At 56.3% G+C, this 57671-nt stretch carries 43 protein-coding genes (2 of these 43 only partly in view); 17 read left to right on the top strand and 26 right to left on the bottom strand.

Going from position 1 to position 57671, the window contains the following annotated elements; translation table 11 throughout:
• Positions 1–1057 carry the 5' portion of an ornithine--oxo-acid transaminase gene (locus CIC07_RS04875; RefSeq protein ID WP_076358794.1) on the bottom strand. It extends 155 nt beyond the left edge of the window, so the window shows 1057 of its 1212 coding nt (coding positions 1–1057); its start codon is at positions 1055–1057; its stop codon lies off the left edge, out of view.
• A 134-nt stretch (positions 1058–1191) separates the two neighbouring features.
• Here CIC07_RS04875 and aspA point away from each other — a divergent pair, with 134 nt between their 5' ends.
• The 3 genes from aspA to CIC07_RS04860 all read left to right on the top strand — a co-directional run bounded on the left by aspA (position 1192) and on the right by CIC07_RS04860 (position 3957).
• Positions 1192–2619, top strand: a complete 1428-nt coding sequence (gene aspA, locus CIC07_RS04870) for an aspartate ammonia-lyase (protein WP_076358793.1) — start codon at positions 1192–1194, stop codon at positions 2617–2619.
• Between the two features lie 268 nt (positions 2620–2887).
• The gene (locus tag CIC07_RS04865) at positions 2888–3571 is read left to right on the top strand and encodes a general stress protein (RefSeq protein ID WP_076358792.1); all 684 of its coding nucleotides are present in this window, start codon (positions 2888–2890) and stop codon (positions 3569–3571) included.
• 2 nt (positions 3572–3573) lie between these two features.
• Positions 3574–3957 (top strand): DUF948 domain-containing protein, encoded by a 384-nt coding sequence (locus CIC07_RS04860; protein ID WP_076358791.1) that lies wholly within the window; start codon positions 3574–3576, stop codon positions 3955–3957.
• A 302-nt stretch (positions 3958–4259) separates the two neighbouring features.
• Here CIC07_RS04860 and ald read toward each other — a convergent pair whose 3' ends face one another.
• On the bottom strand, positions 4260–5372 hold the full coding sequence (gene ald / locus CIC07_RS04855; RefSeq protein WP_076358790.1) for an alanine dehydrogenase: 1113 nt from the start codon (positions 5370–5372) through the stop codon (positions 4260–4262).
• A gap of 190 nt (positions 5373–5562) precedes the next feature.
• Between ald and CIC07_RS04850 the strand changes: the two genes are divergently transcribed.
• Both CIC07_RS04850 and CIC07_RS04845 read left to right on the top strand, forming a co-directional pair.
• Positions 5563–7272, top strand: coding sequence for a PucR family transcriptional regulator (locus CIC07_RS04850; protein WP_083688550.1), 1710 nt, complete (start codon positions 5563–5565; stop codon positions 7270–7272).
• Positions 7273–7567: 295 nt separating this feature from the next.
• Positions 7568–8332, top strand: coding sequence for an SDR family NAD(P)-dependent oxidoreductase (locus CIC07_RS04845; protein WP_076358789.1), 765 nt, complete (start codon positions 7568–7570; stop codon positions 8330–8332).
• Positions 8333–8479: 147 nt separating this feature from the next.
• On the opposite strand, the gene CIC07_RS04840 is transcribed toward CIC07_RS04845, so the two are convergent.
• The 7 genes from CIC07_RS04840 to CIC07_RS04810 all read right to left on the bottom strand — a co-directional run bounded on the left by CIC07_RS04840 (position 8480) and on the right by CIC07_RS04810 (position 15454).
• Positions 8480–8854, bottom strand: coding sequence for a MerR family transcriptional regulator (locus CIC07_RS04840; protein WP_076358788.1), 375 nt, complete (start codon positions 8852–8854; stop codon positions 8480–8482).
• 160 nt (positions 8855–9014) lie between these two features.
• Entirely contained in the window at positions 9015–10472 is a 1458-nt protein-coding gene (gene wsfD, locus CIC07_RS04835; protein ID WP_076358787.1) for a glycan biosynthesis hexose transferase WsfD, read from the bottom strand.
• Positions 10469–11509, bottom strand: coding sequence for a glycosyltransferase family 2 protein (locus CIC07_RS04830; protein ID WP_076358786.1), 1041 nt, complete (start codon positions 11507–11509; stop codon positions 10469–10471). The genes wsfD and CIC07_RS04830 overlap by 4 nt, the downstream gene beginning before the upstream one ends.
• 220 nt (positions 11510–11729) lie before the next feature.
• Positions 11730–12362, bottom strand: coding sequence for an HAD family hydrolase (locus tag CIC07_RS04825; protein WP_076358785.1), 633 nt, complete (start codon positions 12360–12362; stop codon positions 11730–11732).
• A gap of 281 nt (positions 12363–12643) precedes the next feature.
• Positions 12644–13438, bottom strand: a complete 795-nt coding sequence (locus CIC07_RS04820; RefSeq protein ID WP_076358784.1) for an ABC transporter ATP-binding protein — start codon at positions 13436–13438, stop codon at positions 12644–12646.
• Complete coding sequence (locus tag CIC07_RS04815) at positions 13438–14349, bottom strand: ABC transporter permease (protein ID WP_076358873.1); 912 nt, start codon at positions 14347–14349, stop codon at positions 13438–13440. The genes CIC07_RS04820 and CIC07_RS04815 overlap by 1 nt, the downstream gene beginning before the upstream one ends.
• Positions 14350–14404: 55 nt before the next feature.
• The gene (locus CIC07_RS04810) at positions 14405–15454 is read right to left on the bottom strand and encodes an ABC transporter substrate-binding protein (RefSeq protein WP_076358783.1); all 1050 of its coding nucleotides are present in this window, start codon (positions 15452–15454) and stop codon (positions 14405–14407) included.
• 784 nt (positions 15455–16238) lie between these two features.
• Here CIC07_RS04810 and CIC07_RS04805 point away from each other — a divergent pair.
• Positions 16239–16688: a GNAT family N-acetyltransferase gene (locus CIC07_RS04805; protein WP_076358781.1), complete on the top strand. Its 450-nt coding sequence runs from the start codon at positions 16239–16241 to the stop codon at positions 16686–16688.
• Positions 16689–16738: 50 nt separating this feature from the next.
• On the opposite strand, the gene CIC07_RS04800 is transcribed toward CIC07_RS04805, so the two are convergent.
• Together CIC07_RS04800 and CIC07_RS04795 are read right to left on the bottom strand one after the other, a co-directional pair.
• The gene (locus CIC07_RS04800) at positions 16739–17749 is read right to left on the bottom strand and encodes an NADP-dependent oxidoreductase (protein ID WP_076358780.1); all 1011 of its coding nucleotides are present in this window, start codon (positions 17747–17749) and stop codon (positions 16739–16741) included.
• Positions 17750–17855: 106 nt separating this feature from the next.
• Positions 17856–18179 (bottom strand): ArsR/SmtB family transcription factor, encoded by a 324-nt coding sequence (locus CIC07_RS04795; protein WP_076358779.1) that lies wholly within the window; start codon positions 18177–18179, stop codon positions 17856–17858.
• Positions 18180–18430: 251 nt separating this feature from the next.
• On the opposite strand from CIC07_RS04795, the gene CIC07_RS04790 reads away from it, so the two are divergent.
• Positions 18431–19357, top strand: a complete 927-nt coding sequence (locus CIC07_RS04790) for a phosphotransferase family protein (protein ID WP_076358778.1) — start codon at positions 18431–18433, stop codon at positions 19355–19357.
• A gap of 136 nt (positions 19358–19493) precedes the next feature.
• On the opposite strand, the gene gpmA is transcribed toward CIC07_RS04790, so the two are convergent.
• Positions 19494–20243, bottom strand: coding sequence for a 2,3-diphosphoglycerate-dependent phosphoglycerate mutase (gene gpmA / locus CIC07_RS04785; protein WP_048745032.1), 750 nt, complete (start codon positions 20241–20243; stop codon positions 19494–19496).
• Between the two features lie 184 nt (positions 20244–20427).
• On the opposite strand from gpmA, the gene CIC07_RS04780 reads away from it, so the two are divergent.
• From CIC07_RS04780 to CIC07_RS04760, 5 genes are all read left to right on the top strand, one after another.
• Positions 20428–21123, top strand: coding sequence for a response regulator transcription factor (locus CIC07_RS04780; RefSeq protein ID WP_076358777.1), 696 nt, complete (start codon positions 20428–20430; stop codon positions 21121–21123).
• The gene (locus tag CIC07_RS04775; protein WP_076358776.1) at positions 21120–22550 is read left to right on the top strand and encodes a HAMP domain-containing histidine kinase; all 1431 of its coding nucleotides are present in this window, start codon (positions 21120–21122) and stop codon (positions 22548–22550) included. The genes CIC07_RS04780 and CIC07_RS04775 overlap by 4 nt, the downstream gene beginning before the upstream one ends.
• A gap of 78 nt (positions 22551–22628) precedes the next feature.
• Positions 22629–23234: a hypothetical protein gene (locus CIC07_RS04770; RefSeq protein WP_094248339.1), complete on the top strand. Its 606-nt coding sequence runs from the start codon at positions 22629–22631 to the stop codon at positions 23232–23234.
• Between the two features lie 188 nt (positions 23235–23422).
• Entirely contained in the window at positions 23423–24157 is a 735-nt protein-coding gene (locus CIC07_RS04765) for a class I SAM-dependent methyltransferase (RefSeq protein ID WP_076358774.1), read from the top strand.
• Between the two features lie 151 nt (positions 24158–24308).
• Positions 24309–24977 (top strand): class I SAM-dependent methyltransferase, encoded by a 669-nt coding sequence (locus CIC07_RS04760; RefSeq protein ID WP_076358773.1) that lies wholly within the window; start codon positions 24309–24311, stop codon positions 24975–24977.
• Positions 24978–25164: 187 nt separating this feature from the next.
• Here CIC07_RS04760 and CIC07_RS25310 read toward each other — a convergent pair whose 3' ends face one another.
• From CIC07_RS25310 to CIC07_RS04720, 8 genes are all read right to left on the bottom strand, one after another.
• The gene (locus CIC07_RS25310; RefSeq protein ID WP_234993039.1) at positions 25165–26865 is read right to left on the bottom strand and encodes a glycosyltransferase family 2 protein; all 1701 of its coding nucleotides are present in this window, start codon (positions 26863–26865) and stop codon (positions 25165–25167) included.
• Positions 26865–28115, bottom strand: coding sequence for a glycosyltransferase family 2 protein (locus CIC07_RS04750; protein ID WP_157742018.1), 1251 nt, complete (start codon positions 28113–28115; stop codon positions 26865–26867). Before CIC07_RS04750 ends, CIC07_RS25310 begins: the two co-directional genes overlap by 1 nt.
• A 923-nt stretch (positions 28116–29038) precedes the next feature.
• A complete protein-coding gene (locus CIC07_RS04745; protein ID WP_076358771.1) occupies positions 29039–29365 on the bottom strand; it encodes a hypothetical protein in 327 nt (108 codons plus the stop codon).
• 13 nt (positions 29366–29378) lie between these two features.
• Positions 29379–34826, bottom strand: a complete 5448-nt coding sequence (locus CIC07_RS04740; RefSeq protein ID WP_083688546.1) for an RHS repeat-associated core domain-containing protein — start codon at positions 34824–34826, stop codon at positions 29379–29381.
• Between the two features lie 27 nt (positions 34827–34853).
• Positions 34854–37229: a S8 family serine peptidase gene (locus CIC07_RS04735; protein WP_076358768.1), complete on the bottom strand. Its 2376-nt coding sequence runs from the start codon at positions 37227–37229 to the stop codon at positions 34854–34856.
• Between the two features lie 29 nt (positions 37230–37258).
• A complete protein-coding gene (locus CIC07_RS04730; protein WP_121235027.1) occupies positions 37259–39676 on the bottom strand; it encodes a fibronectin type III domain-containing protein in 2418 nt (805 codons plus the stop codon).
• Positions 39677–39996: 320 nt separating this feature from the next.
• A complete protein-coding gene (locus CIC07_RS04725; protein ID WP_076358766.1) occupies positions 39997–42636 on the bottom strand; it encodes a glycoside hydrolase family 2 protein in 2640 nt (879 codons plus the stop codon).
• A gap of 277 nt (positions 42637–42913) precedes the next feature.
• Complete coding sequence (locus CIC07_RS04720; protein WP_076358765.1) at positions 42914–43381, bottom strand: RidA family protein; 468 nt, start codon at positions 43379–43381, stop codon at positions 42914–42916.
• Between the two features lie 192 nt (positions 43382–43573).
• Between CIC07_RS04720 and CIC07_RS04715 the strand changes: the two genes are divergently transcribed.
• On the top strand, positions 43574–44059 hold the full coding sequence (locus tag CIC07_RS04715; protein ID WP_076358764.1) for a DinB family protein: 486 nt from the start codon (positions 43574–43576) through the stop codon (positions 44057–44059).
• Positions 44060–44188: 129 nt separating this feature from the next.
• On the opposite strand, the gene CIC07_RS04710 is transcribed toward CIC07_RS04715, so the two are convergent.
• Entirely contained in the window at positions 44189–45436 is a 1248-nt protein-coding gene (locus tag CIC07_RS04710; protein ID WP_234993038.1) for a sialidase family protein, read from the bottom strand.
• A gap of 208 nt (positions 45437–45644) precedes the next feature.
• Here CIC07_RS04710 and CIC07_RS04705 point away from each other — a divergent pair, with 208 nt between their 5' ends.
• Both CIC07_RS04705 and CIC07_RS04700 read left to right on the top strand, forming a co-directional pair.
• Positions 45645–46022: a hypothetical protein gene (locus CIC07_RS04705; RefSeq protein WP_076358763.1), complete on the top strand. Its 378-nt coding sequence runs from the start codon at positions 45645–45647 to the stop codon at positions 46020–46022.
• A 289-nt stretch (positions 46023–46311) separates the two neighbouring features.
• Positions 46312–50097: a DUF11 domain-containing protein gene (locus CIC07_RS04700; RefSeq protein ID WP_076358762.1), complete on the top strand. Its 3786-nt coding sequence runs from the start codon at positions 46312–46314 to the stop codon at positions 50095–50097.
• 214 nt (positions 50098–50311) lie between these two features.
• Here CIC07_RS04700 and CIC07_RS04695 read toward each other — a convergent pair whose 3' ends face one another.
• The 5 genes from CIC07_RS04695 to CIC07_RS04675 form a co-directional block, all read right to left on the bottom strand.
• Complete coding sequence (locus tag CIC07_RS04695) at positions 50312–51592, bottom strand: Gfo/Idh/MocA family protein (RefSeq protein ID WP_076358761.1); 1281 nt, start codon at positions 51590–51592, stop codon at positions 50312–50314.
• A gap of 16 nt (positions 51593–51608) precedes the next feature.
• On the bottom strand, positions 51609–53183 hold the full coding sequence (locus CIC07_RS04690; protein ID WP_076358870.1) for an extracellular solute-binding protein: 1575 nt from the start codon (positions 53181–53183) through the stop codon (positions 51609–51611).
• A gap of 119 nt (positions 53184–53302) precedes the next feature.
• Positions 53303–54184: a carbohydrate ABC transporter permease gene (locus tag CIC07_RS04685; RefSeq protein WP_076358760.1), complete on the bottom strand. Its 882-nt coding sequence runs from the start codon at positions 54182–54184 to the stop codon at positions 53303–53305.
• A 13-nt stretch (positions 54185–54197) separates the two neighbouring features.
• Complete coding sequence (locus CIC07_RS04680) at positions 54198–55151, bottom strand: ABC transporter permease (RefSeq protein ID WP_442953360.1); 954 nt, start codon at positions 55149–55151, stop codon at positions 54198–54200.
• 318 nt (positions 55152–55469) lie between these two features.
• Positions 55470–56510, bottom strand: coding sequence for a LacI family DNA-binding transcriptional regulator (locus CIC07_RS04675; RefSeq protein WP_076358758.1), 1041 nt, complete (start codon positions 56508–56510; stop codon positions 55470–55472).
• Positions 56511–56759: 249 nt separating this feature from the next.
• Between CIC07_RS04675 and CIC07_RS04670 the strand changes: the two genes are divergently transcribed.
• Positions 56760–57308, top strand: a complete 549-nt coding sequence (locus tag CIC07_RS04670; protein WP_175619213.1) for a helix-turn-helix domain-containing protein — start codon at positions 56760–56762, stop codon at positions 57306–57308.
• 210 nt (positions 57309–57518) lie between these two features.
• Positions 57519–57671: the 5' end (the start) of an L-threonine 3-dehydrogenase gene (gene tdh, locus CIC07_RS04665; protein WP_076358756.1), read on the top strand. 894 nt of this gene lie beyond the right edge of the window; the window shows 153 of its 1047 coding nt (coding positions 1–153); its start codon is at positions 57519–57521; the stop codon falls past the right edge of the window.

The following is a 57671-nucleotide window of genomic DNA, read 5'->3' as shown; positions in this document are numbered from 1 at the left end:
TGACCAGCTCGATGCCGATGAACAGGCCCCTGCCCCTCACTTCCCGCACCAGCGGACTGCCCTTTCCGCGCAGCCGGCCGGCAGCGTAGGCTCCCAGCTCGTCGGAGCGCTCCGCCAGCCGCTCCCCTTGGGTCACCTCAAGCGCTGCGATTCCGACCGCGGCCGCCAGCGGGTTGCCGCCGAAGGTCGAGCCATGCGAGCCCGGCTCGAACACGCCGAGCAGGGCGGGCTCCGCCGCGACAGCCGAGACGGGGAAGACGCCTCCTCCGAGGGCTTTGCCGAGCAGATAGGCATCCGGCTCCACGCCTTCCCAATCGCAGGCGAAGCGCCGGCCCGTGCGCCCGAAGCCGGTCTGGATCTCATCGGCGATGAAGAGGACGCTGCTGGAGCGGCAGAGCTCGGCGGCGTCCCGGAGATAGCCGTCCGGCGGGATGACGATGCCCGCTTCTCCCTGGATCGGCTCCACGAGGAATGCGGCCGTATGGTCCGTTAGAGCGGCTTCGAGAGCGGGAAGGTCGCCGTAAGGGATGATCCGGAAGCCCGGCGTGAACGGCCCGAAGCCGCGCCTGTATTCCTCGCTGGAGGAGAAGGAGGTGGCCGTGACCGTGCGCCCGTGGAAATTGCCCTCGCAGACGATGATTTCCGCAAGCCCGTCAGGCACGCCCTTGACGTCGCAGGCCCAGCGCCTAGCAGCCTTGACAGCGGTCTCCACAGCCTCTGCTCCCGTATTCATAGGCAGAATCATGCCTTTGCCGGTATAAGAAGCCAGCCTCTCATAGAACTCTCCGAGCTTGTCGTGATGGAATGCCCTCGAAGTCAGCGTCACCCGGTCGGCCTGATCCTTGAGCGCCTGGACGATGGCGGGATGCCGATGCCCCTGGTTGAGAGCCGAATAGGCGCTCAGCATATCCATATATCTGCCGCCCTCCGGATCCTCGACCCAGACGCCTTCCGCCCGGCTGATGACGATGGGCAGAGGATGGTAGTTGCGCGCCCCGTAGGCTTCCGTCCGGCGGATGACCGAATCGGTGACGGAATGGTTGCCGGCTTGGCTCATGATGTGCCGTCGCCTCCTTTCCATCCATTCTATGCTTCGTCCGCGAAGAGGCATACCCGAACCATGTAGAATGCGGTATGATAGGAGCGTGCCAGGAAACACTACAATTGATTGGGACAGGGATCCAAGAAGGGATGAGAACAATGGCATTCAGGCTCGAGCATGATTTTCTAGGGGAGAAACAGGTTCCCGAAAGCGCTTACTACGGAATCCAGACCTTACGGGCGGTCGAGAATTTCCCGATCACCGGCGTGCCGATCCATCATGAGCTGCTGACGGCTCTTGCCCACGTGAAGAAAGCGGCGGCCAGGGCCAATATGGACGTGCACCTGCTGCAGCCTGCCGTAGGCCAAGCTATCGTCAAGGCATCGGAAGATATCATCGACGGCAAATACGCGGACCAGTTCCTCGTCGACTCCATCCAGGGCGGCGCAGGCACTTCGATCAATATGAACATGAACGAGGTTCTCGCCAACCGGGCGCTGGAAATTCTCGGCCATCCGAAGGGCGATTACTTCCACTGCAATCCGAACAATCACGTCAATATGTCGCAATCGACCAACGACGCCATTCCGACCGCGCTCAAGATCGCGGCGTTCGGACTCACCAAGAGCCTGCTGACCGCTTTGAACGCGCTCCATGCGGGCTTCATGGACAAGAAGGTGCAGTTCGACGACGTCATCAAAATGGGCCGGACCCATCTGCAGGACGCGGTTCCGATCCGGATGGGGCAGGAATTCGGCGCGTACGCGGCCGTGCTGGCGCGCGACATCGCCCGCATCAAGCGGTCGGCCGACAATATCCTCACCGTCAACATGGGAGCGACCGCCGTCGGGACCGGCCTCAACGCGAAGCCGGAATACATCGAGTCGGTCATCCGCCATCTGCAGGAGCAGCTCGGCTTGCCGATCCAGGCGGCGGAGGATCTCGTGGACGCGACCCAGAACAGCGACGGCTATACGGAGCTGTCGGCCGCGCTGAAGGTATGCTCGGTCAATCTGTCCAAGATCTGCAACGACATCCGCCTGATGGCATCCGGTCCCCGCGTCGGCCTCGCCGAGCTCATGCTTCCGCCTCGCCAGCCGGGCTCGTCCATCATGCCGGGCAAGGTGAACCCGGTCATGGCCGAGGTCGTGAACCAGGTCGCCTTCCAGGTGATGGGCAACGACCATACGATCTGCATGGCATGCGAAGCCGGACAGTTCGAGCTGAACGTGATGGGTCCGGTCATCGCCTTCAACCTGCTGCAATCGCTCAAAATATTGCGCAACGGCGTCGACGTCTTCCTCAAGTACGCCGTCGAGGGCATGGAAGCGAACCGCGAGCGCTGCGAGACGTACGTCAACAATTCCTTCGGCATCGTGACCGCCCTCAACCCGCATCTGGGCTATGAGGTCGCTGCGCAGCTCGTCAAGGAGGCGCTCCGCACCGGCTTGTCCATCCGCGATCTGATTCTGGAGCGCGGACTGCTGACCCCGGAGGAGATCACCGAGATTCTGAATCCGTACCAGATGACCTCTCCCGGCATTTCCGGCGAGCGGCTGCTGGACGACGCCAGATAGAGCGCACCTATCGAGCGATCGGAAGAATGATTTCCGTCTGCTGCGACAACTTTTCCGCGGCCCCCGTTTTTACGGGGGCTTCCTGACAGAAATCCACGCCAGCCTGCATTTCGGGCTGGCCTATTTTTATTTCGCCGGACCGTTCTAAAAATAAATTCCGGAGCCTGCTTGTCCCCCCTGTTTGCCCTCCCGCCGAAGCCGTGTATCTACGAGTATTCAGCTGAAGCGCCTTAAGCCGATTCCAAAAACGATGAGGAGGAGAACCACCATGACAACGCCAATCGTAGGGATTTTCAACTCCGAGAAGGACACGATCGCCGTGATGGAAGAGCTCAAAGCATCGGGGTACCGCAACGAGGAGATCTCGGTGCTGCGGCGGGGCAAAGAGCAGGTGCAGGCGGCGACAGCGGTCGAAACGGGTACGAACGGTCCGGAAGGAGCGGCCGCAGGCGCGGCTGCCGGCATCGTTCTGGGAGGCACGGCCGGCATCCTCGCTACGGTCGGACTGCTCTTCATCCCCGGAATAGGCCCGCTGCTGGCGGCCGGCCCGATCGCCACCGTGCTGGCGGGAGCGGCTGTAGGCGGAGGAGCCGGCTCGCTCGTGGGCGGACTCGTCGGACTCGGCATTCCGGAGCTCGAAGCGCAGAGCTACAGCACATTCATTGAAAATGACCGCCTGCTCGTCATTGTCGCCGCTCCCGCAGCCGGCCGCTCGCGGGTGGAAAGCATCTTCCAGGTGTACGGCTCGCTCGCTCCGTCCTCCGCCGTCTCCGGCACGGCTGCGGCCGCCTCTACGGCCGGCTTCCGCTCCATTCCGATGCGCGACGAGGCGCTGCAAGGAACGGCCGACGACCTGAGGGTGTACATCAGTTCCAAGTCCTCCGACTCCACGCTGGACGGTCCGGTCCCTGTCCAGGAAGTCATCCTGCCTCCCCTTCCATCGGGAGAATAACGATGCGCGGCAAAAGCGCGGCCCTGGCCTCGATTTCCTTCTCCTGTCTGGTGTTCTACGCCGTGAGGACGATGAAAAAGCTCATGGTCTCCTTGGACGAGACGACCGTCACGCTGGCCGAAGTCCGGGAATCCGCCCTCGGCGTCACGCAGGAAGCCACCTCGCTGATCCATACGCTGAACCGGACCGTCAAGGACGTCAATGGCCGGATTACGACTGTCGATCCGCTGCTGGAGAGCGCCCACGACGCAGGAGAAGTTCTGCACCAGATCTCGAATTCTGTAAAGGAGGCTTTCAGTAGCGTCAAGCATGCCGCCAGCCGCAGCAGACCGCTCTCCACCGACCGGGTAAGGATCAAGGTCGGCGCGCAGGAAGGGGAGTTCTGACGGCCGGACGGCCAGGCAGAATGAGCCCGCTGCGACCGCCAACCGGTTAAAGAAGGAAAGGCGCTGTCCAGCCGACGATGCAGCGGTCGGAGGACAGCGCCTTTTTGGGAATTGCCGCCTCTGTGGAAGCGGCCGTCGATGGCAGCGGTGCTGCTCAGCAGACTTCCTTCTCTGCTCAAAAAAGATGACTCCTGCTGCGCAGGAGTCATCGGCGGGCTGAAAGATGCGGAAGGATCATGATGGGGTCGAAGCTGCGCTGCAGAGCCGCCTGCAGCCCGTCCGCCCGGATCGCCGGTTGCGGGTCAGATCAGCTCTTCGGGCGCTTGGTACGCATAGCCGAGATCGCGGGCGACCGCCTCATAGGTGACATGGCCGCCCATCGTGTTGACGCCTTCGCGGATCGGCTGGGACGCGCGGATGGCGTCCTGAGCTCCGGACCGGGCGATCTGGAGCGCGAACGGCAGCGTCGCGTTCGTCAGCGCGAGCGTCGACGTGTACGGCACCGCACCCGGAATGTTGGCGACCGCATAATGCAGGACGCCGTGCTTTTCGAACACCGGATCGTCATGCGTCGTGATTCGGTCGATCGTCTCCACGCTGCCGCCTTGATCGATGGCCACGTCGACGATGACGGAGCCCTTCTGCATCGAGCGGACCATTTCCTCGGTGACGAGCTTCGGCGCCTTGCCTCCGGGAATCAGCACCGTCGAAATGACGAGATCCGCTTCGCGGACCGCTTCGGCGATGTTATGCGAGGTGGACTGCAGCGTCTGCAGCTGGTTGCCGAAGATGAGCGCGAGCTCGCGCAGGCGGTTCGTATTGGTGTCGAGCACGGTCACGTCCGCGCCGAGGCCGACGGCGATCTGCGCCGCATTCGTGCCTGCGATGCCGCCGCCGATGACGGCGACCTTGCCGCGCTTGACGCCGGTTACGCCGGCGAGCAGGATTCCTTTGCCGCCGCGTGCGCGCTCCAGCATCTGCGCGCCGACCTGCACCGACATGCGTCCGGCCACTTCGCTCATCGGAGCGAGCAGCGGCAGCGCGCCGTTCACGCGGATCGTCTCGTAGGCGATGGCGGTGACGCCGGACTTGCGGAGCGCTTCGGCAAGAAGCGGCTCGGCTGCGAGGTGGAGGTAGGCGAACAGGACGAGGCCTTCCCGGAAGTAGCCGTATTCGGAGGATAGAGGCTCCTTGACCTTCATGACCATGTCGCTTTTGCCCCATACATCGGCCGCTTCCGCCACGATGACCGCGCCTGCGGCTTCGTATTGGAAGTCTTCGAATCCGCTCTCGGCTCCGGCGGAGCGCTCGACCAGCACCGTATGGCCTGCGCGCACGAATTCGGCCGCTCCCATCGGCGTCAGCGCGACGCGGTTCTCGTTGTTTTTGATTTCCTTTGGAATTCCGATTTTCATGGGACAGCCACCTCGTCTATAATGGATATTGCCTTCTACCGTCATGATACGGGAAGGGGCCAAGTCTGGCATCTTACACGTTGTCGATATTTTCTCTCCTTGGGCTCGACTTCTTGCCGATTGCTCACACGGCTCTGGCAGCTCTGCCGCCGTCGGCATGTCGCGATTGCCCGGAAAGGTGTCTTAGCGAGTGAAAACAACCGATCTGCATGTCCGGGACGTGCTCCAGCGTCCCATGTTCGCCCATGCCCGGCTCGCCGCCGGCCAGGTAGGCCTCGGCAAGCGCGTCGGCTGGGTGCATGTCATCGAAATCGTGCAGGTAGCCCCGTTCATCAGCCGGGACGACCTCATCCTGACGACCGGCCTATGGCTGAAGCAAGCCCAGCAGGACCGTCTCGACTATTTGCGGCAGCTGATCCGTCAGGAGGCCGCCGGGCTTATTCTCGAGCTCGGGACGAGCATCGAGGAGGTTCCCGCGGAGGTGCTCGAGCTGGCGGAGCAGCATGACTTTCCCGTCATCGTTTTCGACCATCCGGTGCGTTTCTCGGAGATTACCCAAGACATCCACTCTCTCATCATCAACCGTCAGCGCTCCCATCGGGACCTTGCGGAGGGCTTCTCCCGCCGCCTGCAGCAGCTGACGCTCCAGCACAGCGATATTATGCCCGTCCTTCGCCTGCTTCATGGGGATACGGGACGGCAAATCGTCTTTTATTCCCTTATTGAAGCGGACCGTCATTACCCGCAGCTGCCTCCTGTCTCCGGCGGAGCTTCCGGCCTTGCCGATTTCCCGTTCCGCCGGCTCGAACGCGAAGGCGTTCTCGGCGACGGCAAAAGCGAGCTCCTGCTGCCGCTGGACAGCGGAGGCAGCCTGCTGCTGCGGCCGGTGTCCTGTTACGGCCAGCTGCTCGCGGCGGTCGGAACGCCTCTGCCGGACAATGAGCCGGACGGGGAGGCTGCCGCGCAGCTCTCTCCCTACCTCGATGCGGCCGCCTCCGCTATCGCCGCCCTCATGCTCCGCACCCAATTCCGGAGGGAGCATGACAACCGGCTGCAGGACCAGCTGATCCCGGAGCTGCAGGAAGGGCGGATCGCAAGCGAGGATCAGGCCCGCACCATGATCGGGCTGGCCGGGCGCATTCCGCAGGACCGCATCTGCCTCAGCATGCCGGGGCAGCTGGAGCTTGAGGAAAGGTCCCCTGAGGATGGCGGAGACCGCCTCGAAGCCGCGCTGAGGGATTTGGCCGTGCTGCTGCGTACGCTGATCCGAAAGTACAGCCTCAAGGGAAGCGTGCAGGCGCGCAGCGGCGGCCTGCAGTTCCTGCTGGCGCTTGAGGCTTCGCCCGCCGCGGCCTCCGACCGGCTGCTGTCTTCCTCGCAGTCGCTGCTGGAGGACATCCGCCGCTTCGGCGAAGAGCAGCTCGACGGCCTTGCGCTGCGAGCCGCCGCCGGCAAGCCGCGGACCCGGCTGCTGGATGCGCCGCTAGGCTTTCGCGAAGCAGCCCAGGCGCTCGAGGTGGCGCGGAGCGTCACCGAGCTCGGACCGGTCGTCTTCTATTCCAGCCTGGGCGCTTACCAGCTGCTCAAAGCCATTCCCGATCCGCAGCTGCTGGAGCGGTTCGTCCAGGACCATCTCGGCGCGATCCTGCGCCTGGAGAAGGAGAGCCGCCTGCAGCTGCTGGAAACGCTCGACATGTATCTCAAATGCTTCGGCTCGAAGCATGAAACCGCCAAACGGCTGTACATCCACCGGCAGACGCTGTACAACCGGATGGATAAGCTGACCGAGCTGATCGGCGAGCCGTTCCTGGAGCCGCATAAGCGCGTCGGTCTGGAAATCGCGCTGATGGCCTACAAGCTTCAGACCGGCACCGCGCTCGGCAGGCGGCTGGGGCCGTAAGGCTGGAAGCTTCCGAGCGGAATAAGCCGGCTTTTCCGGCTTATTTACGCCTTCGGGCCGTTCGCTCGCAGAACCGAATTTTCTCCCTATCATTCCTATTCCTGCCTCTGGCAGCGCCTGGCCGCAAGCGCGGCATGCGCTGTTTTTTTGCATTCAACGAAGCCGGATGCATGTCCGAGATTTTTGTGTTCCGATTGTTATCATACGGAGGGTTGACTTCGATACAACTCGAAGGACTAGGATGAAGGCAAGCCGGATGAGCAAGACCGGCAACTTGATGTGAGGAGAGATGGATATGACGGAAACAGCGAAGATCGCCCTCATCACGGGAGGCAGCCGGGGACTCGGCAGGAACGCGGCCGAAGCGCTCGCCCGGGCCGGAGTGGACGTCATCCTGACGTATAACAGCCGGGAAGAGCTTGCGGTGCAGGCTGCCGCCGGACTGGAGAGTTTGGGACGCAAAGCGGCCGCGCTGAGGCTCGATGCCGGCGACGTGTCCTCGTTCCCGGCTTTCGCGGAGCAGCTGAAGGACATTCTCGCTTCCAAGTGGGGGCGGACGCACATCGACTTCCTGGTCAACAACGCCGGCTTCGGCTTGAAGGCATCCATTGCCGACACGACGGAGGAACAGTTCGACAGCCTCGTCAACGTCCACTTCAAGGGAGTCTTCTTCCTGACCCAGGCGCTGCTCCCCCTTCTCGCGGACAACGGGGGCATCATCAACGTCTCCTCGGGACTGGCCCGCTTCACCTTCGAAGGCAGCGCCGCCTATGCGGCGATGAAAGGCGCCGTCGAAGTGCTGACCCGCTACATGGCCAAGGAATTCGGCAAAAGGGGCATCCGGGTCAACACGCTCGCTCCCGGCGCGATCATGACGGACTTCGGAGGCGGCTCCCTGCGGGAGGACAAGGCGGCGCAGAGCCTCATCGGCTCCGTGACAGCGCTAGGCCGCCCGGGCGAAGCCGACGATATCGGCGGAGTCGTCGCGGCACTATGCTCCCCGGCGTTGGGCTGGGTGAACGGGCAGCGGATTGAAGCCTCCGGCGGCATGATGCTCTGATCCGTTTTTGCAGCCATATCGCCTTCAAACCAAAAAAACCGCGACGGCGGTTTTTTGGTTTTCTTTGCCTTTCCCTTTCCTTTTCCTTTCCCTTTCCTTTTCCTATCCCCACACCCGCTGCATGGACGCGGCAGCTCTATTAGCTTCTCAATGGCCGGCCGGAGACCCGCCCTTGTTGGAATCGTAGAAGGCGATTTTGAGCTTGATGATGTTCAGGTTCTTTTTCAGCTCCGCGATCTGCCTCTGCACTTCCTTGCCGTGGGCGATCATCATTTCTTTTCTCGGCTCCATCGTACCCGGGCCTTCCATGAACATGTCCATGTACGATTTGATCGCCTTGATCGGCATGCCGGTGTTCTTCAAGCAGCAGATCAGCTTCACCATTTCGAGATTCTGTTCCGTGAATATCCGGTTCCCGGACTTGTTCCGTGCCACGAACGGGAGCAGCCCCTCTTTGTCGTAGAAACGGAGCGTGTGCGCGGACAGGTCGCAGATTTCGGCCACTTCATGGATCGTATACATGGTTTCCCTCCCGATCATCCAAGCATTCGACTTCGACAGCACTCTAACCAATGCCACTTCACTATAACGCCCGCCGCCCTTTTCGGCAACGCCGCCCCGCACCTCTATCCCCCAAAGCAAAAAAAGCCTTCCGCCAGATCGTCTCTGCGGAAGGCTTGCGTTACGGTTGCCGGTACGAGCTGTAGCTGATTCTCCTGCCGTCTCTTCCGAACCCGAGCAGCACCGCGATGCGGTACGCCAGCCAGGTCACGGAAGCCAGCAGCATGATGTCGTAGGCGGCATTGAACAGGAACAGATGCTTCTCGATGTCGGCCAGGCCGTCGCCCATGATCGGAATCAGGAAAGCGAAGAAGCCGACGAAGCCGACGAGCATGAGCAGCTCGGAGGTCATTTTGGCCGATCCCTCTCTCGCGCGCAGCCATTCGATCACGCATACGCCGTAATACACGATGTAGAACAGGACGATGAACAGCAGCGAATTCGGCATATGCGCGGCCTTGAACCGGCTCCAGCCGCTGTACGTATCGTTGAACGCGCCCGGCGGCTTGCCTTCGGCCTTCTCGTAGTTGCCGAGGTAGCCCGGCTTCAAGTAGACGCTCTGGCGGGCGGCGCGCTCCATGAGGCCGATCAGCCGCTGCGGATGGGCCGCGTAATAGAGCATGACCTTGCCGTGGGACATCCGGTCGTAGAAGTCGGCCTTCATTTCCGGCGCGTCCTGCTTGATCGGAACATCGCTCTGGAAATAGTTCGAGCCGGCGTTGCCCGCCAGCTTCTGCGGCAAGCCGAGAGCGTCGAGATCTCCTTTCACATCGGGAGAGCCGTTCAGAATGCCGTAGAAGACGGTCTGGTACAGGTTGATATGCTTCAGCCCGTCCGGGGCGAACGCGTACAGCAGCGCCGACAGCAGGAACAGCGCGGAGCAGCAGATCAGCACGAGCTTGCGCCAGGCCCGGTCCCAGCGGAGCGGCAGGAAGCGGAGCCCGTAGAGGGCGAATACGACGCCCAGCGGGGTATTCTGCAGCTTGCCGCAGACGAGCATGAACACGCAGAAGAAAAAGAAGATCAGCGTCCAGCGGCCCGGCTGCTCCTGATGGGCGAGCCGGAGGCCCGTTCCGAGCGTGAGCAGAAGGAAGATCAGCGACACCGGCTCGGCGAAGAAGGAATTGAAGTAGGCCAAGTAGCGGACATCCAGGAAGATGAACAGCAGCCCGGCCGTCAGAACGACGCCTGCCGCCATGGAATATTTCCTGCCCGTGCGGACCAGCAGGTAGACCGCTGCGATCAGCAGCGCTCCGTACACCGCCGCCAGAATGCGGACGTTGAACAGGGACGAATCATAGATCCATCCCAGCCCCCGCGCGATGAAGACCGGAATCAGCTGCGAGGTGATGTACGCCCCTCTCAGGCTCCCATAAGCGAAATGCTGGTTGGCGTAGCTGAAGAAACGGTCCTCGTATGTAGTGGCGGCAGGATTGTAGTCCAGTCCCGCCGTCATAAGCACGCGCAAAAAGTCCCCCGAATCGGCCATGCCGATGAAGGGACGGGTGAACAGCAGCCAGATGATGATCCCGGCCGCGCCGGCGGCGGCCAAATATTCGATTCGGAAGCGTGCTCTCACGGCTGCACCCCCAGATAGCTCAGCGCGTCGGGACCGCTCGGAGACTTTGCCGCTGGGATCCCAGCGGACGCGGGACGGACCGCAGGCTCCACTTCGCGCTCCACGATATAGAGCGGACGCCTTTTGACTTCGCGATAGATTTTGCCGATGTACTCGCCGATCAAGCCGACCGACAGCAGCTGCACGCCGCCGATGAACCAGAGCGAGACGATCAGCGACGCCCAGCCGGAGACGGTGTTGCCGAACATCTTGGAGATCAGCGCGTACAGACCCATCACGATGCTGACGCCGAACACGATGAAGCCGGCGGCCGTCACCATGCGGATCGGCTTGACGGACAAGGAGGTGATCCCCTCCAGAGCGAAGCTGATCATTTTCTTGAGCGGGTACTTGGACTCGCCGGCTGCGCGCTCCAGCCGCTCGTAATACACGACGCCGGTCTGGAAGCCGAGCATCGGCACGATGCCGCGCAGGAACAGGTTCACCTCCGTGAACTTCTCCAGCTCGTCCAGCGCCCGGCGGCTCATCAACCGGTAATCGGCGTGGTTGTTCACGATGCGCAGGCCCAGCCCTTCCATGACCTTGTAGAAGCCCTCGGCTGTCGTGCGCTTGAACCAGGTGTCGCGCTGCCGGCTGCTGCGCACGCCGTAGACGATCTCGCAGCCTTCCAGATAGCGGAGCACCATGTCGCGGATCGCCCGGACGTCATCCTGCAGGTCGGCGTCGATCGAGACGAGGCAGTCCGCATGGCGCTTCGCTGTCATCAGCCCCCCGAGCAGGGCGTTCTGATGGCCGACGTTGGCCGCCAGATTGAGCCCCGATACTCTCCGATAGCGCGAAGCCAGATCCGCGATCAGCGGCCACGTGCCGTCCTTGCTGCCGTCGTTGACGAACATGATGAAGCTCCCCGGCGCGATGATGCCTTCCTTCTCCATGCTCTCCAGCATGCCGTCCAGCTCGGGCGCGGTCAGCTCCAGCACTTCCTCTTCGTTATAACAGGGCACGACGACGCCCAGTACAGGCTTATGTTCTCTCATGGCAAAACTCACTCCTAAGCTTCCGGCTGCCGCCCGGGCTGCCGCGAAAATTAGCCCTATTATACCGCATGTCCGGGGAAAAGTCCCTGCCGGAGGGAATAACAGGCAAACAGGAGGCTGCGCCAGCCGCCTTGGAAGATGGCGGAGTGCAGCCTCCTTTCTTTCCATTTAAACCCATCCTGCAGAAATCTAAACGATAGGCGGAACGCATGGCGCCGGCTCAAAGCTTCATGGCGCGCAGCCGCTCAGACGCCGCATCCACCCACAGACCGTCATCGTCCGCAAGCAGCGCATGCCAGCCGAACGCCTCGGCGGCCGCGACATTGCGGGGCGAGTCATCCACGAACAGGACCGGAGCGCCCGGCTCCAGCTTGCCCGCGCACCGCTCCAGCAGCGCCGGATCCGGCTTGCTCAGACCTTCCTCGCTGGAGATCGTCAAGCTCGCAAGCCATTCCGCTGCCGGCTCCAGCACCGGCCGAAGCCATTCCGAGACATGGTTGCTGAGCAGATGCACGTCGGCCGACCGTGCCAGCTCCGGCAGCCTGTCCATGGCGGGCAGCGGCAGAAGATGGGATCTCAGCAGCTTCTCTGCGTCCCCTTCCGTCCAATCGGGATGGAAGCCGGCGATCCAGCGGTAAAATTCCGGCGCAGCCTGCTCTCCCGTCCACAGCCTTCCCGCTATATCGCGCTTGTAACTGTCCCTCAGCTCGCCGTAGCCATGGCCGCTTATATCCGCCAGCTCCCGCCACATGGAAGGCGTCAGATTGGTGACGAGCACGCCTCCCGCATCAAGCACGAGCTGCGGCCGCGGAGAGGACTGGGGCTCGCGGTCAGGGATGGAATCCATCTTCATGCTTTACCTTTCCTTTCGCTGTCGTTGCTGTCGTTCCTTCGTGGAACCGGGAGTCCACCCGGCAGCGTCCCCCGATCATGCCGAAAGCCTGCCCTATGCAGGGCAGGCTTTCATCGGCTGTCTTAAAAGGCCGCCTTGCGCTTGGATCTCCTTGCCGCCTCCCGCTTGGTTCTCCTTGCAGCCTTGCGGCTTGGTTCTCCTTGCAGCCGTGCGCTTGGATCTCCGCGCAGCTTGCGCGGACTCTCTCGCTGCGGCCGATCGGCCCCTGGAGGAAGGCCTGTCTAGCCCAGGATGAGCCGGTCGTCCGACAGCTTCTGGCCGCTGATGCCCTCGAACTCCCTCAGCAGCTCCTGGACCGTGAGTCCCTGCTTGCGGCTCTCGGGAATATCGAGGATGATGCGGCCTTTGTCCATCATGATCAGCCGGTTGCCGAGCCGGATGGCCTGCTCCATGTTGTGGGTGACCATCAGCGTCGTAAGGCCCATGTCGCGCACGATGCTTTCCGTCAGCCGGGTGATCAGCTCCGCCCTCGCCGGATCGAGCGCGGCCGTATGCTCGTCGAGCAGCAGGATGTCCGGCTTGGTGAAGGTGGCCATCAGCAGGCTGAGCGCCTGGCGCTCGCCGCCGGACAGCAGGCCGACCTTGGCGCGCAGCCGGTTCTCCAGCCCGATGCCGAGGCGGCTGAGCTCCTGTCGGAACAGTCCGCGCTTCGCTCCCGACACCGCCCAGCCCAGTCCGCGCGGCTTGCCGCGCTTGTAGGCCATCGCCAGATTCTCTTCGATCGTCATGTTCGGCGCGGTGCCGGCCATGGGATCCTGGAAGACGCGTCCGATCCAGCGGCTCCGGCTCGATTCGGAAACTCCCGTCACGTCCTCATCGGCGATGGAGATGCGTCCGATGTCGGGCTTCATGACGCCGGAGATCATATTCATGAGCGTCGACTTCCCCGCTCCGTTGCTGCCGATGACCGTGACGAAATCTCCCGCCTTCAGCCGCAGGCCGATGTTCATGAGCGCGACCTTCTCGTCGGGCGTGCCGGGGTTGAACAGCTTGGATACCGATTGCACATGCAGCATCAGGCTTCCCTCCTTCCGGCAGTCCCGGCCGCAAGCTCGGCGGTGCGCCTGCGCGCCTGCCGCTTCTGCTTCATCGACCGGTTGACCGTAGGAATGACGAGCGCGATGATGACGATCGCCGCCGTGATCAGCTTGAGATCCGACGCCTCCAGGTGAAGGAAGTCGGAACGCAGCGCCAGCGCGATGACGATCCGGTAGACGACGGCGCCGACCACCACGGCGAGCGTCGTCATGAAGACGCCGCGAGCGCCGAGCAGAGCCTCGCCGATGATGACGGAAGCGAGGCCGATGACGATCATGCCGATGCCCATGTTGATGTCCGCGAAGCTGGCATCCTGCGCGATGAGCGCGCCGGACAGCGCCACGAGACCGTTGGAAAGGCTGACGCCGAGCACGGTGGAGCGGTCCGTGTTGCCGCCGAAGCTGCGGATCATCCGCTTGTTGTCGCCTGTCGCCCGCAGCGCCAGGCCGAGATCGGTGTGCAGGAACCCGTCCAGAAGGAGCTTGGCGGCAACCGCCACGGCGAGCAGCACGACGGGATAGAACCAGGAGACGCCGCCGAAGGTCAGCCATTCGGAGCCCGCGATGCTGCCGAGCAGCGTGTGCTCGCCCGAGATGGACACGTTCGGCTTGCCCATGATTCTCATATTGATGGAATACAAGGCGATCATCATGAGGATGCCGGCCAGCAGGCCGTTGACCTTGCCCTTCGTATGCAGCAGCCCTGTGCAGGCGCCGGCTGCCATTCCGCCCCCGAAGGCGGCAAGCGTGGCAATCCACGGCGACCAGCCATGCGTCAGGAGCACGGCTGCGATGCCGGCTCCCGTCGTGAAGCTGCCGTCTACCGTCAAATCGGGAAAATCAAGGATGCGATACGTGATGTAGACCCCGAGCGCCATCAGGGCGTACATGAGCCCAAGCGCAACCGCTCCGTTCAGGGATAGGATCAAGGAAGCCACCTCTTAGCTATTGGATGATGTTGGATGCCTGGTCTTTCACTTTGGCCTTCATATCGTCGGTAACGGCAATGCCCTGGGCCTCTGCGGCTTTGAGATTGAGGATGAGGTCGAGCTTCTCCTGCATGCTTACCTTCATGTCCCCTACCTTCTTGCCGTCCTTCAGCACCTCGGCCGCCATTTGTCCGACCTGATAACCGTGGTCGTAGTATTTGAAGCCGACTGTGGCGAAGGCGCCCTTCTCGACCGTATCGCGGTCGCTGGAGAAGAAAGGAAGCTTCTTGGCATTCGCCACCTGGATGATCGTGTCGACGCCGCTGATGACCGTGTTGTCGAGCGTTGTGAAGAGCGCGTCCGCGCGTCCTACAAGCGACTCGGCCGCCTGCTTCACCTCGGAAGTGTTGGATACCGGCGCCTTCACCAGCTTGATGTCATGCTTGGCGAGCGCCTGCTCGGCGTTTTTGGCCATGATGACGGCGTTGGACTCGCCTTCGTTGATGACGAGGCCGACGGATTTCACATTCGGAAAGTCGGAGGCGATGAAGTCCATCAGCTGCACGATGGCGTCCGGGTTCGTGTCGGAAGCTCCGGAGATGTTGCCGCCGGGCTTGTCCAGGCTCGTGACGAGCTTGGCGTCGAGCGGATCTGTGACGGCCGCGAACAGGATCGGCGCGTTTTTGACCTTCTCCGCTACAGCCTGCGCGGATGGAGTCGCGATGGCGAGCACGAGATCGTTCTTGCCGGAGGCGATCTTCTGAGCGATCGACAGGTTGTTGCTTTGGTCGCCCTGAGCGTTGTTGAAGTCGACCTTGAGGTTGTCGCCCTCCACGATGCCGGCATCCTTCAAGGCGGCGAGGAAGCCTTCGCGCGTCGCATCCAGAGACGGATGCTCCACGATTTGCGAGATGGCGATGGAATACGTTTTGCCTTCCGCTGCGCCTCCAGCGGACGGAGCCGGGCTTGCCGAGCCGCCCTCATTCGTGTTTTTTGCCCCGCAGCCTGCCGCCGTCATCAAGGCGACCGCGAGGAGCGCGGATGCCCACATTCTTTTTCTTCCCATGAATAGACCCCTTTTCCCATTTCATGAATTTGTCCAGACCGATTTGCATCCACTCTTTTGAGCATTTTGTAAAGCTTTCTGTACCCAGTTTAAGGGGGAACTGAAATTTCGTCAATTAAAGCGCGACCGCATAAAGGCAGGAAACAGACAGTGCTTGAAAGCGGCTTTCCTTTAAATGAGCCCCTGCCCTGCTCTGCCTTTTCGTTTCCAATCGGTTGAAAGCCTGCGGCAGCTGAAATATCCTCCCGGAACGGGCAGACAATGCTGGAAAGGGCGCATCTTTTTCTGTGCATGCGTGTCTATATCGAGAATGGAAAACGTGAAGGAGGGGTTCGTTTGCCGAAGTCGACCGGAGCGGCTGACCCAGAGGAGACGGTTGCCGGAGAAGTGTTTGAAGAAGTCGGGCTGAAGGCAGGAATCCGGCAGCTGACGGGCGTATATTACAACCGGACCCTGACATGCATCATTTTGTGTGCAAGGCGGAGGCCGCTCCTTCCCGGCAGCCTCCTCGGCCAAGCTCGCCGGAAATTCTGGAATGCCGCTTCTGCGCGAGAGACGGGCTTCCGAGACCGATCAGCGATCTCACCTGCAGGCCGATTGACGATGCATTGCCGTAGAACGCGGCTTTCCCTTCCTGCGGGACCGAGGCAGTGTCTGGAAGGATAAAAGGAAGGAGCCGTCCGATGGACATCACATGGAGGCTTCATCGAATCGGAGACACGGATCATCGGATGAGCTGCGGCCATCCCTTGTTCGGAGCGCTCCTCAAGCAAAGGAGCCTGTCATGGAAACAAGCTGGATCAGGGAAGCCAGGGTCGAAGACTATCGCGACATCTACCTGTTAAATCTGGATTTCAACCCGAATCTGCATGCGTTCTCCGAGGAGAGCGTGAAGAAAAAGATCGAACTCCTGGCGGCCAGAACGAACGATGTCGTTTTTGTCTGCGAACAGGGCGGCCAGGTGATCGGGTATATCCACGGCAGTCCGTATGAGCTGCTTTTTTCCGTCTCTCTGGTCAACATCCTGGGATTCGTCGTCAAAGAAAGCCGACGAAACCAAGGAATAGGCGGCAAGCTGATGAGGCATCTGGAGCAATGGGGACAGGTGCATGGATTTTCGGGCATCAAGCTGCTGTCCCATCCAAGCCGGACAACGGCTCATCGATTCTATGAGAAACGCGGCTTTAGGTTCACGAAGGACCAAAAGAACTTCATCAAAATTTGGCAGGAATGATCGAGGCCAATAAAACCGGCAGCCGCTCATGGAGAACCGGCGATAAGCAATCATTCCGACGGTTTGATCCGGATGACCACCTTTCCCTTGGCGCTTCCGCCTTCCAAATACTGAAGAGCTTGCCCGGCATCCTCTAATCGGAAGACTTTGTCTATCACCGGCTTGATGCGGCCGCTCTCGAGCATTTCTTTTAAAAGGTTCAATTGCGCTCCGCTCGGCTTCATGAACAGGTAGCGGTAGCTCGTCCGGCTTTTTTTTGCCAGCGCAGTGATCCTGCGGCTGACGAAGGCCAACAAGGCCGTTTTTATCCAGCCGAGCTGTTGTTCTTTACCGAAGGCGGCGTTCGGCACTCCCGATATGGAGACGACCTGCCCGCCTTCCTTCAAGATCCGGAACGACTTTTCCAGGGCGGCTCCTCCTAAAGTGTCGAACACCGCGTCATACCCGGCAAGCAGCTCTTCAGCCTTTTCTTTCCTGTAATTGATGATCCGATCGGCGCCAAGCGATTTGACCAGCTCATAGCCTTTATCGCTGGCCGTCGTGGCGACATAGGCGCCCATTGCTTTGGCCAGCTGAATCGCGAACGTTCCGACGCCTCCGGCCCCTGCGTGAATCAAGATTTTTTGGCCTTTCTGAAGCTTGAGAATATCGGTGAACGCTTGATAAGCGGTAAGTCCGACGAGCGGAATGGAGGCCGCCTCTTCAAAGCTTAGATTCCGCGGTTTCAGGGAAAGGTCATCCTCATGAACGGCGATATATTCGGCCAGTGTTCCGATCCTGTTTTTGCGGGGCCTCCCGTAGACCTGGTCTCCGACCTTGAATGTCCTCACCGCCTCGCCTGTCTCGACGACGGTTCCGGAGAAATCATTTCCCAAAACAAGAGGAAATGTGTACTTCAGCAGGAGCTTCACTTTCCCTTCCTTGATCTTGAAGTCGATCGGATTCAAGCTGGCCGCATGAATTTCCACCAGCACGTCATGCCCGCCTATAGAAGGCACAGGCCGTTCCGCCATCACCAAGGGACTGTTCTTTCCATACTTTTCAATGACCATAGCCTTCATGTCCATCCTCCTTAAAAGTTTATACGTTTAAACAAATCAACCTATCAGGCGGAGCGGCAGCAGGAGCATCCCTCCATGCAGCCGCAATTTCTTGCGCCGGCGCCTGTCACCGAGATCCGCTGCACTCGGCTTCAATGGCCGCAATCAACGACTTGAGCCGTTCAAGCGGCTTGCGCACAGTAAGCACATAAACATTTTCGACGCCCTTCTTCTCGGCCTCGATATAGCCGGCCTGCTTCAGCACCTTCAGATGATGGGAAACGGCCGGTCTGGACAGCTTCATATGGCTGGATATCGTATTCACGTTGAGTCCCGATTTGTGCTGCGCCAGCAGCAAGATGATGGCTTGGCGGCCGGCATCGGTCAACACCTCCAGCAAAGGAATGCATGCTTCGAATTGCTGCAGGACATGCCCGGTTTGCTCGCTCATCGTTCTCCCCCGATCCGTTCATTGGTTTAATCTTTTAAACTGAATTATACCCGTCCGGCCATTAAAATCAAGACCGGGCCCGAAGCTCCGCTTTATGCTTGCGGGTTCCATTGACGACACATTCGTCGGCTTCTTCGGATTGTTTGCCTATACCTATCCTCTCCCTCGAACGCGAAGGCGGATCCGTCTATAGTAGGGATGAAACGAAATGCGGGCTCTCTCCTTGCGCCGCAACGAAGGGAAGCGGGACCATGACGGCCTATATCAAGCCAAGCGTGGCTGAAAGCGAAGTCGAGGACGTGGTGAAGGCTCATCTGGGATCCATCGCGACGGAGATCATGTCCATGGACGGCGGCAACTTGAGCAGCGTCTTCTCCTTCAACCACGAAGGAAAAGGGCATGTCATCAAATTCAGCGACCTGGATGGAGCCTACGCGACCGAACGGTTCCTATCGGAGCTGCTGTCCGGCCAGGGAATCCCGTATCCCCGCTGTTTGGGACAAGGGAAGCATGGAAACCTGGCCTACGTCATCATGGAGCGGATCGATGGCGGCAGCCTCGCGGCTTGCACCCCCGAGCAGCAAGCCGGGCAGCTGCCGGAGCTTATCGGAATTTTGACGCGGCTCAATCAGGTGGACATAGGGGTTACGAGCGGCTACGGGTGGATCGGGCCGGACGGCAACGGGATGCATCCGACCTGGAAAGACTACTTGGCGGCCTCGTTCGCGGAGGATCAGACAGGCACCTTCTGGGACAACTGGCATGGCCTGTTCCGCAGCACTTGCCTGGAAAAGGATGTGTTCGACGAGTGCTACAGCCGGCTGATCGCATACGCGCCTTACAATGAACCGCACCGCAGCTTCATCCATGGAGATTTTCACCAATGGAACATTCTGTCCAGCGGCGACCGCATTACCGGCATCATTGACGGCAACTGCGCCTATGGCGATTGTCTTGTCGATCTCGCGATTCTGGACCGGCATATGGAGACGCTCGGAGTCGTCCGCGCCTACCGGGAGTTCCAGGAGAAAGCAGGAATCGCGATTCCCGATTTCAACGAGAGGCTGCTGGGAGCCTACTATATGAAAGGTCTGGACGGCCTGCGCTTTTATGCGAAAATGGGCTGGACCGATGCCTACAACGGCACCCGCGACTTCCTTCTGCGCTTGGACTGTTAAGCGCCGGCCGGCTTCTCCCGGGCCTGGCGCCTCCGCTTGAGAGCAGCCGGAAAGAAGAAAAAGCAGCCGTCCGGCTTCGATGACGAAGCCGGACGGCTGTGCCCCATGCGGCGATCGCGGCGGAAGCCGGCGGCCGCTATTCCGACCGGACGTCGGGAGCGCCTTGAGCCGCTTCCTTGACGTCGGTCTTTTCCTTGTTTTCCTCCAGATAGTAATGACGGACCGGCTTCAGATCGTCCCCGAGCTCGTACACGAGCGGCGTTCCCGTCGGAATGTTCAGCGTCGCGATGCCGTCGCCCGGAATGTCGTCCAGATAGCGGACCAGCGCCCGGATCGTGTTGCCATGAGCGACGATCAGCACCCGCCGGTTCTCATGGAGCGAGGGCTCGACCTTCTCTCTCCAATAATCCAGCACCCTCTGCTCCGTATCGTCCAGATTCTCCGTCACCGGCACCCGGTCCTTGATATCCTTGTAGCGGGGATCCCTTCCCTCATAGCGCTCATCGTCCTTATCCAGCGCAGGCGGCCTGACGGTCACGGATCTGCGCCACAGATGGACCTGCTCTTCCCCGTACTTCTGCGCGGTCTCCTCCTTGTTGAGCCCCTGCAGGGCGCCGTAATGCCGTTCGTTGAGCATCCAAGTCTTGTCCGTCGGAATCCAGAGCAGGCTCATTTCATCCTGGATGATCCAGAGCGTCCGGATGGCGCGCTTCAGCACCGACGTATAAGCGACGTCGAACACATAGTCGTTCTGACGGAGAATCTCCCCGGCCCGGCGGGCCTCCTCCTTGCCGCTGTCGGTCAGATCGACGTCGGTCCACCCCGTAAAGCGGTTTTGCGCGTTGTATTCGCTCTGTCCATGGCGGACAAGCACAATTTTGATCATGGCTGGGTCAACTCCTCGTTTCGGTTGTGGAACTTCTGCGTTCTTCTCCGTCTATTTTTACCCACCTGCCCGGCATGCAAGCCCCTCCCGGCATTTATCCCGATCCGGCCACAACTTTGCGCCCGCCTATTCGTCTTCTATAGAGATACCACTACTCCCTGCTGCAGAGAGGAGCCGACTCGGCGTGACGGATCGAATTCTTATCGTGGACGACGATGCTTCCATCGTCCGCATTACAGCTCTCTACATGAGGAAAAGCGGGTATGAACCGGAGGCGGCGGCAGACGGAAGGGCCGCTCTGGACATGCTGGAGAACGGAGAATATGCCCTGATCCTGCTCGATCTCATGCTTCCGAAGCTGAACGGCTGGGAGGTATGCCGGAAGCTTCGGGCGGAAGGCAGCCGGATTCCGGTCATCATGATGACCGCCCGCGGCCAGCTGGAGGAGAGGATCGAGGGCCTGCAGCTCGGAGCGGACGATTACATCGTCAAGCCGTTCGACCCCCGCGAGCTGATGGCCCGGGTGGACGCCGTGCTCAGGCGCTCCCGCGGCGGACAGCCGCCGGCATCCGGAGCCGCATGCCGCGCCGGCAATCTGCGCCTGGATGCGGAACGCCGGTCGGTGACGCTCGGGGGCCGCATGATCGACCTTCCCCGGCGTGAATTCGACCTGCTGCAGGAGCTGATCCGCCATCCCGGGCTCGTGTGCAGCCGCAGCGAGCTGATCGAGCGGATATGGGGCTTGGATTTCGAAGGCGACGACCGGGTCGTGGACTTGTATGTGCAGAGGCTGAGGCGGAGGCTGCAGCCGGCGCAAGGCTGGTCGATCTCGACCGTCTGGGGCGTCGGCTACAAGCTCGACCGGACGGACGAAGCATGAGATCGCTCGTATGGAAATGGATGCTGTCCTATCTGCTCATCGGAATTCTCATCATCGCGAGCCTGACGGCGGCGACCAGCTGGCTCATCCAGCAGAAAGCCTATGAGCGGAGCTGGAAGCAGCTCGCCGACGCCGGCCAGGACATTCAGCTTCTGTTCGACCAGGTGCAGGAAGGCCGCCTGAAGCCTGCCGCCTTCCGCGAGCGGCTGCAGCAGCTCGAGAAGCATGGCTCGCTTCAGATCAGCATCCAAGGCAAGCGGTACAATTTCTCGAAGGCAGGCATCCAAGAGGTCGGAGCCCGGCCCGATGTCCGCGAATGGGTGCGGACGGTCATGGAGGGCGGCACGATCCAGGAGAAGAAGGTTTACGCCCGCCAGCAAGGAACGACGATGCTGATCCGCGGCTTTCCGCTGCAGAGCGGAGGAGAAACCGCCGCTTCCTGCTTCGTCTACCGCCCGGTCAAGGAAGCCGTCCGTTATGTCGGTCCGCTGCAGAGGGCTCTCTGGCTCGTATCCCTCGTATTTGCGATTCCCGTCTCCCTCGTGCTGTGGCTCGTCTCCCGCGCCTTCACCCGTCCGGTGCTGGAGCTGAGCCGGGTCGCCCGGAGCTATTCGGAAGGCCGGTTCGAGGCAAGAGCGCGCTACCGCGGCCGCGACGAGCTCGCCGATCTGGCCGGCACGATCCATGGCATGGCGGACAAGCTCGGGCGGGTAGAGGCCGGCAGGCGGCGCTTCATCGGGGATCTCACCCACGAGCTGCGGACGCCGCTGACGACCGTACGGGCCGCCCTGCAAGGCATGGACGACGGCATCATGAGCGAGGCGGAGAAGTCGGAATTCACGCGGCTTGCCCTCTCGGAAACCCGGCGGCTGCAGCGGCTGATCGACGACCTGACCGAGCTGACGGAGTTTGAGGAGCATGTCGTCCGCTACCGGATGACCGCCTTCAATCTCGGGGAGCTGCTTCAGCAATGCGTGCTCCAGCTGACCCCGGCCGCTGAGGAAGCGGGAATGTCGCTATCCTGGCAAGGCTGGACGGTCCGAGAGAACTCGCTGCCGGTTCGATTTCGAGGGGATCAGCAGCGGATCCGCCAGGTCGTCCTGAACCTGATCGGCAACGCGATCCGCCATAACGATGCGGGAACCGCCATCGCCGTGTCGGGCTTCCAGGACGGCAGCCAGGTCGGATTCGCCGTCCGGGATGACGGTCGAGGGATTCCGGAGGAGATGCTTCCCCGCATCTGGGACCGGTTCATGAAAGCCGACGGCAGCAGGAGCGGCAGCTCCGGCTCGGGGCTCGGGCTTACGATCAGCCGCCATATCACGGAAGCGCATGGAGGAAGGATCGAAGTGACATCCACGGCCGGCGAGGGCACTTCTTTCCACGTTGTCTTTCCTTCGGCGGGCGATGACACATCCATGACATAACTGGCCGTTATTCTGGATTCAAGGCGGATCGGGCATTCATCCCGAGCCCCGTACTCAGCAGCAGAGGAGATGGATGGAATGAACAAGAAATGGTCGGGCGCCATGGCCGCCCTCGTCATCGGATCGGTGCTGGCCAGCGGCGGAGCGGTTCACGCGGCTGCGGCAACGACAACGGTGAAATCAACGGCTGCGGCGAATTCAACGGCAACGGTAAAGTCGACGGCAACGGCGATCACCGCCAAGACGACGGCAGCGGCGACCGTGGAGGCGAGCAAGGTTTCCTCGGCAGCGGCGGAATGGAAGGCGGAGATCAAGCCTCTCAAAGCGGAGTTGAGTTCTCTCGGCAAGCAGAACGCCGCCTTGAGCAAGCAGCTCAAGGAAATCCGCGCGCAGATTCATGCCGGTCTCAAGCAGCTGTCTGCCGCCGACAAAAAGACGTTGAAGGAAAAGCTCGCCGCCACCCGCTCCGGTATCCGCTCCGAGCGCGCTTCCCTCGCCGCCGCCCGCGAGCTGATCAAGGCTGAGCATGCCAAGCTGAAGATCGCCAAGGCCGGCAAGGACCATGCTGCGGTCGCGCAAGCGATCCAGTCCATCGTTTCGCTGCGGCAGCAGATCGTCGCCGAAAAGACGAAGCTGCTCGACCTGCATCGGCAGATCGAGTCGGCGCTTGTGCCGGCAGCTTGATCGGTTCCCCTTGATCGCGATCCCGTCCGGGCGCCTGCCTGTTGACGGGATTTTTTTATATGCAAGCGGCTTCCGTCAGGGTCAAGATGAACCGGCTGCGTTTGGATAGATCCGATTTCCCCCTGGCTATCCCCCTTTCCTTTGGCCTATGCTGTAGGTATAGACCTGATCAGGGAGGCGTTGTCCGCATGAAGCAAAACAAATACGACGACAAGGATTTTTTCTCCAGCTACAGCCAAATGCCCCGCTCCTTGGGCGGCCTGGATGCCGCCGGAGAATGGAGCACGCTGCGCGGCATGCTGCCCGGCCTCAAAGGCAAGCGGGTGCTCGATCTCGGCTGCGGCTTCGGCTGGCATTGCCGCTATGCGAGGCAGCATGGAGCCCGGTCGGTGCTGGGCTTGGATCTGTCGGAGAATATGCTGCAGCGGGCCCGGGAGATGACCGACGACCCCGCCATCGAATACCGCCGGTCGGCGATTGAGGACATTGATTTTTCCGAAGGGGAATTCGATGTCGCCATCAGCTCGCTCGCTCTTCATTACGTGGAGGACTTTGCCGGCGCCGTGCGCAAAATCAGCTCTGCACTCGCGCCGGGAGGGGACTTCATCCTATCGGTGGAGCATCCCGTCTATACGGCCCTCGCGGCGCAGGACTGGCATTACGGCCCGGACGGCGAAAAGCTGCACTGGCCTCTGGACCGCTATCATGATCAGGGCCTGCGGAATTCCCGCTTTCTCGGCAGCGACGTCATCAAGTACCATCGTACCGTCTCCTCTTACCTGAACGCCCTCATTGAAGGGGGCTTTGACATCAGGATGCTGTCGGAGCTTGCGCCGACCGGGGAGATGCTGGAGGCGAATCCGGCTTGGGCGGAGGAAGTCCGGCGGCCGATGTTCTTCCTGATCGCGGCGAAGAAGCGGTGAACGGATGTATCGTCAAGCAGCGGGCCGCTGCTCCCATGGCGGTGTTTGCTTGCGGAAGGCAACGGCTGAAAAGCGGTTCCGCTTCTGAAATCCCGTTCGGAAACATAAGCTTCCCATAGTGCTTGTCATCGCTCTTGAAGGAGGCCGTCTCTTGAACCTCGATTGGATCTGCTACGACCCGGTCTTTGAAACCGACGCGCTGTCTCCCCTGTTCCGCTCCGAATCCGCATGGAGAGGCCATCTCCGCTTCGGCTACGATTTCATCCGCAACGCCCGGCCCGCCGCCGTCGTGGAGCTCGGAACCCATTACGGAGCTTCCTTTTTCAGCTTCTGCCAAGGCGCCAAGGACGGATCTCCCGATACAAGGCTTCATGCGGTCGATACCTGGGAGGGGGATATCCACTCCGGCGCTTACGGCGGCGAGGTGTTCAGCCTCGTCTCGAGGGCTGCGGCGCTGTACCCGCAAGCAGCGCTGCGCCGGGCGGCGTTCGACGAGGCTCTCAATGCCTTTGCGGACGGCTCCATCGATCTGCTCCACATCGACGGCCTCCATACGTACGAAGCGGTTCGCCGCGATTACGAGAGCTGGCTGCCGAAGCTGGCCGAGGATGGCATCGTGCTGCTGCATGACACGGAGGTCAGGCTCGCGGACTTCGGCGTCTGGAAGCTGTGGGAAGAGCTGGCGGCGCTCCATCCCTCCAGGCGCTTCCAGCATTCCGCCGGTCTCGGCATTCTGGCTCCCAAAGGTCTCTCCGATGCGGCCAAGTCCCTGTTCGCCGAATGGCAGTCGTTGAACCGCTACTATATGGACACGGAATAGGCCCTGCTCCGCAACGCAAAAAGGCTGCCTCGCGGCAGCCTTTCTACGTGGCGCAAATCCAGCTCGCATCGCCGGGCTTGAACGGCCCTGCATCCGTCCCCGCAGCCTCGCATCCGCCCTCGCAGCTCTGCATCCGTCCTCGCTGTCTCGCACCCGCCCTCGCAGCCTCGCATCGACCCTCGCAGCTCTACCTTCGGTCGTACCAGCTCAGAGGCTTCACGACCCAGTCGTAATGATACAGCACCTCGTCGATTCTGGCCTGATCGACGATGTCCCGCGAAGCGCGTGCCGCCCATTCGTCATCCTCGCCGTAGCCGATGTCGCGGAACGGATGCCGCAAGGCAAGCTCGCGCCTATAGACCATCAGATGGTTGGGCTTGCGGTAGTAGCGGCTCTCGTCCATCCCATGCTCGTATTCCACGCCGTAGAGGCAGGTGCGCGGCGGCTTGCCGCCCTCATGCACCATCACCTCGAAAACGATGCAGTCCGCTTCGGGCCGGCCGGCCATGGCGTCCAGCAGCGCGTCCACATAACGCTCCGATACCCGGTCGTCGTCGTCGATGAAAGCGACATAGCGCCCCTGCGCCTGCTGCAGCAGGCTGTTGCGCTTGGCTCCCGTGCTGCGCCGCCGGTTGTCCGTCATGACGATCAGCTCGACCGGCTTGCCTGCGGTCTGGAGAGCCAGCGTCTCCAGCAGCGGATCCAGCCGCTCCTTCCGCTCCGGCAACGAAGGAATCAACAGGGAGAGCAGCGTCCCGCCGGCCGCCTCCCCCTCTTCTGCCGGCGGATGCTCCGCCTGGGCGGAATCCAGCATCAGGGAGCGGAAATAAGCCCGGTTATATTCGATGCTGAAATGCCCGGAAGGAGCGTATGCCGCAGCGGCTTCGTTGCTGGCATGCGCCTCCTCTGTCCTGCCGAGCCGATCGTAGCAGACCGACAGCTGCAGATGCGGAAGCCATCTCAGCTCACGCTCCGTCTCCCTTCCTTGCTGCCAGAGGCGCGAAGCCGCCGTCAGGGAGAGGCGGAACCAGACGATGGCCGACTCGTAATCCAGCCCTTCCATCGCCGCCATGCCCGACCGGTAGCAGGCCAGCACAGGCTCCGCCGCCCCTTCCGCCTCTGCCGTCACATCCCGCCTGATATTTTGGTGGATATAGCTGCCATGGCGGTACACGAGGCGCATATATCCGTTGTTCCGCATCCACGAATCCACACGCTTCTCGAACAGCTCCCCCCCGTATGAGGGATAACGGGCCGATGCGGGATGGCTTTCCCCGTAGATCCTCGCCCGGAAATCCTCTGTCCGGACCAGATAGCACTGGTCGGAGAAGCCGTAGCCGATGTAGAAATCCTTATCGGCCGTCAAAGCCTCCTGCCGCGCCCCCTCCTCGTCGCCGCTGGGAACCGGGCTCGCGCATACAAGGGCAGGCTGGGCGCGCATCCGCTCCAGAGACGGGGAGATCCAGGGCAGCGTATCGCCGAGCATCGAATCTCCCGAATAATGAAGGAGATATTCCGTCCGGCACCGGTAGATGGCGACGAGCTCCGCGATGGAATAATAATAGCCTCCCGCAAAGCTGTCCTCGCTCAGACCGAAGAAATCCAGCGCTTCCCCGCTGCATGCCTCCACGACCGCATAAGAGGTCAGGACGCCTTCATCCACCAGGCGCTGCGCATGCCGGGCGACGAGCTCCGGGCGGCTGACGTTGTTGATGTACAGAACCTTCTCGGCAAAAGGGAACGCATGGCGCTCGATCGTCCGTCTCAGCCGATCCGTCTGCAGCAGCTCCCGCCAATCCTCCTCGTAACATTTGGTCTCGAAGGTTACGCCGGGCTTGAGCAGCCGCATTCCGGCCCCGTCAAGGGGAACGTTTTGCCCGCGCTTCATCACGGATTCGCCCAGGCGCTGCCGCCTACCCGGATGTCCAGCTGATGCGGGCGTTCATCTCCGACGGGCGACGCAAGCCCAGCCGCATCGTCCCAGTGCAGGCCGCTGCGGCATAACGCCATCCGAACAGGCTGGGAAGAGCCCAGCGAGGAGAACGCAACGAGCGGAACGTCCGCGCTCAGGCTGCGCCTGAAGCTTCGGAACGGCAGCGCATCATCCCGGTGCAGCTCCTCGCCCGCCCGCAGCCACAGCATGAATTCACGGCCGGCTTCGCGCAGTCCGGCCGCCACCCCATCCGCCTCGGCTCCCTGCTCCCCTTCGGCTTCGGCATAGACCGTCTTGAGATTGCGGATCAAGCCCGTCCGGTGCACGGACTCGCGGCTTTCCCGGCCTCCATAGTGGACGAGCATGATTTCGTCGGCCAGTCCGGCCATGCTGTCCAGCGTCCGCTCCATCTGCTCCTGCCCGGCATCCGGACCGGCGCCGACGCATAAGGTCAGCGCAGGCTGGGCCTTGTAGATCAGGTCGATCAGATCCTCGCCCCATTTGCGCCGGGCGATTTCCCGATTCACGCTGAGCAATGCCGTCAGGTCGAAATCCTCCAGCGCATTGATCGTCACGTGGCCGTAATGGTGGATGAACGAATCGCAGGCGACGACCAGCCTGTAGCCGCGGCTGCGGATTCTCATGCACAGGTCGTCGTCCTCATAGTTGCCCAGACCGAAGCGCTCGTCGAAGCCGCCCATTTCCAGCGCCAGATCGCGCGGCAGCAGCAGGCAGAAGCCTACCAGCCGGGGCACCTCCATGATTTTGCCCTGCCAGGCGGCCGAGCGCGCGGCGGCGTATGCCCCGAGCCCTTCCAGGCCGGGACCGTAATCCGCTTCCACCTGCTGCTGCCCGCTCACATAGTTGGACACCGGGCCGGTCATCCCGGCCGTTCGGTCGGACTCCAGCGCATGCAGCATGGCATCCAGCCAGCCCTCCGTCACCACCGTGTCGTTGTTGAGAAACAGCACGAATTCGCCCGCGGCCAGCTCCAAGCCTTGGTTGCAGCCTTTGGCGAAGCCGGCGTTGCCGGCATTGAAGACGGCCTTGCAGCCCATTCGCCGGATCATCTCGGGCGTGCCGTCGGTGGAGCCGTTGTCGACGAGGATCAGCTCGTAATCCTTCGTGTGCGAGATGATGCTCGCCAGGCATCTAACCGTATACTCCAGCTGATTATGCGTCAGGATGACAATGCTCGTTTTCATCTTCCGCCCCCTTTTCGCGCACGTCCCGTCCGGTTCGTCCGCTTGTCCGGCCTGCTCCTTCCTCATAGGTATTCGGCTAAAGCCTTTGTTATGCCAGCCTCCCTCTCCATCCGCGATGGTGGATGAGATCTGGCTGAGGGGCATTGGGGGTATAGAGAAGGTTTACCTGGCCAACCGTCGGGGTTGGTAGATTAAAGGCATGAAGGGTTCAAGGAGGGGGGATGTAATTGTAATTTATATCCATTTTTAAAATAACTAACTTTACACACAAAGCTAAACGGCCTCAGTCCCATAGATTTCAGGACTACGTTCGCTTAATTAAGTTTTTATTTTTTGTACTGTCTCTTTGACGGGGTAGAATTCAATAATCGCATGTGGTTTCTCTGTTTTATAATTCTACAGTAAATTTGAAGCAGGGGGTCAATCGGCTGTCCATACTTTGATAACCCAATGTCTCTCCTAGCATTTAAATCAGGCTAGAGTACAATCTTATAACTTGTCTGTCAATGCTTTTTAATCGGTTCTCTTTAAAATGATGAGACCCTCCAAATAAAAAATAAAAGTGCCGGAAAGTCTGTCAGACTTTCTCGACACTCTGAGCAGCCGATTCACCCGGCTGCCGTTCTTTGATTCTTAATGGAGATTTGTCATCGGTTCCTGAAGAATAGCCTCTAAGTTGGAAATCCCGACTGAATGTAGAGCATAGTTTGCCCGTGGCAGAGCGGGTGTAGAGAACTCCATCTCCAGGTTGAACATCCCGCGGGCATTCGTATGGAGTGAAAGTTATCCGGGATGTAGTGCCTGCACAGGCGGGTATGCCACAAGTTTAAGCCACGGCTCTAATGTATAATGCCCAGCTCTCGAAGTAACATCAAGAATCCCAATCAAAGTCTTACTATGTTCAACAAACCATAGCTTTTCACTTAGTATATTACAAAAAAATCATCTGCAATAGAACCATCTTCATTGAAAAGTAATTTGTAATACCCAATTTGCTTACCATAATACTCCATGTCAATTGTTATAATGACATGGTTTTTTTTGAAATCCGGATAGTTCCCACTAAAATTTATTGCTACTGAGATAATCTTTGTTTGAAGACTACTAACATTATAGTCACTAAAGTATTTATTAAATTCCACTGGCTCTTCTAACTTATACGACTCAAAATTTGACCAAAAGTTACTATAAACGATTAGTTCTATATCATGTCCTAACATCCAATTTTTTAATGCGTTTATATCAAACAATTAGTTTCCCTCCTTAGTGTGTATCTTTTAATTTATCAAAAATAATATGTCCTGTCTTTTCATCATAATTACCCAAAACTCGCCATGTTCCATACTTTCCTTTTATCTTAATTTCATACATATATCCGTCAATACCACCTGTTGATTTTAAACTTTTGATTCCGTTAGCTCCAAATTCTCCTACAAATCCTTTTTTCATCGAATCAGCAAATTTCTTTTGAGCTTCCTTACTTAAATTTGCCCTTATTTCCTTAAAGGTTTCACGCTTTATCCAACCTTTTACTGTATTACCAACTCTTTCAGTTGCGCCCACAAGGCCTAAAACAGTATCTTCAATTCGTTCATAAGACTCAACATATTCTTTGTCATATGCATACATTAATTCACGTTTTGCCCAAGCTGCTAAATCTGCAGTGTATCCATTTTTAGCATCAGCAGCTGTAGCATTTCTGCAGCCACCATTGTCAGAACAAATTGTCATTGTTGCTAGGTTAAACAGGTACATAAATTGATTTCTACTTAGGCGAACATCCCCCCATTTTCTACTTATACCCATTTCATTTTTTATATCCCAGTAATATTGGGAACTTGCCCCTTCTTGTCTAGCGATGTCAATCAATGCTCCTGCCCACACCCCAGGTTTTGCTTCGTGTCCACTTGGATCAATGTAAAGCAAAGGATTGTTAGCTGTGTACGTATATAAATTGAAACTTAAAGGATTAGTTAACTTACCCTCATACGTATCCTCATTGATAAATCTACCCACACTAGGATCATACCATCTAGCTCTTAAGTATTGGAGATTTGTAGAAGCATCGTAGTACTCACCTGCGTAAAGGAATGGATTCGATACTTTCTCTTCTTTCTCAACTGGTTTACCCCATAGATCGTACTTATACGAATTTAAGATTTTCCCCTTCGAGTCCAGAAGGTACTCAACATCTCCATGCCCATTTGTTACGTAGTACGCCTTGCTACCATCTTGATCTACTCGATAGCTTAAGCCATTTCCTCGAACATAAGCAGCAATCTTGGATACGGTACCATCACTATTGACTTTCCCTTCAGCGATGATGTCAGTGCCGCTGTAATAATAACGTATGCTTTTTTCATCTTCCGTTCGCTCGACCATAAGCCCGTCACCATTATAGCGGTAGGTAACCGGTGATTTACCATAAATTGTTACTTTGTTCAATTGATTACGTTTATTGTATTCATAAGCTGAGTTTTCCAACCCCTGAACTTGATCACTTTGCAATATTTTTCGGTTCCCAAGAGAATCATATTCATAGGCTTCATTGTTTTGGCTGGAGGTTTGAATTCGGTTCAAATTATCGTAGCCAAAGCTATATCCATATGAATACTGATTATGATCTTCATGAGTAATGGATTCATTTTTAATCATAGAAGTCATATTTCCATTTTTATCATAATCATAGCTAAAATTAACCGCACTCAAGCTAGGATTCGAATAGGAAAGCGACTTCAACCTCAAGCCTTCGTATTGATAAACGCCAACGACACCATTCCCTTGCGTGGTTTGTTTTAATGCTCCATTGGCCAAATACTGATACTGGGCATCAACACCGTTATTAATCTTCTCCAGATGATTTTCTGGATCATATCCATAACTTGCAGAATCATTGAAGGGTCCAGTTAATGACGCTGCATTTCCTCGCTCATCGTAAGAGTAGGATAACGTCTTAAGATCAGGATAAGTTACTTTACTTAATTGTCTAGTATACAAATCATAATCATAAGTCGTTAATCCAGTCGGATCTTGCATGGTTTCTCTCAAACCATCGCGTGTGTAGGTAAATACATCCGTCGAATCTCCATCATTAAAAGTTAGAACCTGATTTCGGAAATTATAAGAATACGTAAGTTGATTTTTATTCTTGTCTTGATGTAATACGACGTTATTATTTCCATCATACTTAAACTTCTCCAGCTTCATATCAGGCCGTAACTGTACACTAAGCCTTCCTAAGTCATCATATTGCTTCGTTATTAAGGATCCATCTGGATTCTGGATGGAGGTTAAACCACCTACCCAATTATACTGGTATTTGGTTTCTTCTTTTAGCGCATTCTTAACCGAGCTGAGTCTTCCAAGATAATCATACGAATATTCAGTGATGTTACCTTTCGTATCCTTTAGAGTCAGAACATTACCCAAATAGTCAAAAGTTTGACTCCAATCCGTAGTTTTCATAACTGCCATGCTATCCGAATTCACTTCTGTTGACGTTGTAGTTACAGGGTTGCCCATAATGTCTTGGCTTGTAACCACTTTATTCCCAAGTCCATCAATCGCAATAGTTGTTAAATCAATTGGGTTGAATTCTTGAATAGATTTGTTATTGTTGGGAGAAGTTATCGTTTGCTTCACTCCGCTAGGAAGAGAAACGTACTCATAACTTGTTTTATTTCCCAATGCATCCTCGTCGGATATTACTCTTCCCCATGCATCATATGATTTCTTAACTTTTGCCTTGTACGTTGCTGTTGCTGCCTTGTCGCCTGGTTCCTTCGAAAAAACTCCTTGTTGCTCTAACCGCCCCAACTGATCATATCGGCTTTCGGTTTTTGCTCCGACTTCATTGACCTGAGTCACAATGTTATTGATATCGTCGTATTGCACTGAGCTTGAACGATTTTCAGGATTAATAACCGTTTTGACACGGCCAATCTTATCATAGGAATACGAGTAAATATTATCTTTCCCGTCTGTATATTTTGTTATTTGACCTGTCAGCGCATTATACTCTGCTGCGGATTTAACAGTGAACGGCTCGTCAAAGCTGTTGCGTCCGGAAGCTTGTTGCCCCGTAAGGAATGCACCTTTGTACACCTCACTATATGCGAACTCTTGTACAGTTTGTTTAGTGGCATCAATATTCGTTTTAATATTGGTGACATTCCCGTAGCTGTCGTAACTGTAGCTCTTTTTACTCAATAAAGCGCCGTTGCTATTATCTGCTCTAACTTCAATCGTTTCTGGATCATTGAGACCCGTTCTCGAAACCTGCGTAAAGACTTTCCGAGTCTTATCAATAGGTTGGAGAATACTTTGTACTAAATGGGTTCCTGGGAAATACGTGTATTGAATACTGATCCCGTTTTTGGCTGTCTGTGATAAGAGATTCCCAGCATCGTCAAAGGACTGACTGGTCGCTTCCGTTCTTATAGAACCTAATTGAGTGTTCTTGTACTCTGTGGTTGTTTTAATTGGTGTAGTCATTTTACGTCCTCGATCAAACTCATTAGAGTACGTCGTTTGCAGCCCATTTTGCTTTTGATTAACGCTCGTATTGTAATAGACAGTTGGATTATCTTCATCAATATAATCTTTTTCATATTGGTATACAGTTTGAACAAGCCCATCGTCCATACTAGTAGAAAAGAACGCATCTTCACCATATGAAGAAGCGATATCGCTTGGATAGGAATAATTAATGCGATTATTTGTCAAAAAAGTTGCAGCCTGCGTATCTGGATTGGTTATAACGATATGATCTTCTGTCCATTGTGCTCGATATTCCTGATTAATGGCGTTGGGCCCAATATATCTTGTAGTTGGGAGATTTTCATACTTGATTTGGGACTCGGCACCTGTAGGATGATAGATCTTTTCCAACAATGCATAACCATTATAAATACCGGAATTCACATCAGAACTGAGTAAGTTATATCTTGTGTTTGTAGCTTGCTTATACTCGTAACGGGTTATCCTATTTTCGGGGTCGGTGACTCGATCTAGCAGTTCAATTGTAGTTCCATTATTTTGTATGGAGGCCTTCTTATATGTGACAGTCCGATCACCCAATGCAAGGACAACTTCACTTGTTGTATAGCGAATCGTGATTTTGTTTCCAATCGGATCACTAATACTCGTTAATAAATTCTGCCCATATACAGGCACATTCTCGTAACCAAAATCAATAAAATTATTGTATTTATCCGTGATTTTAATTATTTGGCCAGAGTTATTGAAATATTTTTTCACTCCATCGATCGAACTTAATACATGCGTATATGATTGACTGGTCTGATTTACTGAAACCGTTCCGCTTTCAGATAGTATGGATAAGTCATTCCATGCATATCCTTTAAGCTTGGTTCCACTTATTTCATACTGTCCGCCATTACCAAGATTTATGTTCTTATTATTTATAATATAGGGAAGATCCCAGTTCCATCCTTTACCGATAGGGAAATTCATATCGCTGAATGTCTTGGATGTCGTTTGATATGGATACCAGTTTCCAATTGGTACAGTAGCTATAGTAGCTGTTGAACCTGCATCAATATAGTATCTGTAATACTTATAACCACCATTATCTTTTACAAGATCTCCTTTTAAGTATTCAGTCGTAGAACCAGCAAGACGGTCAATTTCCGCTTTTTTGTTAACAGCTTCCACATGTTGCGTAAACAGATTACTATCAAACTCACCGCGACTAAGTACGTTCTGATATTGTTCGTCTACGATTGCGTTATAAGCACTATTGATATTGTAAATAAATACGTCACGCTTTTTCTGGTTGTTGGAACATGAAGAAAAACTACCCGTATAAGTAGGCTTATCTCTTATAACTTTATCTGTCAAATTTTGTGCTTCCGATTCCGACAAACTTGTCTTCTCTAAGGTCCATTCGTCCATTCCAATAAATTCCCTGTATAGAACATTTCCATTGCAATCCGCATAATCTCGATTATGCCTCATTTGAAATACAGGGGCAAAAACAAGTACATATTGTTTAGCAGTTGCTTTAAACTTAACTGTTTCTCCATATCTATCATTATAATAGGATCGACTAACATCGTAATACTGGGCATTTGAAGAATTATAGGAACGTGTTAAAGCAAAAGACAGCCCGTTCCGTCCAGGCAAAATAAAATCAGTTGATGACGAAGAGACGCTGCCATTAATAGTTGAAACTGATGTTCCGGTGCTGGCACTTACGGAATATGGAGCTTGATCTTGTTTTATGTCCAAATTCTTTAAAGTTTCATCTTTAACTGGCGAAACTGGCTGTTCTGCTGCTGCAGAAAGGGAGTTGGTGACACCAAATTGTACGTAGGAATCCCCTTCTTTAATTATACTTGTGTCTTTGGAACGGTTAATTTTAATCTTTTTGGCTTTTCCTAAAGCCTTTGTTAGTGGAATTGCTTCTTGGTTTTGTTTAGACAGAGCTACATTCAATTCATCAGCTGTATAACCCTGATTTAAATACGCTTGCACTTCTTCTTCTTGAACACTGAATGTATCTGCAATCTCCTTACTTTTATTTTTCTTTTTCTTTTCTTTGGTATTCTGTTGCTGTTCTTTTTTATTCTGTTGCAGTTCAGGATCATTATTATTTGCTTTTATAATACTAGGTGGAATTATGCTCATCATCACTGAAATGATGAGCATAACCAAGATTGATTGGTAGGTTATCGTTCTGATTCTCATTTTATCTCTCCTGATTAATGTTATAAATTAGCCCTTGTACGGATGTGCATTCACAGCTTGACCATCCACGATAAGAATAATAGTCATTGGTAACGTTCCCGCTCCATCTGTAGTGACTGTAAGCTGACTAGGAAGAGAGGTACCAGAAGCATTGTTGGAATATACTTTTATCGTGTATGTCTTCCCCATAGTCAATGAGGAAACCGTAGTATAAGTGTTTTGAATAGAGGAGTAGGTTGTATTTACCGATCCGTCATTTACTACTAGGTTGTATGAAAGCGCACCTGGGTAAGGTGACCATGATACCTTGATTGTAGTTGATGTAACAAATGTTGCTGTAAAATCAGCTGGTCCTGGTGCTTGAAGCGTTGTAGGATATGCCGGGGCGGATGTAGCACCTGAAGTTGAGGTTGGATCATATTTATCAACTGCTTTAACCTGCACGTTGTACGTGGTATTGGAATTAAGCCCAGTGATGGTGGCAATTGTCGATGAATAGCTACTATATAAAGCACCATTAATCAATATTTTATATTGATCAACGTCTGGCACTGCATTCCAAGTTGCTATAAATGAATTTGCTGTGATATTAGATATCTGTGGAGCATTAGGAGCAATCAATGCAGGCTTAGTTGTCATTGGAACTGTGTTCGAATACGCACCTGAATTTGAATCACTAGGGTCTACAGCCTTTACTTGTACGTTATATGTACTGCCAGGACTAAGCGCTGACATCATATAACTTGTTGAAGATGTTTGCGCTTCTAATGCTCCATTTTTAATTATTTTATAGCTTGTAACACCAGAAACCGAGTTCCAAGAGAAATTAACTGATGTTCTAGTTGATGTATAAGATGTGCTTAATGATGGAGCTTCAGGAGTGAGAGTAAATGAACTTTGAAATGGAACTGTCCCGCCGCTATAGTAAAAAGTAAATTTGACTGTATATGTCCCTAGAGGCCATGAATATGAGGAACTACATGAGTAAGCTGGAGAAGGTACAGTGGATCCCGCATTAAAAGTTCCTGTGAGCGTTGTTCCGCACACTCGTGTTGAACTAGGACTATCTATACCAATATCGACTTTGGTATAGCTTGACTTAGTACTCGGAGCCGTTGTGGATACCAAAACTAACTGTCCACGTGTAACCGCGCTTATTTGGACTTCGCTCCCACCTGGTACTTCTGGTTGTGTCGAATCATATGCTCCCAGATCATAGGCTGGTATATCCGAGTTTATTAAACCTAATGATTTTGCCAGATTGACAAGACCGTGGCCATAATCATGTGGCGAACCCAGCGGAGTGGAGTTACTGTATAGATTGTTTACGATTTCTTGTCCACTCTTAGATGTATCCTGTGACCATAGAACAGCTGCTGCCCCCGTAACATACGGAACGGCCATTGATGTCCCCGACATTTGTAAGTAAGATCCATTTTTATATGTACTGTAAATATCAATCCCAGGAGCCATGATATCGAGCTCATTTCCTGTACTCGACAAATTAGCTCGTACATTTTTTTGTGTTGTGGCACCTACGGAAACGACTTCAGGATACCTAGCCGGATACATCTCCGTTTCAACTCCACTGCCTAAATTGCCCGCGCTCGCTATCAAAATAATACCGGCTTGCGATGCTTGCTTTATTACCTGATGCAATGCTTCACTGTCAGCAGCTCCTGTAAAACTCATAGAAATAATATTCATATGATTGTCAATTGCCCATTCAATACCCTGAATTACTTGTGCGTATGTACCATTCCCGGCTGCGTTAAGAACCTTAATGCCATATAAATCCGCACGAGTCGCTACCCCGACAATTCCTTCCTTGTTATGCTGCGCTGATATTATTCCCGCCACATGCGTTCCATGTCCATTTTCATCAGAATAACTTGTAGAACCTTCTACAAAACTAACTCCACCCGAAATTCTAAGATCAGGATGAGAGGCAATACCAGTATCTAAGACTGCTACTTTAATCCCGTTTCCTTGCTTTATGTTCTCCTCAAGCATATTCGCTCCAATAGCAACATTTCCCCAAGGGGTAACCTCGGATCCCATGCTTGTATTATCCATAGTATCTTGGCTAGAAATAGTTGTTTGAATAGAAACCGATTCGTTTTTTTCGATAAATGCTACATTAGAATCTTTTTGAAGCAATTTTACTTCCTCTTCATCTAGTTCAACAATAACTGTATTCTGTTTCTTCATTTTTTTCTTAAATTTCTTTTTAACTTTCTTAGCACTTAATATTGATTGCACATCCGCATCCTTTTTCATACCAACCAAGTACTCGTCGGCAGAATTTTTAGCATATGAAACCGGAGTCTCCGGAGATATGAAATAGAAAATAATTATTAATAATAAGAACACAGATAAGGATCTATTTATTAGCTTGATCATTGATGAGCCTCCAATATTAGACTGGCGATTTAGACACTTAAGATTGACTGCTTAAGGTTTCCGTTATCATCATATGCAAAGGATTGAATAATTTCTTTTGTAGCCTCAACCGATATACTTTGTAATCTACCTAACACATAATTGTAGCGAAGCTTAGTCCCGGGACTAACGACATTTATTGTAGTACTGATAATCGAGTTCTTTCCCGGAATGACAGCTTTTACGCTCAAGCGCAAGACTTGATTTGGGGACAGCCCAGTAATAATATAATTTTTTCTATCTTTACTTATAGATCCTATAAGTGTCGATTTATTATAAATCTCATATCCCGTCACAAATTTATCCTTTTCGGTTTCCCACTTCAAAATAATTGAAGTACTAGTTTCTGTTTTTGCTTTCAAGTTTGATGGTGTTGAATAGGAATTGCTATAAATTATAACAACCGAATTGCTAAATTCTGATTTATTTGCTGATGCGTCTATAGCTCTCACAGAGAGAGAGTAACCTGTAGCGTCTTCAGTTCCAGTATATACATAACCTAGCTGGCCATTTGGCACCGTAGCAAACAGCTCATTTCCATTATAAATTTCGTACTTAATAATGTGACTGTTGGCGCGAGGAGCGCTCCATGTTAATTCAAAGTTGCTAACACTTAATGCATTAAAAACAAGATTCGTAGGAGTAATCGCATCGGAAAGAGTTGAAACCATGAATCGTGCCGATAGAGACTGATATGATTTTATTCCAATATAATACGATATTCCTGCATCCATCTTCATATCTACTCTAGAAAAAGTAGTATTATTATAATTATCGTTTGTTGCGAGCAAGACAGAATAATTAGAATCGGCGTATACGTTAATAATAGTATCATTTGTACTGTTTCCACCTTCGTAAGGGGAGGTCCATAGTACAAAGTTACTGGCAGTTTTTGGCGTATACTTAACATATTCCGTTATCCCCTGTGGTTCCAGGAGATCATACGGAGTGTTTTCCGATATCCCTTTTTTATTCAAACTAACATTTATACTGAAGTCTGATTTTCCTGAGTAATCTTTAATTTTAACATAATAGACACGTCCTGCTTTTAACTGAACTGTGGCCCCCCCACTACCTCCACCATAGAACTCTATAAATCTCTCGTCATAAATACCAACTGATGTATATGGGGGATAATGACTGGTTTGTTCTCCACGGTAAAAATCGGTTGAAAAAAGATATTCACCTGTGCTTTTAGGAGAAAACTCAAAAACAGTAGTATCTATATCTTTGAATACATTCCGAGGAATATCTGGAACAAGCACTGCTTGATCCCAGGAGTAAACTTGAATTCTTGCCGTGAGAGGTTGTTCGACTGCTTCCAACTTCATAAAATAGGTTTTTCCAGCTTGCGCATTAAAAAAAACATCCGTACTATCATCGACCACCAGTTGGGTTAAATTCTCATCAGCGTATACCGCCATATAATAGCCTGTTATATCGTATCCAAATCCACCAAACCGAGCGATCGAAAACTCATACATTGCCGAACTATCAGGAGTAAATTTATAAACAGCAGACTGGTTTAGAGGCAATTCAATATCAATAAAGCTGTTTAAATCTAATGTTGGATTTTTAACCGCGGTTATCCATACTCTTTGATCTAACATATTGGCGATGATCTCAAGGTTATAGGTCTTGTTTTTTTCTAAATTGACTGTTGCAATTATTTGTCCGGATTTATAATTTTTAGTAACGTCTAAGTAACTTTTATCCCAGATAAAAAAGTCAATATCTAAGTTTTCACTAATAGATGGGGATGGCGATAATGCCGAAGTAACAATGAATTGATACGTACCGTTTGAAGGCGGAGTAAACGACCATAACGTATCTTTAGATGTGTCCACTATAGGAGTAGTACCAATATTGAGGATTGGCGTTTGAGACTGTATGGCCACAGATTGATCAGGATTGACTAGACTTGGAGGAGGCGATTTCAAGCCAAAATCATCGTTAAAATCATAACTCAATTCCTTACCGAACGTTTTTACTGATTTTTTGTATTCAATCAACAAAGAATTAATACTTTCATAGTCATTTTTTTTATGGAAATCAATGTTTTTCCTTAGTAAGGAATAATTAGAATTTATTATTCCTTCAAACAAATCATGTTTACGTTGATTATATGCCTCCTTGCTAAGAGTTTCTAATACATTACTTATATTTAATAAATCAAATTCCATTTTTTTATTGTAAACATTTTCACTAACAGTAGCAGTTTCCTCGTTGGGGGGCACTCGTTCTAGTTGCTTTGTCTCTTCCTGGTTAATCCCTTCTTTTGAGATTGCTCCTCCTTCATTTATTGATTTAACAGATACTTGACTACTTCCTACTGCACCGACAACGGAAGTTACATTGAGCATTAAAATCAATGCTAGAAACCATAAACAAAAAACCTTTTTTCTCATTGAAATCCTCCTTATTTAATCACCTAAAATTTTATCAGCGAGAATTAGTATATAGTGGATTTTAATAAAACCGCAAGAAAATTATACTGATGTTAGATAATGATTTATGAAATTATAAATACATAATCAATCAATTCCTCTTAACTATTAATATTTAGATAATTTAAAATTTATATACTGATAATTAATAAAATATTACAGTATTATATAGCTTCACTTAGTATATCCATATGTTTTTAATTCTCCCTGTATTATAAAAATAAAAACTGAAAGGAAGCCGAGAATCTCTCGCGGCTTCCTTTCACTCAAACCTCTTTAGTTTAACGACCCAGGGAGTTAAACTCTATTTCCGGCACCTCCGCCTCTGCAGCATCCAGCGATCCGCTGAACACATCGTTCACCCGCAGAGCGCAGGCGACCGACACTTCCCGGCTCTCGCCGGGCAGCAGCATGAAGCCGGCCTCGTCCGCCAGCGTCCACCAGCGGTCTGTGCGTTCCTCGGGCATGATATGCAGCGCGGCCGAAGCGCCTTCGTTGCGCACGAGGTACCGGCGCACCACGGGACGGATTCCCGAGGCAGCCTCTCCGGCACACTCATGCCCCAAGCCCGTCAGCAACCCCGCCTCGGGCTCCCAGCCCGTCAGCGGTTCGACCGCCAGGCTCGCCCCGTTCAGCTCCAGAGCCGGACGGAACGGATGCTCCGCCAGCGTCGAGAACACGTAGACGTTATCCTTGCGTTCCGGCCCGTAGAGGAGCCGGATGAGGAACAGTCCGTCGCGGGTGTCCGGGACCGCGAACTCAAGCCGCCCCGCCTCGGCGGAGCTCCGGCGCCGCAGCCCGCCGCTGCCTCTCCGCGGATCCGTCTCGGAGGAAGCGGTGAAGGACCTCGTCTCCAGCACCTTTCCCGCCGTATCCAGCACTTGCGCCTCGATCTCCATGTTGTCCCCATCGGCGAAATGGGCGAACACCCCCGCCGTGAACGGCTCACCCGCGCGCCAGGTCAGGCTGCGGTAGTCCAGCGACGCATGGGAGCCCTCGAATGCCTTGCGCACCCCGTAATAGGCCAGCTTCGGCTCCATGTAATAATCGACGAGATTCGTGCAGCTGGCGTTCGGCCAAGGCTCGTTGAGCTGCCAGATGATGCTGCCGCTGTTGCGGAACGCCCTGCGCCGGTTCGCCTCCAGAATGAAGCGCAGCCCTTCGGACTGGATCCACTGGCTCGCCTGCACATAGGCGGGCAGGTCCGCGAATTCGCCGAACAGCTCCGTATCGCGGCCGTAGGTATCCCACCATTCGCCGTGATGCCTCCAGACGAGGTTGTCCTGCATCGAGACCGGCTTCAGGTGGACGGGGCTCAAAAACTTGCGGAGGCTCTTCGCCGAGCTGACGCCGTCCACTCCGAATTCGCTGTGGAACAGATGGTCCGCGTCTCCATACAGCTCATAATGCCCGGGATTGCCCTGGTACTTCCAGTGGCCGTGGACATCGTGGCTTACGCCCTTCTCCGCCGTAATGTACTGGACGGGTCCCGACGCCGAGGTCGGCAGGAACAGCCGCTGCGGATCATGCACCTCGGCCAGCTCCCGCAAATAGGCCAGGTTGGAGTCTCCGTAGGTCGAAGGCCGATTCTGCAGGCTCATGAGCTCGTTGCCGCCGCTCCATACGGTCAGCGACACATGGTTGCGCCGGGATTTCAGCGCCGTCTCGGCCGTCCGGCCGAGCAGCTCGATGAAGGCCGGCTTCTTGGACGGCTCGTTGTCGATGCCCGAGCTGGATTGGATGAATTCCTGCCAGATCAGGATGCCGTGGCGGTCGCACAGCTCGTACAGGTACGGCTTCTCGATGATGCCGCCGCCCCAGATGCGCAGCATGTTCATGCCGCCATCCTTGGCCAGCCGTACGATCCACTCGTATCTCTCCGGTCCGACATTTCCGTACAGATGGTCGAGCGGCGTCAGGTTGGCTCCTTGAATGTAGATTTTCTCGCCGTTGACGACGAAGGTGTACGGAAGCGAGTCTTCAGGAGCCTCCTCGTTCCGGACGTAGCCGAGGCTGCGGATGCCGGCGTTCATCACACGCTCGTCCAGCACTCCCGTATCGTCCAGCAGCCGGATCGACACCCGGTACAAAGGCTGGCTGCCGTATCCGTTCGGATACCAGACGGCCGGCTCGGGAATGCGGATGACAGCGGCCCCCTCGGAGCCTTGCACCGCTTCATCGACGACGATGCCTATCGGCGCCGATCTCCCTTCCGGCGGCTCCACCTCGACCTGCCAGCGCAGCGTTCCGGCGGGCTCCCCGCGCCGGACGGCTTCCGCCGACAGCCGAATGATGCCCTCTCCCCCGCTCAAGTCGGTGTGGAGAGCGACTTCGCCGAGCGATGCCGCTTGATGGAAGCGCAGCAGGACATCGTCCCAAATGCCCGTATTCACGAGGCGGGTGGAGAAATCCCACTTGTAGTTGAAGCGGCTTTTCTGCGTAAAGGTTTCGGACGTCTTGCCGATTTGCCCCATTTCGTCCGGCGCATGCTTCAAGACGATCTGCAGCTCGGTCGTTTCCCTCAGCTTGATGTTGTCGGTCACGTTGAAGACGGCCGGCTCGTACATCCCCTTATGTTCGCCGAGATACACGCCGTTCATGCTGATCATGGCCTCGTAGTCGAGACCTTGGAACACCAGCTCGATCTGCTCGCACGCAGGCTCGGGACGTTCGAAGGAAGCCCGGTACACCCACCAGCGGTTCTCGATCCACTCGCAATGGAGGCTGTTGAGGTCGCGGTAAGGGTCCTCGATCAGCCCTGCCCGGTACAGATCCTGATGCACGCCTCCCGGCACGGCCGCCGGCATCCATTCCGTGACGCCGAGCAGCTCATTGCCAATCTCCATGCTTGTCCCTTTGAGCGGCACCCAGGGCCAGAAGCCCTTGAGCTCCCATTTCATGCCGTTCAGATTCAATTCCATTAAGCGACCCGCCTTTGCCTTGATATCGTAGACAGTTTTCAACAAAATGTTAACATACTTAAACTTTTCTCTCAACAATGGTTCGCATGGCGAAAGGATTTAGATCCTTAACCGGCTCAGGCGGCTCAGGTTTCATGATTTTAGAGGTTTAGAGGTTTAGAGGTTTAGAGGTTCAACACCAAGCATGACAAAAAAAGCCGCCAGGACCAGGCAAGGTCCAGGCGGCCATGCTTAAAAAGCTCCGGAGAAGGTTTCCCTCCCCTGCTGAAGTGCCGGTTCAATCCTCTTCGACCTGAAAGATCGAATCGAGGATGACGGGCAGATTGTTCCGGAGCGAAGCGGCTCCCAGCACGGAACGGGCATGCATGCCCTTCTCTTCTCCGAACACGTCCAGCATGAGCTCGGTGCAGCCGTTGAGCACAAGATGATGCTCCTCGAACTCCGGCGATGCGTTGACGAAGCCTTGGATCTTCACGACGCGCTTGACCCGGTCCAGGCTTCCGAGCGCTTCCCGGACGACCGCCAGCACCTCGATGCCGGCCTTGCGGGCGAACTCCATGCCTTCCCCGGTCGTGAATTCGGTCCCCAGCTTGCCCTTCGGCTGCCCCGCCGGCCCCTTGCCGGAAACAAACAACAGCCCTCCGGCCAGGACGCAGTTCGCGTACGCTGCCGCCGGTCCGCTTGCGGATGGGAGCACGATGCCGAGCTCGGCCAAGCGGGCTTCCACATTGCCTTTATCCGTCATCCCAGTTCCCCCTACATCCATATCCACGGCAAGAATGAAGCCTGCACGCACAGGAAAACCGTTCTTGGCCATAGCCCTTGAACATGCGTGCATGACGGCTCAGGATTATTTTACGCCCGTTTCTTACCGCCGGCAATCGGCTCTCCTATGATAGAGTAGAAGGATACAAGCCTATTCGAGGAGGTCATTTCCATGCAAGCCTGGTTCCGCTACAATTGGATCGTTAGAGAGCAGTGGTATGAGTGGTGCGGGGAACTGTCCCTGGACGAGCTGCTGCAAGTCCGCACAGGAGGCGCCGGCGGCATCCTGAAGACGCTCTTCCACATCGTGGATGTGGAATGGAGCTGGCTGCAGACGCTTCAGGGCAAGCCCGACTTCGAGGAGGATTTCCGGAACTATGCGACGCTGGCCCGGGTCCGCGAGCTCGACCGCCGCTTCCGCGCGGATATCGAAGGCTTCATCGGCGATTGGGACGATTCCATGGAGCGCAAGCCGCTGCATAATGCCCTGCCGGACGGCAGAGTCAGGCTGCTGTCTTGGGGCGAGGTGATGAGGCATGTCGTCGCCCATGAAATCCACCATATCGGCCAGCTGTCGGTCTGGTCGCGGGAGCTCGGGCGCAAGCCGGTATCCGCCAACTTCATCGAGAAGGGCCTGATCGCTCCGGCAGCCCCATGAGCAGCCTCGGCCGCTGCGGCTGCTCGCCTCGACGCTTCCTTTGACCGGGGGAGCTTCCCGCAGCAAATATTAATTCGCACATACAGACAGGGCTTCCGGCAGGAGCCCTGTTTGTTTGCGTCCCAAACGCTAAGGAGTGATGACGATATTGGAATATCCCGCTACGATATATTGGGAATTGCTCGTATTTGTCCAAATGCCGATGTATCCACCGGGAGGAACGCTCGCGATATCGATGTAATCCCCGATCAGCGTCACCGGCGTCGGACTCGTGCCGTTGGGATTGAAGGAGACATCGGTAATCCGCGTATTCGTAAAGCTCTGGCCGCCATTGACCGAGCGGGCCACGAAGACGTCCAGGTCGAATCCGTCCACCTGATTGCTGTAGTAAATGATATTCAAGCCCCCCGTCAGAGGATCGACATCGATGGCAGGAAAGAAATTCTGCGACCCCGCCGGCGCCCCCGTGATGCTGACCGGAGCGGACCAGTTGAGGCCCAGATTCTTGGATATGCTCATGAAAATATCGGAGTAGCCTTGCCGGTAATCCTGCCAGACAGCATAAATGCTTCCCGAATAAGGACCGTTGGACCGGTCCGCGGATATATTGGCGAATGTGAGCACTCGGAAGGCGTAGCCCGGAACCGGCAGCACCGTCGGAACGAGAGAGACAGCGCTGATCAGCACGGGACTGCCGAACGTCGCCCCTCCGTCCAGCGAAGTCCGGACGAAGAAATTCGCGGGAGCAATGACGGTAATCCAGCAGGCATACAAGTTGCCCACCAGATCGATCGCCATATCCGGGCGCTCGATCTGGGTCGTCGTGCTGGACAGCAGCGTCGGCTGGTCCCAGGTCGCGCCTCCGTCGGTAGAGCGATTGAGGAAGGCGACGGAGTTGCTGTTGTTCGCGACATTGAACTGGTGATTGTATGAGACGTAGACATTGCCGAGGAAGGGACTTGCCTGCCCGTTGTCTGCCAGCACATTGGTCTCGTCGTTGTTGATGTAGGTGCCGTATCCCGGGCCGACGACGACAGGAGCGCTGAAGGTCGCTCCGTTATTCGTGGACGTATAGATGACGCAGGTGCCGTCGCTGTTGCCGGGAAATACATGCGCCGTCACATAAAACGTGTTCGGGAAAGCATAAGCGACTACAGCCGCCTCCGCGCCTGCGAAGCCGGCCGGGAGCGGGAGCAGGCTGTCGGTCCAGTTGGCGCCTCCGTCCTGGGATACATACAAGCCGGTCTGCGGCACTCCGGAGCTCGTATCCGTGGCGACCGCCACCATGATGGATGGATTCAGCAGATTGACGGCGATCGCAGGCTCGAACGCGGGATTGCCGCCGCTCGGAGTGACCTGGAAATTGAAATTGGCCAACTCGTACTCTCCTTTCACAAATTTAAGCATCCATGTTTCTACCGTATGCTCCGGCTTCATTACCGGATTGGTTTAACTGCCCCCTGCCATAACTTTTTATAGATTTTTTTCTGTAAATCCTTATTGCGAGCCCTTTGCTACTACGAACCCAAGCATTTCATCGCCTGCTTTCATAGATTGATAGAAACCAATGAAAGGGTGATGCCGAATGGCTTTGACGACGGGTATTGTTACGAATACGAGGGCGACGGGAACGGCGGCGACAAACATTGTGGTAAGCAGCCGCAACGAAACGGCGGCCCCAGCTTCGGTCGTGGTGCAGATTTTTGTCGTACCATCGACCACTCTGGTCTTGACGCCGATCTATGTGACGGGTTATGTCGTGCCTGCCTACAGCGCCGACATCCGGAGCTTCAATGTCAGCGGAAACATCGCCTACGAGGTGCAGCTGGTCAACAATACGGCCTTGGCGAACGTCATCTTCTCGACATTCGGCATCGATGAATTCGGGAACCTAGTCGAGGAACAAGGCTACCCGCAGACGAAAATGACCGTCATACCGGCTCTGACGCCAATCTTGATGTAGGCGGCATCCTCATGTCCCGGCCCGGCTTCCCGCCGGGAATTTTGTTGCTCGGCCATCTTATTTGCGCTGCAAGCCACAGATAATCCTTAGTCTCTCATTCTGATTTTCATACATAAGCAAGAAAGCGGGGTGTGCGGGCTCCATGGCTTGACGGAATCCGCTCCCGATTATTCCCTCTACTTGCCGCTCCTCCCCGCTCGGCTTCGCGCCATGTCCATGTATGTTTCAGCTTTCGCCCGCATACAGGTTAAATCGACCTATCAGCATGCGGAAGCGGGGATGATCGACCATGCCTTTTGTCAACCGGTTTTTGCTGAACAACAACGGCGCCATCACGTATACAGGCAACACCCTGGGCCTCAGCCGTTCCGATACGGTCGCGGTGCCCGGCACCGTAGACAGCATCGGCGCCTTCGTCACGGCCGACACGAGCCAGACGTTCGGCCTGTACCCTCCCGGCACGACGGGAAATTACGCGCTGAACAACTCCACGGCGATTCTGCTGCTTCCGGCCGGCAGCAGCATCCTGTACGCGGAGCTCGTATGGGGCGGCACGTACATCAACAACGGCGTCGACCTCAGCGCGTTCATCGACAATCCGGTCAGCCTGACCACGCCGTCGGGGCTGTTCAGCATCACGCCGGACCCGGCGACCCGCTTCGATGTGCTGCTCTCCAATTCGCCGCCCTACCCTCCCGCATACGCCTACGTGCGTTCGGCGGATGTCACGGGCATCGTGCAGACGGCCGGCGCGGGCAATTATACCGCCGGAGGGATCGTCGGCACGATCGTCGTTCCCGATCCGACCTCCAACCACGCCATGTGGACGCTTGCCGTCGCCTACGCCAACGCGTCCGAGCCGCTGAGGAACTTGTCCATCCGCGTCGGGGCCGCCGTGATCCAGGCTGCGTCCGGTCCCGTCAGCACGGTCATCACCGGATTCGCCACGCCGTTCCAAGGCGCACTGGACGGCCGCGCGCAGCTCAGCGCCCAGGAAGGCGACGCCAACAAGACCGGGGACATGGCCCAATTCGGCCCTACCGCCGCTGCGCTGACGACCCTGTCCGGTCCGAACAACTTCGCGGCCAACTTCTTCGCATCCCAGATCAACGGAGATGCCGGCCTCCTCGACACGACCGGCACCTTCGGCACCCGCAATCAGATCAACGGAACCCCCGGCACCAATATCGTAGCCGGCAGGCAAGGCTACGATGTCACCAATATCAGCGTGGCCGGCACGCTGCTCAATGCGCAGACCTCGGCCGTATTCAACCTGACCACGAGCGGCGACGGCTACCTCGTCGACTCCATCGGCCTGCAGATCGACATCACCCCGCCGCTCGTCACGATCGTCAAGTCCACTCCGGCGGCGGACGCCGTCATCGGCGATATCGTCACGTACGCGCTGACCGTGCAGAATACAGGCGTGGTCAATGCCGGCAACGTGCAGGTATTCGATACGATCGACGAAACGAGTGTCGCCTTCATCCCGAACAGCGTCACGCTGAACGGCGTGCCCGTACCCGGCGCGACGCCGGAAACCGGCGTCACGGTCGGATTGCTGGCGCCGGGCGCCACGGCCGTCATCACCTTCCGCTATCAAGTGACGGCTGTTCCGTTCGGAGGAACGATCGACGACCAGGGGAACGTCGCATATACGTACCAGCCGACTCCCGATTCGCCGGTCATCTCGACCTCCGTTCCGTCCAACATCGTCCACATCCCTGTATTTTCTCCTGTCATCGGCCTCGTGAAGAGCGGAGAACCGACGGTCGCCTTCATCGGCAACCCGGTGACGTATGCGTTGATTGCCAGCAACACAGGGAACATCAGCGCCAACGTCACCATTGCCGATCCGACTCCAGCCGGTACTACATTCATTCCCAACAGCGTCACGGTCAACGGCGTTGCCGTGCCGGGAGTCAGTCCGACAACGGGAATACCTATAGGCCCATTGGATGCCGGCGCCACCGCCACGATCACCTTCCAGGTGCTCGTCGTCTCCGCGCCTCCAGGAAACAATCTCGTCAATCAATCGACGGCATCCTTCACCTACATGCCGCCGGATGGTCGCATGCTGACCGGATCTTCCCCCTCCAACATCGTCACCATACCGGTCGTCAGTCCCATGGACACACCCAATGTGACTGTCGTCAAAAGCGCCGGCGCGGCGAGCGGCATCGTCGGCGACGTCATCGCCTTCACCGTCGTCTCCACCAACAACAGCATTGCCGGCATCCTGAACGCCGTGCTGACCGACTCGGTACCCGCAGGCTACGCCTTCGTCGCAGGCAGCGCGGCGGTGAACGGCGTGCCGCAGCCGGCAGCCGATCCGCTTGCCGGCATCGCGGTCGGGACGCTGGCCGTCGGGGCTTCGGCGACCGTCACCTTCGACCTGGCCATTACGGCCGTGCCGACGCCTCCCGTGCTGACCAATACGGCTTCGCTGGAGTATGACTTCCTCGGAGGACCGTTCATCACGCCGTCCAATCCGGTCGACGTCACCGTGCTGCAGCCTGTCATCGTACCGGTCAAGAGAGCCAATACGTTCGGCGGCGCAGTCGGGCAGATCGTCAACTACTCCGTCACCGTGACGAACAGCGGCAATGTCGCCGCCGTGACGACCATAACGGATCCTCTCAACCCGTACAGCACCTTCGTAGCGGGCTCGGTCTTTGTGAACGGCATCCCGGTCCCGGCAGCAAGCCCGCTGACGGGCATCGTCATCGGCAGCATCGCTCCGGGCGAGTCCGTCGTCGTGTCGTACGATGTCGCGCTCACCGCCAGCCCGCCGACAGGCGTTTACGACAATCAGGCTGCGGCAGCGTTCACGTTCCAATCCCCTTCCGGGTCTACGGGCAGCGGCTCGGCGCCATCCAACGTCGTGCAGATCGTCGAGAACGACGGCGACGTGGCGATCACGAAGTCGGGGTCGGAGACGTTCGGCATCGTCGGAGACATCGTCACCTTCACCCTGACCGTCAGCAGCGTATCCGCGTTTCCCGCTACCGATGTCATCGTCTCGGACAATTCCACTCCCGGCTCGGTGTTCGTGCCGGGCAGCGTCACTGTCGGCGGCGCTCCTTCAGCCGGCAACATCAATACCGGCGTCAGCATCGGGACGCTGGCGCCGGGCCAGGCCGTCATCGTCACCTTCCAGGAAGAAATCGTCTCCTTGCCGGAGCCGGGCTACAACGTCAACGATTTCGCCACGGCCGCCTTCATCCTCGGAGGAACGGCCCGCATCTCGCAGTCCAACATCGCGACCGTGACGATCGCCCAGCCGGTCATCACCGCCGTCAAGAGCGCAGCCGAGCCCTATGTCTTCGTCGGCGACGAGGTGCACTATCAGACCGTCGTCACCAATACCGGCAGCTTCAATGCCGAGTTGACCTGGTTCGATCTGCTGCCGCCAGGCTCGGTGTTCGTGGAGAACAGCCTGACGCTGAACGGGTTCCCCGTTCCGGGCGAAAACATGCTTACCGGCGCCTTCATCGGCACGGTCGAGGCGAATTCGACGGCTTTCATCACCTTCAAGCTCAAGGTCGTTTCCTATCCGCCTACGGGGCAGCTGATGAATCAAGGCAATCTCGTCTTCAGCTTCACCTTTCCGAACGGCCGGTCGTTCACGCTCAACCAGAAAACGAATCCGGTCTTCGTGCCGGTGCTCGCCCTGGCGACATTGGCCAAATCGGTCAGCGCAAGCAGCGTGGCGGCCGGCAACGCCGTCGCCTTCTACTTGACCGTATCGAACCCGAACACCGCTCCGATCCAGAACGTCGTCCTGACCGATGCGCTTCCAAGCGGATTGTCCTTCGTTCCGGGAAGCCTCAGCCTGAACGGCACGCCGCTGCCGGGCACGTCGAACCTGAGCCGCCTGTCGATCGGCACGGTGCCTGCTCAAGGATCGTCGGTCATCCGCTTCCTTGCGAACGCGGACTTCGCGCCGCTCAATCCGGTCGTCGTGAATACGGCCTCGTTCAGCTACGGCCTCTTGCTGCCGAGCGGCGATATCGTGCCGCGCAACGGCGCTTCGAACCCGGTATCGGTGACGATCGAGGAGCACGAGGAATAATCCTGCCGAGCCGCATAACGACCGAAAAGGAGCCCGCGCCGGGCTCCTTTTCGGTCTTGCTTTTGAATGGAAGCTTGAATCCGCCGAACCGTGACCGGCTCAGCCGCGAGCCGAAGCCGCGCCTCGAAGTCCGAGCTGCCGATGCTGCGCCGGCTCATGGCCGCTGCGCGCCGAGCCGCGCTTACGGCGAACTCCGCTTGCAGCCGGCCGGGCGTCAGGCGTTCATGCCTCCGGTCTGTCCCGCAGCCAGAATCTCCTCGGCATAATCCGCCAGCCGCACAGGCGCCCCGCCGGAGAGCCGGGACTTCTCCGCCGCGAACGCCATCAGATGGCTGCGCACGGAAGCGGCTGCGGAGGTGAGGCCTTCCTGGCCGTTGTAGGAACGGACCTCCTGCAGGAAGCTGCGGACGATGCCGCTGTCTCCCCCTCCATGGCCGGTCCATTGCTCGGGAATCGTAATTTCATTTTTGCGGTGCGTCAGGAAATCATAGACGGTGATCTTGTCCTCCTCGCCGCGGATCTCGCCGCGTGTGCCCATGATCTGGATGCGCCTCTCCTGCTCATAGGTGAAGCCGCTCATGCTGAACATCGCCGTCGCTCCGCCCTCGAACTCCATCGCTACGACCTGATGGTCGACGACGTTGTTGTCGCTGCGGTAGACGCAGCGGCCGTAATCGGTCGTGCGCAGCCCTTCGAGAATCGTCTCCCGCTCCAGGTTCGGCGAGAAATGCCCTGCCCAGCCCTTGTAGGGCTTGCTGAGGTAGAAGCGCGGCGCGGAATACGGACAGTCCGGCTCGACCGCGCAGTCGAGGCAGCGGGCAGCGGATCCGGCGGGAGCCTGCTCCTCGCGGAAATGCATGAGCGAGCCGAAGGAGCTGACGCTGACGCAGCTCTTGTCCATGAGCCAGCTGAGCACGTCCATGTCATGGCACGATTTGGCCAGGATCATCGGGCTCGCCTTGTCGGAATTGTTCCAGTTGCCCCGCACGAAGCTGTGGGCGATATGCCAGTAGCCTACGTTCTCGTTGAGCTGGATGGAGGCGACCTCGCCGATGTCGCCCGAGGCGATGATCTCCTTGATCGTCGACCAGAACGGGGTGTAGCGCAGCACATGGCAGATGCTCAGCAGCCGGCCGTGATCCCTGGCCGCCTGCTCCATGTCGAGGCACTCCCGCGGATCCGGAGACATCGGCTTCTCCAGCAGCACATGGTAGCCGGCGGCCAGAGCCCTCATCGTCGGCTCGTAATGCATCCGGTCCTGGGTGCAGATGATGGCGATATCCGCCTTCTTCGGCCCGGCCAGCAGACCTTCCCACGACGGGTAGCGCTCCTCCGCGGCGACGCCATGCTTCTCCGCCGTCCGCTCCAGACGCACCGGATCCGCTTCCGCCACCGCGGTCAGGCGCAGCTCATGGGGATAGTCGAGCGCGTAAGGGGCATAACCGCCGGCGCCTCGCGCGCCGGCTCCGATCAGCACTGCTGTAAGTGGGGGCATGATTGTACCTCTTTTCTCAGTTCTTGTTGTTGCGGTCCAGCGCCGCCTGGTAGATCTCGACATATTGCTTGAGGCCCATGCTGTCCAGCGTGGAGACATAGGAGTCCCAGTCGCTGAGCTTGGCGTCTCCGACGATGAATTTATCCCTCATCTCGTCCACGTAGGTCTGGATGTCCGTGCCGACCGTGGAGAGCACCTCCTGCTCCTCCGCCGTGAAGCTGAAGCCCGGCCAGACGGCGTCCGGCTTGAGCACGTAAGGATCGGCTTTCTTGGAGTTCGCCACGGAAGTCGGCAGCGCCTCGGCGCCCTTGAAATACTTCTCCTTCACATAACCCGGATAAAGGCCGCCCGGCCAGATGAGATAACGGCTGACCGCCTGATCGAGGCTGAGGCCGTCCTTGTTTTTGGCGATGTCGTCGACGTACTCCACGCTGCCGTCGGCGTTCTCCTTGTACGTGTCGTCCTTCCAGCCCATGAAGAAGTTCTTGATGCCTTCGTCGCCATAGAAGTAGTCCATCCAGCGGATCATCGCTTCCGGATTTTTCGCCTTGTCCGTCAGGACGAACTGCGCGATGCCGCCGAGCGGAGCTCCGAGATAGGTGTACATCCGGTCGCCGTCCGGCCCCTTCAGCACCGGCAGGCCGACATAGCCGTTGTCGTTGTAGATGGCGACGGGATCGACGTTGTCAACGACGCCGAGCAGCCCGGACGTGCCCTTGGCATCGATCTCCTCGGCCTTGACGGAGGCGATGTCCTTCTCGATCAGGCCGTCTGCGTACAGTCCGTGCACATACTCCAGCAGCTTCTTGTATTCGGGAGCGGCGGCCACGAAGCGGATCTTGCCCTTGGCGGCGGGATCCTCGTCGACGTAGGCATTGGCCGAGCCGCGGTTGTTCAGGCCGAACGAGCCTTTGAGATACCCCATCAGCCCGGTCGTTCCGGTGCCGCCCCAGGCGATTTCATCCGGCTTGCCGTTGCCGTTCGGATCTCCCGTCTTGAACGCCTGCAGCATCGCCTTGAACTGGTCCAGATCCTGCGGCTCCTGAAGGCCGAGCTTCTTCAGCCATTCCGTCCGCACCCACGGCGTATTGAAGAAGACGGAGCGGAAGTCGGGATCGTAGATGACCGGCAGCGAATAGATGTTGCCGTCGGGCATCGTGATGCCCTGCTTGATGCTCGGGTATTTGTCCATGATCGCCTTGAAGTTCGGCGCGTACTTGTCGATGAGATCGTTCAGCGGCAGGAAGACGCCTTGCTCGCCGTACTTGACCACCTCGGAGCGGCTGAAGGACGAGGCATAGAACACCTCCGGATAGTTGCCGCCGGCAAGCAGCAGGTTGCGCTTCTCCTTCAGGCCGTCCTTCTGGACGGTCTCCCAGTTCATATGGATGTTGGTCTGCTTCTCGTATTCCTGCCACAGCTTGAGATGGCTCCAGTCGACGTTGGCGAAAAACTTGCCCGCGAAGCCGGACACCTCGATCTTCTCCTTGACGATAGGGAAGCCGGCCGCTTCGATGCCCGCGTCCCCTCCGCTTGAGCCTTCCGCACCGGCGCTGTCCCCGCCGCCGTTGTTGCTGCATGCCGCCAGCATGGCTGCCGCCAGCGCGAGCGCCAGCGCCCCTTTCGCCTGCCTCTTTCCGATGTTCACCCTAACCCCTCCCGATGTCGTTGGTATGCATCTTCATCAGCTCGTAGTGCATGTATGGAAGATCAGCCCTTGATGGCGCCGACCATGATCCCCTTCACGAAGTAGCGCTGCAGGAACGGATAGAGGAGGAACATCGGAATGTTCGCGACGACGAGCACCGCGTACTTGATGCCCTCGACGGCGCGCTGCTGCTTGATGGCCGACTCGGTCGAAGCTCTCACCATCTCGTCGGTCTGTCCCTGGATCAGGATTTCCCGCAGGATGAGCTGGAGAGGGAACTGCTTGCGGTCGGACAAGTAGAGCAGCGCGTTGAAGAAGGCGTTCCAGTGGCCGACCGCGTAATACAGCACGGTCACGGCGATGATCGGCATGGACAGCGGCAGCACGATCCGGATCAGCGTCTGGAAGTTGGAGCAGCCGTCGATGACGGCGGCCTCCTGCATTTCCGCCGGAATCGACTGCTGGAAGTAAGTCCGCATGATGATGATGTTCCACACCGATACCGCTCCCGGCAGGATCATGACCCAGAACGTATTCAGCAGATGAAGGTTCTTGATCAGCAGGTAGGTCGGAATGAGGCCTCCGCCGAAAAACATCGTGAACACCATCAGTCCCATGAACAGGTTGCGTCCGGCAAAATCGCTCCGGGAAAGCGGATAAGCGGCGAGAATCGTCATGACGAGATTGAGCGCCGTGCCTGCCGCCGTGTAGAGCAGCGTGTTCAGGAAGCCCCGCACGATCGCGTCGTTGTTGAAGATGCTCGCGTAGGAATCGATCGTCATTCCCTTCGGCCAGAGCCAGATCTCTCCGCCCATGATGTACTGGGGATCGCTGAAGGACGCGCTGACGACGTAGACGAGCGGATACAGCACGCATAAGGCGACGAGGGAAAGCAGGGAATAAACGACGATATTGAACATCCGGTCCTCTCTTGCTGCGGTCATGCTTCTCTCTCCCTTACCATAGGCTGGTTCCCCCGGCACGCCGGGCGACGGCGTTCACGACCACGAGCAGCAGGAAATTGATGACGGCGCTGAACAGGCCGATGGCGGCCGAGAAGCTGTAGTTGGCGTCCAGGATGCCGCTGCGGTACACATAGGTATCGATGATGTCGGAGCTGGCCAGATTGAGGTTGTTCTGCATGAGCAGCACCTTCTCGAAGCCGATCGCCATGACGCTGCCGAGGTTCAGGATGAGCAGGATGACGATGGTGGGACGGATGCCCGGCAGATTGATGTGCCAGATGCGGCGGATGCGGCTCGCTCCGTCGACGCGCGCCGCTTCATGCAGCTGGGTGTCGATGCCGCCGAGCGCGGCGAGATAGATGATGGAGCTCCACCCCATCGTCTGCCAGACGTCGGAGAGCACATAGAGCGTCTTGAACCACGACGGATTCGCCATGAAGTTGACGGTGTCGCCTCCGAGCGCGCTGATGAACTGATTGACGAGGCCGTAGCGGGGGTTCAGGAAGATCATCATCATGCCGACCACGACGACGGTCGAGAGGAAATGCGGGGCGTACGTGATCGTCTGGACAAACTTCTTGAATCTCTCGGCCTTCGCCTCATTGAGCAGGAGAGCCAGAATGATCGGAATCGGAAAGCCGATGACGATCAGATACAGGCCGAGCTCGATCGTGTTGGAGATCAGCCTCTCGAAGAAGTAGCTGTTGAAGAACCGGTCGAAATGCTTCAGTCCGACCCAGGGGCTGTCCCAAATTCCCTTGTTGATCCGGAAGTCCTTGAAGGCGATCTGAATGCCGTACATCGGAACGTAGTGGAACAGGATGTAATAAGCGAGTACCGGAGAAATCATGACATAGAGCTGCCAATTGCGGAGGATATTGCTGAAACGGGAGATTGCGGCTGTGCTTTTCAACGGTTTTCGGCTTGCATGCTCTTGCTGAAGCATCGCCATCGGTTGATCGCCCTCCAGGTGCGGTAGGTTTGTTTACGTGAATCTATCATATGAGATCGATATCCAAAAAGTCAACGCATTATTCCAAATATTTTTGGTTAATTATCTGCCGTTTGGATGATAGAAGTCGGAGAAAGGGCCTCATCTTATTTGCATTTAAATAGATAACGCTTTCATTTCTCGTTTTACTCCGCTCCCGAGCCATCTTGTTTTCTAAGTTATCAGAAAAGATCCAAACCGGCAATAACATTTTGGAGGAATTTATCCAAAATTTTTGGATATCGAGCCGCAAAAAAACCTGACGATGAAACGTCAGGTCCGGGAAGAGTCCAGCCGCCGATCGGAGGATTCGCGTACAACGAGCGAGCAAGGCAGCAGCAGCTTCGGCACATCCCTGTACTCTCCGCGGGCGAAGTCGTACAGGAACTTGCAGGCGGTCCGGCCGATCTCCAGCCTCGGCACATGCACGGATGTCAGAGGCGGCGACGTATACTGCGCCAGCTCGATGTTGTCCATTCCGGCGAACGCGATATCCTCCGGAATCCGGCATCCCAGGTCCATGGCGGCCCGCATCGCCGGAATGGCGAGCGTGTCGCTGGCGCAGAACAAGGCGGTCGGCCTGTCCTCCGGCGCCAGCGCGCTGAGCATGGCGGCCGTATCGGCATAGCTCTTTTCCACGCTCCAGTCCGCATCGACGATCCATTCCGGCCGGAACGGCAGATCGGCCTGCAGAATGGCGAATTTGTAGCCGAGATACCGCTCGTCGTTCTCCATGATCTTGTCGAAGGCGGGGCCCCCGACATATCCGATCCGGCGATGGCCCTGATCCAGCAAATGCCGGACCGCCATCCGGGCCGCGGACATGCGGTCGCAGTCGACGGTCGGAATCCGGATGGAATCGTCGTTGAGGCTCACCCCCGCCACCGGGATGCCACTGTCGACCAGCGTCCGGTGCATGCCCCGGTCATACCAGCCCAGGGCGAGCACCGCTCCCGCTCCGGTCTCGTCCAGCATGGAACGCAGCTTGCCCGCCTCCCGCAGCTCCTCATAGGAGCGCATGATCGCCGGCGGCAGCCCCATCTCCGCCAGCCTGCCGTGGAAGCCTTCGAGCACTTCGGCAAAATAAGGATGGTTGCCCATCAGATTGCCGGGCAGGATGCATACATATTGCAAAGGCATTCCGATTGCCTGAGGCGCCATTCCCTGCAGCGGATAGCCGACCTGGATGGCGGCCGCCTTGATCTTGCGCTTGGTCTCCTCGCTGACGGGCCTCGACGTATCGCCGCTGATCGCCCTGGATACCGTAGAGATCGACACGCCGAGCAGATCGGCGATGTCCTTGAGCTTGGCCACTTGCCCGTACCTCCATTCGCTGACTCCAATTATGCTTCAACCATCTTATCATATCGGAGAAGCGGAGATATACTTGCCCCTTCACCGGCCTGACGTGATAAAATGAACGATAATGAACCGAGCGGATAGACAGGCCGATTCCGGCCGAGAAGAGCGTTTGCAGGCAAAAGGAAAACATGAGCGCTCAATGGTCTCCATTGGGATCTGCGGACCAAGACAAAAAAGCATGGAGGTTATGCAGTGGACACGATGGTGCTGCGGGTTGCCCGCAACTTGAAGAAAATCCGCAAGGCCCGGGCCTACAGCCTGGACAAGCTGTCCGAGCTGACCGGGGTCAGCAAGACGATGCTCGCCCAGATCGAGCGCGCCGATTCCAACCCGACCATCACGGTGCTGTGGAAAATCGCGAGCGGGCTGCGCATCTCCGTCTCCGACCTGATCGAAGAGGAGCGCCCTTCCGTCACGCTTGTGAAGGCTTCCGTCCGCTCCCCGATTCTGGCCGGGGACGGCAAGTACATGAGCTACCCGCAGTTTTCGTACAACGACAGCTCCCGCTTCGAGATCTACCGGGTCGTCATGCTGCCCGGCTGCGTCTACGAGGCCGAGCCCCATCACGAGGGCGTCGAGGAGTTCGTCACCGTCACACGCGGAACGCTCCGCATGGTCATCGGCAACCAGTCCTACACGGCCGGAACCGGCGACGCGATCCGCTTCGACGCCGGCCAGCCGCATACGTATCTCAATGAGTCCGGGGAAGAGGAGACCGAGCTTCAAAGCATCATTCTCTACCCGTTCTGAGGGGTCGTGTCTGCCCCTCGCGGACGGCCGTCCAACCGGCGCGAACGCGCGCCCCATAAGGGTTTTCCGCCATTCAACAACCTTCGCCGAAGGTTGTTTTTTGTTGTTTACAAAGCGGGGTCGGCTAATATACTATTACATACGAAGCAGTACCATATACTGCACATATGTTCGTTATGACGATCATTCTTGATCAGAGGAGAATGAAAAATGAAGGATACGATGATTGGTTTGGTCAAGGCGGAGCGCAAAGCCGGCGCCGTGCTCATGGAAGTGCCGGTTCCGCAAATAGCCGCCGACGAAGTCCGCATCAAGGTGAAGGCAAGCTCCATCTGCGGCACCGATATGCATATTTATCACTGG

It is taken from the genome of Paenibacillus sp. RUD330 (genome assembly GCF_002243345.2).
Classification (GTDB): domain Bacteria; phylum Bacillota; class Bacilli; order Paenibacillales; family Paenibacillaceae; genus Paenibacillus_O.
Note: the sequence above shows the minus strand (reverse complement) of the source record. Positions and strands in the feature narration are given on the sequence as shown.

What these genes read in the sequence shown, in the direction of transcription:
- CIC07_RS04685 (WP_076358760.1), bottom strand. Translation starts at nt 54,184, where the DNA reads ATGACCGCAGCAAGAGAGGACCGGATGTTCAATATCGTCGTTTATTCC.
- CIC07_RS04670 (WP_175619213.1), top strand. Translation starts at nt 56,760, where the DNA reads ATGGTGCTGCGGGTTGCCCGCAACTTGAAGAAAATCCGCAAGGCCCGG.
- CIC07_RS04790 (WP_076358778.1), top strand. Translation starts at nt 18,431, where the DNA reads ATGACGGCCTATATCAAGCCAAGCGTGGCTGAAAGCGAAGTCGAGGAC.
- CIC07_RS04730 (WP_121235027.1), bottom strand. Translation starts at nt 39,676, where the DNA reads ATGAGAAAAAAGGTTTTTTGTTTATGGTTTCTAGCATTGATTTTAATG.
- CIC07_RS04830 (WP_076358786.1), bottom strand. Translation starts at nt 11,509, where the DNA reads ATGAGAGAACATAAGCCTGTACTGGGCGTCGTCGTGCCCTGTTATAAC.
- CIC07_RS04705 (WP_076358763.1), top strand. Translation starts at nt 45,645, where the DNA reads ATGGCTTTGACGACGGGTATTGTTACGAATACGAGGGCGACGGGAACG.
- CIC07_RS04800 (WP_076358780.1), bottom strand. Translation starts at nt 17,749, where the DNA reads ATGAAGGCTATGGTCATTGAAAAGTATGGAAAGAACAGTCCCTTGGTG.
- CIC07_RS04770 (WP_094248339.1), top strand. Translation starts at nt 22,629, where the DNA reads ATGAACAAGAAATGGTCGGGCGCCATGGCCGCCCTCGTCATCGGATCG.
- ald (WP_076358790.1), bottom strand. Translation starts at nt 5,372, where the DNA reads ATGAAAATCGGAATTCCAAAGGAAATCAAAAACAACGAGAACCGCGTC.
- CIC07_RS04690 (WP_076358870.1), bottom strand. Translation starts at nt 53,183, where the DNA reads ATGCTGGCGGCATGCAGCAACAACGGCGGCGGGGACAGCGCCGGTGCG.
- CIC07_RS04740 (WP_083688546.1), bottom strand. Translation starts at nt 34,826, where the DNA reads ATGAGAATCAGAACGATAACCTACCAATCAATCTTGGTTATGCTCATC.
- CIC07_RS04805 (WP_076358781.1), top strand. Translation starts at nt 16,239, where the DNA reads ATGGAAACAAGCTGGATCAGGGAAGCCAGGGTCGAAGACTATCGCGAC.
- CIC07_RS04750 (WP_157742018.1), bottom strand. Translation starts at nt 28,115, where the DNA reads ATGAAAACGAGCATTGTCATCCTGACGCATAATCAGCTGGAGTATACG.
- CIC07_RS04825 (WP_076358785.1), bottom strand. Translation starts at nt 12,362, where the DNA reads ATGAAGATGGATTCCATCCCTGACCGCGAGCCCCAGTCCTCTCCGCGG.
- CIC07_RS04865 (WP_076358792.1), top strand. Translation starts at nt 2,888, where the DNA reads ATGACAACGCCAATCGTAGGGATTTTCAACTCCGAGAAGGACACGATC.
- CIC07_RS04720 (WP_076358765.1), bottom strand. Translation starts at nt 43,381, where the DNA reads ATGACGGATAAAGGCAATGTGGAAGCCCGCTTGGCCGAGCTCGGCATC.
- CIC07_RS04765 (WP_076358774.1), top strand. Translation starts at nt 23,423, where the DNA reads ATGAAGCAAAACAAATACGACGACAAGGATTTTTTCTCCAGCTACAGC.
- CIC07_RS04725 (WP_076358766.1), bottom strand. Translation starts at nt 42,636, where the DNA reads ATGGAATTGAATCTGAACGGCATGAAATGGGAGCTCAAGGGCTTCTGG.
- CIC07_RS04715 (WP_076358764.1), top strand. Translation starts at nt 43,574, where the DNA reads ATGCAAGCCTGGTTCCGCTACAATTGGATCGTTAGAGAGCAGTGGTAT.
- gpmA (WP_048745032.1), bottom strand. Translation starts at nt 20,243, where the DNA reads ATGATCAAAATTGTGCTTGTCCGCCATGGACAGAGCGAATACAACGCG.
- CIC07_RS04695 (WP_076358761.1), bottom strand. Translation starts at nt 51,592, where the DNA reads ATGCCCCCACTTACAGCAGTGCTGATCGGAGCCGGCGCGCGAGGCGCC.
- CIC07_RS04795 (WP_076358779.1), bottom strand. Translation starts at nt 18,179, where the DNA reads ATGAGCGAGCAAACCGGGCATGTCCTGCAGCAATTCGAAGCATGCATT.
- CIC07_RS04680 (WP_442953360.1), bottom strand. Translation starts at nt 55,151, where the DNA reads ATGCTTCAGCAAGAGCATGCAAGCCGAAAACCGTTGAAAAGCACAGCC.
- CIC07_RS04815 (WP_076358873.1), bottom strand. Translation starts at nt 14,349, where the DNA reads ATGTACGCCCTGATGGCGCTCGGGGTCTACATCACGTATCGCATCCTT.
- CIC07_RS04860 (WP_076358791.1), top strand. Translation starts at nt 3,574, where the DNA reads ATGCGCGGCAAAAGCGCGGCCCTGGCCTCGATTTCCTTCTCCTGTCTG.
- CIC07_RS04840 (WP_076358788.1), bottom strand. Translation starts at nt 8,854, where the DNA reads ATGTATACGATCCATGAAGTGGCCGAAATCTGCGACCTGTCCGCGCAC.
- CIC07_RS25310 (WP_234993039.1), bottom strand. Translation starts at nt 26,865, where the DNA reads ATGAAGCGCGGGCAAAACGTTCCCCTTGACGGGGCCGGAATGCGGCTG.
- aspA (WP_076358793.1), top strand. Translation starts at nt 1,192, where the DNA reads ATGAGAACAATGGCATTCAGGCTCGAGCATGATTTTCTAGGGGAGAAA.
- CIC07_RS04775 (WP_076358776.1), top strand. Translation starts at nt 21,120, where the DNA reads ATGAGATCGCTCGTATGGAAATGGATGCTGTCCTATCTGCTCATCGGA.
- CIC07_RS04820 (WP_076358784.1), bottom strand. Translation starts at nt 13,438, where the DNA reads ATGCTGCATGTGCAATCGGTATCCAAGCTGTTCAACCCCGGCACGCCC.
- CIC07_RS04810 (WP_076358783.1), bottom strand. Translation starts at nt 15,454, where the DNA reads ATGGGAAGAAAAAGAATGTGGGCATCCGCGCTCCTCGCGGTCGCCTTG.
- CIC07_RS04735 (WP_076358768.1), bottom strand. Translation starts at nt 37,229, where the DNA reads ATGATCAAGCTAATAAATAGATCCTTATCTGTGTTCTTATTATTAATA.
- CIC07_RS04845 (WP_076358789.1), top strand. Translation starts at nt 7,568, where the DNA reads ATGACGGAAACAGCGAAGATCGCCCTCATCACGGGAGGCAGCCGGGGA.
- CIC07_RS04700 (WP_076358762.1), top strand. Translation starts at nt 46,312, where the DNA reads ATGCCTTTTGTCAACCGGTTTTTGCTGAACAACAACGGCGCCATCACG.